Annotated in this window: 55 protein-coding genes and 3 tRNA genes (1 of these 58 only partly in view); 33 read left to right on the top strand and 25 right to left on the bottom strand. The window is 70.8% G+C overall.

All coding sequences use genetic code 11. The features are described 5' to 3' along the window. On the top strand, positions 1-168 hold the end of the coding sequence (locus QUG93_RS11560) for a DUF4184 family protein (RefSeq protein WP_289474011.1). 588 nt of this gene lie to the left of the window's left edge; the window shows 168 of its 756 coding nt (coding positions 589-756); its start codon lies beyond the left edge, outside the window; its stop codon occupies positions 166-168. A 102-nt stretch (positions 169-270) separates the two neighbouring features. Here QUG93_RS11560 and QUG93_RS11555 read toward each other — a convergent pair whose 3' ends face one another. Both QUG93_RS11555 and QUG93_RS11550 read right to left on the bottom strand, forming a co-directional pair. Beyond that, positions 271-855 (bottom strand): TetR/AcrR family transcriptional regulator, encoded by a 585-nt coding sequence (locus QUG93_RS11555; protein ID WP_289474010.1) that lies wholly within the window; start codon positions 853-855, stop codon positions 271-273. A gap of 70 nt (positions 856-925) precedes the next feature. After that, positions 926-2,248 (bottom strand): carboxylesterase family protein, encoded by a 1,323-nt coding sequence (locus QUG93_RS11550; protein WP_289474009.1) that lies wholly within the window; start codon positions 2,246-2,248, stop codon positions 926-928. Between the two features lie 150 nt (positions 2,249-2,398). Here QUG93_RS11550 and QUG93_RS11545 point away from each other — a divergent pair, with 150 nt between their 5' ends. From QUG93_RS11545 to QUG93_RS11510, 8 genes are all read left to right on the top strand, one after another. Further along, positions 2,399-2,782, top strand: coding sequence for a hypothetical protein (locus QUG93_RS11545; protein WP_289474008.1), 384 nt, complete (start codon positions 2,399-2,401; stop codon positions 2,780-2,782). Between the two features lie 176 nt (positions 2,783-2,958). Next, positions 2,959-3,759 carry a sugar phosphate isomerase/epimerase family protein gene (locus QUG93_RS11540; RefSeq protein WP_289474007.1) on the top strand — a complete coding sequence of 267 codons (801 nt, stop codon included), beginning with the start codon at positions 2,959-2,961 and terminating at the stop codon, positions 3,757-3,759. Then, positions 3,756-4,871 (top strand): Gfo/Idh/MocA family protein, encoded by a 1,116-nt coding sequence (locus QUG93_RS11535; RefSeq protein WP_289474006.1) that lies wholly within the window; start codon positions 3,756-3,758, stop codon positions 4,869-4,871. The genes QUG93_RS11540 and QUG93_RS11535 overlap by 4 nt, the downstream gene beginning before the upstream one ends. A gap of 232 nt (positions 4,872-5,103) precedes the next feature. Continuing rightward, positions 5,104-5,550, top strand: a complete 447-nt coding sequence (locus QUG93_RS11530) for a hypothetical protein (RefSeq protein WP_289474005.1) — start codon at positions 5,104-5,106, stop codon at positions 5,548-5,550. A gap of 163 nt (positions 5,551-5,713) precedes the next feature. Beyond that, positions 5,714-7,225, top strand: a complete 1,512-nt coding sequence (locus QUG93_RS11525) for an MFS transporter (RefSeq protein WP_289474004.1) — start codon at positions 5,714-5,716, stop codon at positions 7,223-7,225. After that, positions 7,218-8,207: an alpha/beta hydrolase gene (locus QUG93_RS11520; RefSeq protein ID WP_289474003.1), complete on the top strand. Its 990-nt coding sequence runs from the start codon at positions 7,218-7,220 to the stop codon at positions 8,205-8,207. The genes QUG93_RS11525 and QUG93_RS11520 overlap by 8 nt, the downstream gene beginning before the upstream one ends. Positions 8,208-8,307: 100 nt before the next feature. Continuing rightward, positions 8,308-9,030, top strand: a complete 723-nt coding sequence (locus QUG93_RS11515; RefSeq protein ID WP_289474002.1) for an alpha/beta fold hydrolase — start codon at positions 8,308-8,310, stop codon at positions 9,028-9,030. Positions 9,031-9,220: 190 nt separating this feature from the next. Continuing rightward, on the top strand, positions 9,221-10,924 hold the full coding sequence (locus tag QUG93_RS11510; protein ID WP_289474001.1) for a beta-N-acetylhexosaminidase: 1,704 nt from the start codon (positions 9,221-9,223) through the stop codon (positions 10,922-10,924). Between the two features lie 142 nt (positions 10,925-11,066). Here the strand turns inward: QUG93_RS11510 and QUG93_RS11505 are convergent, their stop codons facing one another. The 3 genes from QUG93_RS11505 to QUG93_RS11495 are packed head-to-tail and all read right to left on the bottom strand — an operon-like array spanning position 11,067 to position 12,518. Further along, entirely contained in the window at positions 11,067-11,681 is a 615-nt protein-coding gene (locus QUG93_RS11505; protein ID WP_289474000.1) for a TetR/AcrR family transcriptional regulator, read from the bottom strand. 49 nt (positions 11,682-11,730) lie between these two features. After that, positions 11,731-12,288 (bottom strand): MarR family winged helix-turn-helix transcriptional regulator, encoded by a 558-nt coding sequence (locus QUG93_RS11500; RefSeq protein WP_289473999.1) that lies wholly within the window; start codon positions 12,286-12,288, stop codon positions 11,731-11,733. A gap of 47 nt (positions 12,289-12,335) precedes the next feature. Further along, entirely contained in the window at positions 12,336-12,518 is a 183-nt protein-coding gene (locus QUG93_RS11495) for a hypothetical protein (protein WP_289473998.1), read from the bottom strand. Between the two features lie 167 nt (positions 12,519-12,685). Here QUG93_RS11495 and mgrA point away from each other — a divergent pair, with 167 nt between their 5' ends. Next, positions 12,686-13,729: an L-glyceraldehyde 3-phosphate reductase gene (mgrA, locus tag QUG93_RS11490; protein WP_289473997.1), complete on the top strand. Its 1,044-nt coding sequence runs from the start codon at positions 12,686-12,688 to the stop codon at positions 13,727-13,729. Between the two features lie 118 nt (positions 13,730-13,847). On the opposite strand, the gene QUG93_RS11485 is transcribed toward mgrA, so the two are convergent. Continuing rightward, the gene (locus QUG93_RS11485; RefSeq protein ID WP_289473996.1) at positions 13,848-14,639 is read right to left on the bottom strand and encodes an alpha/beta fold hydrolase; all 792 of its coding nucleotides are present in this window, start codon (positions 14,637-14,639) and stop codon (positions 13,848-13,850) included. Continuing rightward, on the bottom strand, positions 14,639-15,166 hold the full coding sequence (locus QUG93_RS11480) for a phenolic acid decarboxylase (protein ID WP_289473995.1): 528 nt from the start codon (positions 15,164-15,166) through the stop codon (positions 14,639-14,641). The genes QUG93_RS11485 and QUG93_RS11480 overlap by 1 nt, the downstream gene beginning before the upstream one ends. A gap of 62 nt (positions 15,167-15,228) precedes the next feature. Here QUG93_RS11480 and QUG93_RS11475 point away from each other — a divergent pair, with 62 nt between their 5' ends. From QUG93_RS11475 to QUG93_RS11465, 3 genes are all read left to right on the top strand, one after another. After that, positions 15,229-15,699 carry a MarR family winged helix-turn-helix transcriptional regulator gene (locus QUG93_RS11475; RefSeq protein WP_289473994.1) on the top strand — a complete coding sequence of 157 codons (471 nt, stop codon included), beginning with the start codon at positions 15,229-15,231 and terminating at the stop codon, positions 15,697-15,699. Between the two features lie 108 nt (positions 15,700-15,807). Next, positions 15,808-16,251, top strand: coding sequence for an Hsp20/alpha crystallin family protein (locus tag QUG93_RS11470; RefSeq protein WP_111240192.1), 444 nt, complete (start codon positions 15,808-15,810; stop codon positions 16,249-16,251). A gap of 14 nt (positions 16,252-16,265) precedes the next feature. Further along, positions 16,266-16,580: a hypothetical protein gene (locus tag QUG93_RS11465; RefSeq protein ID WP_289473993.1), complete on the top strand. Its 315-nt coding sequence runs from the start codon at positions 16,266-16,268 to the stop codon at positions 16,578-16,580. Positions 16,581-16,682: 102 nt separating this feature from the next. On the opposite strand, the gene QUG93_RS11460 is transcribed toward QUG93_RS11465, so the two are convergent. After that, positions 16,683-17,564: a manganese catalase gene (locus QUG93_RS11460; protein ID WP_289473992.1), complete on the bottom strand. Its 882-nt coding sequence runs from the start codon at positions 17,562-17,564 to the stop codon at positions 16,683-16,685. A gap of 37 nt (positions 17,565-17,601) precedes the next feature. After that, positions 17,602-18,435, bottom strand: coding sequence for an SDR family oxidoreductase (locus QUG93_RS11455; RefSeq protein ID WP_289473991.1), 834 nt, complete (start codon positions 18,433-18,435; stop codon positions 17,602-17,604). A 472-nt stretch (positions 18,436-18,907) separates the two neighbouring features. Between QUG93_RS11455 and QUG93_RS11450 the strand changes: the two genes are divergently transcribed. Beyond that, complete coding sequence (locus QUG93_RS11450; protein ID WP_289473990.1) at positions 18,908-20,194, top strand: sensor histidine kinase; 1,287 nt, start codon at positions 18,908-18,910, stop codon at positions 20,192-20,194. After that, complete coding sequence (locus QUG93_RS11445; RefSeq protein WP_289473989.1) at positions 20,191-20,886, top strand: response regulator; 696 nt, start codon at positions 20,191-20,193, stop codon at positions 20,884-20,886. Before QUG93_RS11450 ends, QUG93_RS11445 begins: the two co-directional genes overlap by 4 nt. Here the strand turns inward: QUG93_RS11445 and QUG93_RS11440 are convergent. After that, positions 20,883-21,878, bottom strand: a complete 996-nt coding sequence (locus tag QUG93_RS11440; RefSeq protein ID WP_289473988.1) for a matrixin family metalloprotease — start codon at positions 21,876-21,878, stop codon at positions 20,883-20,885. The genes QUG93_RS11445 and QUG93_RS11440 overlap by 4 nt on opposite strands. A gap of 137 nt (positions 21,879-22,015) precedes the next feature. Here QUG93_RS11440 and QUG93_RS11435 point away from each other — a divergent pair, with 137 nt between their 5' ends. Next, positions 22,016-23,035, top strand: coding sequence for a YdcF family protein (locus tag QUG93_RS11435; RefSeq protein ID WP_289473987.1), 1,020 nt, complete (start codon positions 22,016-22,018; stop codon positions 23,033-23,035). Between the two features lie 37 nt (positions 23,036-23,072). Here the strand turns inward: QUG93_RS11435 and QUG93_RS11430 are convergent, their stop codons facing one another. Together QUG93_RS11430 and QUG93_RS11425 are read right to left on the bottom strand one after the other, a co-directional pair. Beyond that, entirely contained in the window at positions 23,073-24,188 is a 1,116-nt protein-coding gene (locus QUG93_RS11430; RefSeq protein WP_289473986.1) for a GNAT family N-acetyltransferase, read from the bottom strand. Between the two features lie 305 nt (positions 24,189-24,493). Further along, a tRNA-Leu gene (locus tag QUG93_RS11425) sits at positions 24,494-24,580 on the bottom strand. Positions 24,581-24,690: 110 nt separating this feature from the next. Here QUG93_RS11425 and QUG93_RS11420 point away from each other — a divergent pair. The 7 genes from QUG93_RS11420 to pknB all read left to right on the top strand — a co-directional run bounded on the left by QUG93_RS11420 (position 24,691) and on the right by pknB (position 33,894). After that, the gene (locus tag QUG93_RS11420) at positions 24,691-25,371 is read left to right on the top strand and encodes an FHA domain-containing protein (protein ID WP_289473985.1); all 681 of its coding nucleotides are present in this window, start codon (positions 24,691-24,693) and stop codon (positions 25,369-25,371) included. Beyond that, a complete protein-coding gene (locus QUG93_RS11415; protein ID WP_289473984.1) occupies positions 25,368-25,925 on the top strand; it encodes an FHA domain-containing protein FhaB/FipA in 558 nt (185 codons plus the stop codon). Before QUG93_RS11420 ends, QUG93_RS11415 begins: the two co-directional genes overlap by 4 nt. Positions 25,926-25,932: 7 nt before the next feature. After that, positions 25,933-27,303: a Stp1/IreP family PP2C-type Ser/Thr phosphatase gene (locus QUG93_RS11410; RefSeq protein ID WP_289473983.1), complete on the top strand. Its 1,371-nt coding sequence runs from the start codon at positions 25,933-25,935 to the stop codon at positions 27,301-27,303. Further along, complete coding sequence (locus tag QUG93_RS11405) at positions 27,300-28,736, top strand: FtsW/RodA/SpoVE family cell cycle protein (protein WP_289473982.1); 1,437 nt, start codon at positions 27,300-27,302, stop codon at positions 28,734-28,736. Before QUG93_RS11410 ends, QUG93_RS11405 begins: the two co-directional genes overlap by 4 nt. Next, on the top strand, positions 28,733-30,187 hold the full coding sequence (locus tag QUG93_RS11400) for a peptidoglycan D,D-transpeptidase FtsI family protein (RefSeq protein ID WP_289473981.1): 1,455 nt from the start codon (positions 28,733-28,735) through the stop codon (positions 30,185-30,187). Before QUG93_RS11405 ends, QUG93_RS11400 begins: the two co-directional genes overlap by 4 nt. Then, positions 30,184-31,956, top strand: a complete 1,773-nt coding sequence (locus QUG93_RS11395; RefSeq protein ID WP_289473980.1) for a protein kinase domain-containing protein — start codon at positions 30,184-30,186, stop codon at positions 31,954-31,956. The genes QUG93_RS11400 and QUG93_RS11395 overlap by 4 nt, the downstream gene beginning before the upstream one ends. 120 nt (positions 31,957-32,076) lie before the next feature. Then, positions 32,077-33,894 (top strand): Stk1 family PASTA domain-containing Ser/Thr kinase, encoded by a 1,818-nt coding sequence (gene pknB, locus QUG93_RS11390; protein ID WP_289473979.1) that lies wholly within the window; start codon positions 32,077-32,079, stop codon positions 33,892-33,894. A 317-nt stretch (positions 33,895-34,211) separates the two neighbouring features. Here the strand turns inward: pknB and QUG93_RS11385 are convergent, their stop codons facing one another. After that, positions 34,212-34,856, bottom strand: a complete 645-nt coding sequence (locus tag QUG93_RS11385; protein WP_289473978.1) for an anthranilate synthase component II — start codon at positions 34,854-34,856, stop codon at positions 34,212-34,214. A 79-nt stretch (positions 34,857-34,935) separates the two neighbouring features. Between QUG93_RS11385 and QUG93_RS11380 the strand changes: the two genes are divergently transcribed. After that, complete coding sequence (locus QUG93_RS11380) at positions 34,936-35,190, top strand: cell division protein CrgA (RefSeq protein WP_111228127.1); 255 nt, start codon at positions 34,936-34,938, stop codon at positions 35,188-35,190. Between the two features lie 378 nt (positions 35,191-35,568). Here the strand turns inward: QUG93_RS11380 and QUG93_RS11375 are convergent, their stop codons facing one another. Both QUG93_RS11375 and QUG93_RS11370 read right to left on the bottom strand, forming a co-directional pair. Then, positions 35,569-36,432, bottom strand: coding sequence for a rhomboid family intramembrane serine protease (locus QUG93_RS11375; RefSeq protein WP_289473977.1), 864 nt, complete (start codon positions 36,430-36,432; stop codon positions 35,569-35,571). Between the two features lie 5 nt (positions 36,433-36,437). After that, positions 36,438-36,977 (bottom strand): peptidylprolyl isomerase, encoded by a 540-nt coding sequence (locus QUG93_RS11370; RefSeq protein ID WP_289473976.1) that lies wholly within the window; start codon positions 36,975-36,977, stop codon positions 36,438-36,440. Between the two features lie 116 nt (positions 36,978-37,093). Here QUG93_RS11370 and QUG93_RS11365 point away from each other — a divergent pair, with 116 nt between their 5' ends. Further along, positions 37,094-37,669: a hypothetical protein gene (locus QUG93_RS11365; RefSeq protein ID WP_289473975.1), complete on the top strand. Its 576-nt coding sequence runs from the start codon at positions 37,094-37,096 to the stop codon at positions 37,667-37,669. Between the two features lie 396 nt (positions 37,670-38,065). On the opposite strand, the gene QUG93_RS11360 is transcribed toward QUG93_RS11365, so the two are convergent. The 10 genes from QUG93_RS11360 to dnaA form a co-directional block, all read right to left on the bottom strand. Continuing rightward, positions 38,066-38,138, bottom strand: a tRNA-Ala gene (locus tag QUG93_RS11360). 32 nt (positions 38,139-38,170) lie between these two features. Continuing rightward, positions 38,171-38,247, bottom strand: a tRNA-Ile gene (locus QUG93_RS11355). A 76-nt stretch (positions 38,248-38,323) separates the two neighbouring features. Then, positions 38,324-38,731, bottom strand: a complete 408-nt coding sequence (locus QUG93_RS11350) for a DUF3566 domain-containing protein (RefSeq protein WP_289473974.1) — start codon at positions 38,729-38,731, stop codon at positions 38,324-38,326. Further along, positions 38,724-41,387 (bottom strand): DNA gyrase subunit A, encoded by a 2,664-nt coding sequence (gene gyrA / locus QUG93_RS11345; protein WP_289473973.1) that lies wholly within the window; start codon positions 41,385-41,387, stop codon positions 38,724-38,726. The genes QUG93_RS11350 and gyrA overlap by 8 nt, the downstream gene beginning before the upstream one ends. A 131-nt stretch (positions 41,388-41,518) precedes the next feature. Next, on the bottom strand, positions 41,519-43,528 hold the full coding sequence (gyrB, locus tag QUG93_RS11340; RefSeq protein WP_289473972.1) for a DNA topoisomerase (ATP-hydrolyzing) subunit B: 2,010 nt from the start codon (positions 43,526-43,528) through the stop codon (positions 41,519-41,521). Positions 43,529-43,661: 133 nt separating this feature from the next. Beyond that, positions 43,662-44,162: a DciA family protein gene (locus QUG93_RS11335; protein WP_289473971.1), complete on the bottom strand. Its 501-nt coding sequence runs from the start codon at positions 44,160-44,162 to the stop codon at positions 43,662-43,664. Then, positions 44,162-45,514 carry a DNA replication/repair protein RecF gene (gene recF / locus QUG93_RS11330; protein WP_289473970.1) on the bottom strand — a complete coding sequence of 451 codons (1,353 nt, stop codon included), beginning with the start codon at positions 45,512-45,514 and terminating at the stop codon, positions 44,162-44,164. Before recF ends, QUG93_RS11335 begins: the two co-directional genes overlap by 1 nt. Positions 45,515-45,547: 33 nt before the next feature. Beyond that, a complete protein-coding gene (gnd, locus tag QUG93_RS11325; RefSeq protein ID WP_126889975.1) occupies positions 45,548-46,435 on the bottom strand; it encodes a phosphogluconate dehydrogenase (NAD(+)-dependent, decarboxylating) in 888 nt (295 codons plus the stop codon). A 69-nt stretch (positions 46,436-46,504) separates the two neighbouring features. Continuing rightward, positions 46,505-47,650: a DNA polymerase III subunit beta gene (dnaN, locus tag QUG93_RS11320; RefSeq protein WP_289473969.1), complete on the bottom strand. Its 1,146-nt coding sequence runs from the start codon at positions 47,648-47,650 to the stop codon at positions 46,505-46,507. Positions 47,651-48,261: 611 nt separating this feature from the next. After that, entirely contained in the window at positions 48,262-49,728 is a 1,467-nt protein-coding gene (dnaA, locus tag QUG93_RS11315) for a chromosomal replication initiator protein DnaA (RefSeq protein ID WP_434533106.1), read from the bottom strand. Between the two features lie 503 nt (positions 49,729-50,231). Here dnaA and rpmH point away from each other — a divergent pair. From rpmH to QUG93_RS11275, 8 genes are all read left to right on the top strand, one after another. After that, complete coding sequence (gene rpmH / locus QUG93_RS11310) at positions 50,232-50,369, top strand: 50S ribosomal protein L34 (protein ID WP_019181680.1); 138 nt, start codon at positions 50,232-50,234, stop codon at positions 50,367-50,369. Between the two features lie 76 nt (positions 50,370-50,445). Beyond that, positions 50,446-50,808: a ribonuclease P protein component gene (rnpA, locus tag QUG93_RS11305; protein ID WP_289473968.1), complete on the top strand. Its 363-nt coding sequence runs from the start codon at positions 50,446-50,448 to the stop codon at positions 50,806-50,808. Then, entirely contained in the window at positions 50,805-51,185 is a 381-nt protein-coding gene (gene yidD, locus QUG93_RS11300) for a membrane protein insertion efficiency factor YidD (protein ID WP_289473967.1), read from the top strand. The genes rnpA and yidD overlap by 4 nt, the downstream gene beginning before the upstream one ends. Before the next feature lie 8 nt (positions 51,186-51,193). After that, complete coding sequence (gene yidC / locus QUG93_RS11295) at positions 51,194-52,156, top strand: membrane protein insertase YidC (protein WP_289473966.1); 963 nt, start codon at positions 51,194-51,196, stop codon at positions 52,154-52,156. After that, on the top strand, positions 52,157-52,666 hold the full coding sequence (locus QUG93_RS11290; RefSeq protein ID WP_289473965.1) for a Jag family protein: 510 nt from the start codon (positions 52,157-52,159) through the stop codon (positions 52,664-52,666). Beyond that, positions 52,663-53,307 carry a 16S rRNA (guanine(527)-N(7))-methyltransferase RsmG gene (gene rsmG / locus QUG93_RS11285; protein ID WP_289473964.1) on the top strand — a complete coding sequence of 215 codons (645 nt, stop codon included), beginning with the start codon at positions 52,663-52,665 and terminating at the stop codon, positions 53,305-53,307. Before QUG93_RS11290 ends, rsmG begins: the two co-directional genes overlap by 4 nt. An 81-nt stretch (positions 53,308-53,388) precedes the next feature. Then, entirely contained in the window at positions 53,389-54,282 is an 894-nt protein-coding gene (locus QUG93_RS11280; RefSeq protein WP_289473963.1) for a ParA family protein, read from the top strand. After that, positions 54,282-55,259 (top strand): ParB/RepB/Spo0J family partition protein, encoded by a 978-nt coding sequence (locus QUG93_RS11275; protein WP_289473962.1) that lies wholly within the window; start codon positions 54,282-54,284, stop codon positions 55,257-55,259. The genes QUG93_RS11280 and QUG93_RS11275 overlap by 1 nt, the downstream gene beginning before the upstream one ends. The last annotated feature ends 1,680 nt before the right edge of the window (positions 55,260-56,939 follow it).

Raw genomic sequence — 56,939 nt, 5'->3', positions numbered from 1 at the left:
CTCGCCGCGCTGGCGGTCGCCGCCCGGGCACTGCTGACCGGCGGCGGGCTCGGCGTCGTCGTCACCGCGCTGGCGTTCCGGGTGCCGGCACTCGTGGCGGTCGCGATGGTCGTGGGCGCCGTCGCGCTGCTCACCCTGCGCCGGACGACCACGCGGCGGACCCGCTGACGGGATCGCACGCAGCGGTGCAGGCGCCTCCTGTCCGCACAGCACGCCGCACGACCGGGACGCACCCGGGCCGCGACCGGGACCCACCCGCCGGCGACCGGCTCAGACCGCGACGGCCGCGGCCGCCCAACCAGCCCGCATCCGCGCCACCGCCCGGTCCCACCCCTCGAGCAGGTCGGCGTCGTCGCGGAGCAGGGCCTGCAGCTGCAGCCCCTCGTACAGGGCGACGAGCTGCTCGGCAGCGTGCCGGGGAGCGGCTCCGCGTGACTCCCGGCCGGCCACGACGTCACGGACCAGGGCGAGCGTGACGTCCTCGAACAGGACCGCGTACTGCTGCCGGAACCACCCCGACGCCGCGTGGCCGGGGCTCGAGGTGGCGCTGAGCAGCGCGACCCGGAGCCGCACGAGTGCCGGCTGCCGCTGCCCGCGGTCGAGCCGGGCTCGCAGGTACGCGACCGCCCCCTCCTCCTCGGCGACGCCACGGAGCGCCTCGCGGCCGGCCTTCGTCCACTTGTCGACGACCGCCACGACGAGCAACTCCCACGACGGGAACACCCGGCGCACCTCGTCGACCGTCACGCTGGCGTGCCGCGCGACCTCGTCCGGCCCGACCGCGTGGAAGTCCGTGTCGCGGAACGCGGCGGCAGCGCCGGAGACGATGCGGGCACGGAGGTCGGCGTCGGGCATGTGCACGATTCTGCGGACGGGAGCCCCGCCCGCGCGACCTCCCCGTCCGGGGGCGACGGTGGCTGCGCGCTCAGCCGCGGGCGAACACCAGGGTCTCGTCGTCGGGCGCGGTCACCTCGCCGGTACGGGCGAACTCGGCCCAGACGGCTCGGAACGCCCGGCCACGCCGCTCGACCTCGGGCCAGTCCCGCTCCGGCACGAACCGGCTGCCGGCCCAGGCCTCCCGACCGCCGAGCAGCAGCGGCAGGTCGCTCATGTGCACCGCCCCCGTCGGTGCCGCCGTCGCGCCGCGGAGGAGACGGTAGGCGGTTGCCCGACCCCCGGCCGCTCGGTGCCGGGCCGCGAAGCGCCGGACGTCACGGCCGTAGATCACCTCGCTCAGCGGACGGACGAGCAGCCACCGCAGCAGGGGCCGGACGAGCCGCCAGCGGGCCGCGGCACGGAGTCCCGGCACGAGCGGCACGTACATCGCCGTCTCGTCCGCACCGGACCCGATGAGCACGTCGATGTCGGGCGCGACCGACCGCCAGGCGCGGTCCGTGTCCCGCTCGGCGGGCAGCGGCGCGAAGCCGTACTGGGTGCCGAACGGCATCCCGCCGGCGAGCCCGTACCGCGCTCCCACGGAGGTGGCTCGGGCCTGCCGCTCGAGGACGTCGTCGAGCGGGGTGTCCGCCGTGACCGCCCCCACGGCCCGGACCATCGCCCGGTTCATCCGCGCCCGCCCCCGGGACAGCCCGAGCGGGGCGCTCTGCACGATGACGCGTCGGAACAGTCCACGCGCCCCCTCGCTGATCATGAGGTGCGCCGCCGCGTCGCCTCCGGCGGACTGGCCGAACACCGTGACCGTCTCCGGGTCGCCACCGAACGCTGCGATGTTCCGCTGCACCCAGCGCAGCGCCTCGAGCAGGTCGAGGAGCCCGAGGTTCGCCGGCACCGTCTCGCCGTCGCCGAGGAACCCCAGCACGCCGAGCCGGTACGTCACCGCGACGACGACCACGCGCTGCTCCGTGACGAGGTCTCGGGCGTCGTGGATCGGCAGGTCGCCGCCGCCGAGCACGTAGGACCCACCGTGGATCCAGACCATCACGGGGAGTCGTTCACCGGGCGCGACGTCGGACGGCACCGTGATCGTGAGTCGCTGGCAGTGCTCGTCGACCTGCAGGTGGTCCATCGACGGCAGCAGCTGGTCGACGAACTGCGCGCGCGGTTGCGGCGGCACCGGCGCGGGCGTGTCCGCCCGGAACGGCTCGGCGGACACCGGCTGCGGGACCGGCGGCGCGAAGCGCGCCGCCTGCGCGTAGGGGATCCCGAGTGCGCGGGTCACGTCGCCGTCGACGACCGCCTCGATCGGGCCGGCAGGGGTGGCGAACATGCGTGACGCGGCGTGGAGCACCAGCCCACGGTACCGAGGTGACCAGGGGACGGACGGGAGGCGCGGGGCGGCCCCGCACCGCGCCTCCCGTCCGTCCCCTGCACCCGACGAGGGTGCCGGCTCCGTCGTGTTGCCCTTGACACCAAGCCGTCGGCACTCCAGAGTCGAGGTATGCTCCACACTGAAGAAGCACTCAGCCCCTCGCCGGTCGAGACGCGCGCGCCGCGTCGGAAGGCGCGGCGACTCACGCAGCGCGTGGCGCTCACACTCGGAGCGGCACTCCTCGTCGGGACCGCCGTGACCGCCGCTCCGGAACCGGCGCACGCCGCGAGTGGTGACCTGATGCCGACCTGCAGCAACCGCAACGCCGTGCAGACCAAGTACGGCGTCCTGACGATGATGGTCTGGTTCTACAACAAGGACCGCAAGAAGTTCCCCGCGTCCGGCGGAGCGGCGTACCGATGGAGCTACACGGGCAACATGTCCACGTACGACGTCGGGCTGAAGCAGTGGATCGCGGCCGGCTCGACGAAGTACACCTGCACCGGAAGCTGACGACGAACTCGCGGGTCGGTCGGCGCACCAGCTGACCCGCGGGTTCCGCCGGGCAGGTCGGCAGTAAAAACTACACAGCGGGTGGTTTTTGGGGTAGCGTCGGTCTCGATCTCGCCGGGGAGCATCGATCCTCGACGGGCCCCGACAACCTGACAGGACCGAAGGAGCCCTCTGCCATGCCCACCACCTCTGTGCAGCTGTACTCGCTGCGCGACGCCATCGCCGACGACCTCGACAAGGCCATCGCCCGGGTGCGCGAGATCGGCTACGAGAACGTCGAGCCGTACGCGTTCGTCGAGCGCGCCGCCGACCTCGAGAAGGCATTCGCCGCCACCGGCCTGAAGGCTCCGTCGGGCCACGTCGCCGTGATCGACGCCGAGGACACCGCACCGATCTGGGACGCCGCGGAGCGCCTCGGCATCCAGACCGTCATCGACCCGTTCATCCCGACCGACCGCTGGCAGACCGCCGACGACGTCGCGAAGATCGCCGAGCGCGTGAACGAGCTCACCGCCGAGGCCAGCGCCCGGGGCCTGCAGTTCGGCTACCACAACCACCAGTGGGAGTTCACCAACAAGGTCGACGGTCGCACCGTCTACGACCTGTTCGTCGAGCAGCTCTCGCCGGAGACCGTGCTCGAGGTCGACACCTTCTGGGCGACCGTCGGCGGCGCCGACGCCCCGGCCGTCCTCCGCGCACTCGGCGACCGCGTCGTCGCGATCCACGTCAAGGACGGCAAGGTGGACGGCGACATCCTCACCGCGCTGCCCTCGTCCGAGAGCGCGCTCGTCGTGCCCGAGGCGCTCCAGCGCGCCTTCGAGAACCAAACGCCCGCCGGCCAGGGCGACGTGAACGTCCCCGGCATCCTCGCCGCCGCGCCGCAGGCCATCCGCGTCGTCGAGTTCGACGCGTACTCGGGCGACGTCTTCCAGGGCATCACCGAGTCCCTCGAGTGGCTGAAGGCGAACGACAAGTGACCCGCGTCGGAGTCGGCATCATCGGTGCCGGCAACATCTCCACCCAGTACCTCGAGAACCTCACGAAGTTCGCCGACGTCGAGGTCCGCTTCGTCGCCGACGTGCTCCTCGACCGCGCCGCCGCCCAGGCCGAGGCGTACGGCGTCGCCGCGTCCGGTACCGTCGAGGAGCTCCTCGCCCGCGACGACGTCTCGATCGTGATCAACCTGACGATCCCGGCCGCGCACGCCGAGGTCGACCAGCAGATCATCGACGCCGGCAAGCACGTGTGGAGCGAGAAGCCGATCGCGACCGACCACGAGTCGGCCGCTGCGGTGCTCGCATCGGCGAAGGCGAAGGGCCTCCGCGTCGCGACGGCCCCCGACACCGTGCTCGGTGCCGGCATCCAGACCGCGCTGCGGGCCATCGCCCGCGGGGACATCGGCGAGCCGCTGACCGCGACGACGCTGTTCCACGTGCCGGGTCCCGAGGCATGGCACCCGAACCCGGACTTCCTGTTCGCGCAGGGTGCCGGCCCGCTGTTCGACATGGGCCCGTACTACGTCACGACGCTCGTCCACGCGTTCGGCACGGCGTCCCGCGTGCAGGCCGTCTCCTCGAAGTCGCTCGACCGACGCACCATCGCCTCGGGCGACCGCGCCGGCGAGACCTTCCCGGTCGAGGTCCCCACGCACCACGCCGCGCTCATCGAGTTCGCCGGCGGGCAGTCCGCCCAGTCGACGTTCTCGTTCCAGCACGCCCTGCCGCGCATGGGCTTCGTCGAGATCAACGGCACGCTCGGCACGATCTCACTGCCGGACCCGAACACCTTCGAGGGCTCGTCGCAGCTCTGGCGCTACGGCCAGGACGAGCCTGAGACGCTCGAGGCCGTCGGTTCCACCTGGGGACGCGGGACCGGCGTCGTCGACCTGGCGCGCGCCATCGCCGAGGACCGTCCCGAGCGGGCGTCCGGCGCGGTCGCACTCCACGTCCTCGACGTGCTGCTCGGCATCCGCGACGCGGCCGAGTCGGGCCAGGCCGTCACGATCGAGTCGACCGTCGAGCGGCCCGAGCCGCTGCCGGAGGACTTCGACCCGGCTGCCGCCGTGCTCTCGGCGGGCGTGGACGCGTAGTCCGCCACACGGTTCCGGACGGGAGGCGCGGTGCCAGCTGGCACCGCGCCTCCCGTCCTTCCGCGGTCCGGCCGGTCGGCCACCCAGGGTTCGTCCTGTGGTCGGATGCCCGGCGCCCGCTGCCGTGCGATCGTCGCGGGTGGAGGGGAATCCGACCGCTGTCGAAGGAGGCACCACGGGTACGACCAGTGGTCCCGGGCGTCGACGGTGGGCCGTCGCCGCCGCGGTCGTCGTGGGAGCTGTCCTGGTGGCCGGCGGCGCCGCGGTCCTGGTCGACCACGCGCATTCCGCAGCCACCGCCCGGCGACTCCCACCGGCGAGCGCCTCGTCGGAGCAGGTCCTGCGCGTGTACCTGCGCGCGGCCGTGGCACACGACTGCGCGCTCACCGAGGCCCTGACCGCGGCTGACGCCCCGACGACGCCGGATGCCGCCTGGTGCGGTCACCGGCAGCCGACGTCCTGGTGGGACGACCACCCGGACCTGCTCGCCTACCGGAACGTCCGCGCCGCCGAGCGGATCCCCGCCGACGAGCGCGGCGGGGTCGCCGAGGAGTGCATCCCCGTCGACGTGACCCAGACGAACATGTCCGGCGACGACCCCGGCGTGCTGCCCGGGTGGGAGTTCTGCTTCCGCCACACCGCGGACGGCTGGCGGCTGTACGACCAGGGCTACGGGTGACCACGCACCGCCCCTGACGGCGGCCGTCCGGCCGTGGGCTGGCGCGATCGGGCCCTGGGCGCTACCGTGCTGACCAGAGGGAAAAACGTCGCGCCACCCCGGTGGCCGACAGCGAGCACGCGTCTCACGGGAGTCGCCACTTCTTCATCGAAGGAGTGCGCCCGTGTCCGCCCGATCCCCTCTCTCCCCACGCAGCACCGGCGATCCGACCCGCCTGCGCGACGCGTGGATCGCCCTCGCCGGCCTGTCCGCGGTCTTCCTGTTCGAGATGCTCGACAACTCGGTGCTCACCGTGGCGCTGCCGACGATCGGCCGCGACCTCGCCGCACCGACCGCCGCCCTGCAGTGGGTCTCCGGCGCGTACTCCGTCGCGTTCGGCGGCCTCATGCTGCTGTTCGGGTCGGTCGCCGACCGGTTCGGGCGTCGTCGCACCATGCTCGTCGGCCTGGTCCTCCTCGCCCTGGTGAGCGCGTCGACCGTCCTCGTCACGTCCGTCGAGCAGCTCGTCGTCGTCCGGGCGCTGATGGGGCTCGCCGCGGCGATGACCACCCCCGGCTCGATGGCGCTGACCTTCCGGCTGTTCACGGGCGACGACCTGCGGGTCCGCGCCCTGACGGTCGTGTCGACCGCGGGGCTCGTGGGCCTGGCGGTCGGTCCGACGATCAGCGGGTTCGTCCTGGCCGTGGCCCCGTGGCAGGTGCTCCTCGTCGCGAACGCCCCGATCGCCCTGGTCGCACTCGTCGGCATCCGGGCGGGTGTCCGCCCCGACCGGCCCGCCGACCTCCACCGCGAGCCGGTCGACCTCGTGGGCGCGGTCCTCGGCACGGTCGTCGTGGTCGGTGTGCTCGTGACACCGACCCTCGCCGTCACGGTCAGCAGGTCGTCTGCCTGGGCCGCGGCCGCGGTGACCGTCGCCGCACTCGTCGGGTTCGTCGTGCGGGAACGCAGCGCACGCTCCCCGATGCTCGATCTCGCCCTGGTGGCGCGGCCGCTCGTCGCGAGCGGCCTGGCGTACAAGGCAGCGGCGGGCCTCGCCACCGCGGGGCTGTCGTACATGGTGACCCTGCAGCTGCAGTCCGCCTGGGGGTGGCCGCCCGCCCTCGCCGCGATCGGCACCCTGCCGCAGGTCGTGGTGCTCCTCGCGAGTGGCCGGTTCGTCGGACCGTTCGTCCACCGCGTCGGCGTCGAGCGAGCCGCGTGGACCAGCGCCGCGGCGGTCGTCGTCGGGCTCGCGGTCTTCACCGTGCTCGGCCGGACGGGCTACCCCGCCGTGGCGGTCGCCCTCGTCCTGGTCGCGGCCGGCATGCGGGTCGTGGGTGCGGTCGCCGGCAACAACGTCCTGGCCGGACTGCCCGCCGAGCGCACCTCGATCGGTGCCGCGCTGGTCGACACCGCGAGCGAGCTCGCCACGGCGGTCGGCATCGCGGCCACCGGGACCGTCCTCGCCGCCCTCGTCCCGGGCAGCGTCACCGCGGCGCACCCCACCGCCGCGCACGCCGCCGCGGTCGTCGGAGCGATCCAGGTCGCCGGCGTCCTCGTGACCGGTGTGGCAGCGCTGTTCGTCGGCATCGGTGTCGCCCGCGCGCGCAGCGGCTCCCGACCGTCCGACCCGGCCTCGTCCGGAACCCCCGCCCCAGCCACCACCACGACCACCCAGGAGTCCTCCCGTGCCTGAGACCACGACCCGCCCGCCCTTCGACCCCGAGCTCGCCGCCTTCCTCGCCGCGATCGCAGCGCGCGGGCCACTCACGATCGACGCGGCCGCCCTGCCCCGCATGCGCGCACTCGAGGTCACCGAGCAGCAGCTCGACGACCGGCTGCGCTCCCGCGGGTACGAGCGCCGCAGCATCACCGTCCCTGGTCACCTCGGCGACCCGATCGACCTGGCCGTGATCGAGCGCACCGGACGCACGGGCACGACCGCTGCCGTCTACGCGATCCACGGCGGCGGCATGGTGATGGGCCACCACCTCGGCAACCTCGACTCGTACGACGACTGGCTGCTCGACCACGACGTCGTGCTCATCAGCGTGGACTACCGCCTCGCGCCCGAGCACCCCGATCCCTACCCGGTCGAGGACTGCTACGCCGGCCTCGTCTGGGTCGCGGAGCACGCCGACGAACTCGGCATCGACCCGGAGCGCATCGTCGTCGCCGGCCAGAGCGCCGGTGGTGGACTCGCCGCCGGCACCGCCCTGCTCGCCCGCGACCGTCAGGGGCCCGAGCTGCTCGCGCAGGTCCTGGTGTCACCGATGCTCGACGACCGCGACGCCACCGTCTCGACGCACCAGTTCGACGGGGTCGGCATCGCCGACCGGCAGATGATGCACTTCAGCTGGGGCGCCTACCTCGGTGACCGACGCGGCACCGCGGACGTGTCGCGGTACGCCGCACCGGCGCGGGCGGAGGACCTGTCCGGGCTCCCGCCCACGTACATCGACTGCGGCAGCGCCGAGGTGTTCCGCGACGAGACCGTCGCGTACGCGGGGGCCCTGTGGGCGTCCGGCGTGGACGCCGAGCTGCACGTCTGGCCGGGTGCCTTCCACGGCTTCACGAGCATGGTGCCGCGGGCCACGGTGTCGCGGACGGCGACGGCGGCACTCGCCCGATGGACCGACCGGCTGCTCGGCGCACCGGAGCCGGCCGTCGAGCGCTGACGCGGCGAGCACCGACACGACGAGCCGCGACACGACGAGCCGCGACCGGGCACGCTCCCGGTCGCGGCGCCGGGGTCCGACGGTGTGCTTCGATGGCCCGATGCAGCTGCACGTCGACGACCGGGGGCACGGCAGCCGGACGGCGCTGCTGGTGCACGGCCTGACCGGGTCGTCGGAGAGCTGGCACCGGGTGGTCCCACTCCTGGTCGCTCACGGCTACCGGGTGCTCGCCGTCGACCTGCCCGGGCACGGGCGCTCACCCCGCGACCACGCGCTGACGATCCCGCGCGCGGCACGGGCGGTCGCCGCGTCGGTCGCGGGGACGTGCGGCACCGCGCCGGACGTGGCGATCGGCCACTCCCTCGGCGGGCTCGTCCTGGCGGCCGCGGTCGAACTCGGGGTCCTGCACCCACGCGTGACCGTGTCCGTGGACGCGCCCGCCGGGACGCGCGGCGGCTGGGACCGGGACGAGACCGCCGCCGAGTACGCAGAGGAACGGCGCGGCCGCACCGTCGAGGGACTCCGGGCGACCCGCCCCGCCTACGGCGAGCAGGACCGTGTCGTCGAGGCCCGAGCTGCCCGGCGGTTCGATCCCGACACCGCTGCCGCGCTGGCGGCTGGACCGGGGTGCTCGTTCCCACCGCCGCCCGGGTCGATCGTCGTCCGTGCCGACCCGAGCGCGTACGTCGACGACGACCGGGCGGCCGGGTACCGGGACCGCGGCGTGGACGTCCGGAGCATCCCCGGCGCTGCCCACACGGTCTGGTACAGCCACTTCGACGCCTTCGTCGCGGCCCTGCCCGAGGTGTTCGGCCCGAGCTGAGCGCCTCCGCCGGTCGCCGGCTCCGACGACGCAGCCGCCGCCGACGCCGCAGCCGACGCCGCAGCCGCAGCCGCAGCCGCAGCAGCCGACGACGACTCCGCAGCAGTCGCCGCTGCCGCTGCCGCTGCCGCCCGCAGCGTGTTGGATGGCCGTACGTGCAGCACCGCCGCTGCCGGAAGGACGACACCGCATGCTCATCCCCCGCCCCCGGTCCCGCGTCGACGGAGTCGGCACCTTCACGCTCGACGAGCGGACCCGCGTCGCCGCGGACCCGGCGACCGAGCCGGTGGCGCAGTACCTGCAGCAGGTGCTGCGCGCGTCGACCCGGCTCCCCCTGGCCGGTGCCGACGGCGCGGTCGACGTCCCGGTGATCGCCCTGCGGGTCGCGGCGGAACCGGACGGGCTCCCGGCAGGGCCAGCGGGCGACCGCACCGAGGCGTTCCGCCTGACGATCAGCGAGGTCGGTGTCGTGGTCGAGGGCGGCGGCCCCGCAGGCGTCTTCTACGGCGTGCAGGCCCTGCTGCAGCTGCTCCCAGCCGCCGTCCTCCGTCGCGGGCAGGTGTCGGACGGCCCGTGGACCCTCCCCGTCACGGTGGTCGAGGACGCACCCGCCTTCGCCTGGCGCGGCGTGATGCTCGACGTCGCCCGGCACTTCCGCACGACGGCGGAGGTCCTGCGCCTGATCGACCACCTCGCGGTGCACCGCATCAACCGCCTGCACCTCCACCTCACCGACGACCAGGGGTGGCGGATCGAGATCACGAGGTACCCGCGGCTCACCGAGGTCGGCTCCTGGCGCGCCGAGTCGCAGGTCGGCGCACACGTGCCCGATGCCGACGGGGTCCTGCACGTGGCCGGGTACGACGGCCGCCCGCACGGCGGCTCCTACACGCAGGACGACGTGCGCGAGATCGTCTCCCACGCCGCCGACCGGTTCGTCACGGTCGTCCCCGAGATCGAGACTCCGGGACACGTCCGAGCGGCCCTGGCGGCGTACCCGGAGCTCGGCGTGCACCCGGAGCGCGACCTCGACGTGTGGACCGAGTGGGGCATCGCGCACGACGTGCTCAACGCCGAGGACGGCACGGTGCAGTTCTTCCGCGACGTCCTCGACGAGGTCGTCGCCCTGTTCCCGTCCGAGTACATCGGCCTCGGCGGCGACGAGTGCCCGAAGGACCAGTGGGAGGACGACCCGCGGACGCAGGAGCGGATCCGCGAGCTCGGGCTCGAGGGCGAGGAACAGCTGCAGGCGTGGATCGTCGGGCAGCTCGCCGAGCACATCGAGTCACACGGGCGTCGGGCGTTCGGCTGGGACGAGATCCTCGAGGGCGGCACGCTCTCGTCGTCCGCGACCGTCGTCTCGTGGCGCGGCCTGCAGGGCGCGGTGACCGCCGCGCGCCGCGGGCACGACGTCATCTCGACACCCGACGACCAGGTCTACCTGGACTACCGGCAGAGCGACCTGCCGAACGAGCCGATCCCGGTCTCGATCGTGCTGACGCTCGACGACGTGTACGCGTTCGACCCGGTGCCGTCGTCCCTGCCCGACGAGGAGCGGGCGCACGTCATCGGCGGCCAGGCGAACATGTGGACGGAGCACGTCGACACGGTCCGCCGGCTCGACTACCAGCTGTTCCCGCGGCTCGTCGCGCTGTCCGAGGCCCTGTGGTCCGCGGACGCCGTCGCGCCACGCGACGTCACGGACTTCCGACGGCGACTCGAGCACCACCTCGGCCGCCTCGACGCCCTCGGGGTCGAGTACCGCCACGAGTCCGGTCCGCGCCCGTGGGAGGAACGGCCAGGCGTGCCGGGTCGTCCGCAGACCCGCGGCGAGCGAGCGGCCTACATGGACGCGGTCACCGCGAACATCGCGGACGACAGCCAGACCCGGTAGGCGGTGCGGGTACGACGGACGGCACCGCGCCCTGGACGGTACCGGTGACGGACGGGAGGCGCGTGGCTGCCCCGCCACGCGCCTCCCGTCCGGATCTCGACCGGCACCGGCCGGCCGGCCGGTCCGGCCGTCCGGACCGGCTTCAGTCGGTCGCGGCGGGGATGATCGACTCGAGCAGTCGGAGCACCCGCTCCCCGTCCACGGCCTCCGGGTCGAGCAACCACTGCACCTGCAGGCCGTCCGACGCGGCGATCCCGAGGCTCGCCAGGTCGACGGGGTCGAGGTCTGCGCGGATCCTGCCGGCGGCCTGGTCCGCGGCGATCAACTCGGCGAGCTCGGCGCGCAGCCGGGTGAAGCGCTCGCGCATGAAGTCCCGCGTCGCCGGGTGTCCCTCCTGCACGGCGTCGGCGGCGAGCGTCGTGTAGAGCTGCACGAGCCCGGGCACCGCACGGTTCCGGGACGCGCTCTCGCGCATGTCCCCGATCGCGGAGCGCATCCGGTCGGGAGCGTCCTGCTCGCGGACCTCGTGCTCGCGGTACACGGCGAGCAGGAGTTCGTCGCGGCTCGGGAAGTAGTGCCGCAGCGCGGCGTGGGTGATCCCGAGCGCATCGGCGACGGAGCGCAGCGATGATGCGTCGACGCCCTGCGCGGCGACCATCCGGATCATCTCGTCGAGGATCTGGGCGCGGCGCTCGGCACCCTTGCGGTACCCGCCGCGCCTCGGCGGGGTCGCGTCGTCGTCGACCTCGTGCGTCATCCCCCCAACTTACCGCTGGAAGGTTTTCGCGCCACTCCGGGTTCGGCCGCTACGAGTCGTTCGGCTCCTCGGCGCCGTCCGGGTCGACCGTGTACTCGTCCACCGGGGTCGGCGCCCCGTCGGCCAGCGCGTCGGTGATCTGCGACAGGCAGCGCGCGAGCACCTCGTTCTCCTCGCTCGACAGGTGGTCCATCACACCCACGACCGCCTCGTGGAACCGGGCGTACGACGAGTCGATCTTCTCGGCGGCCTGCACCGTCGGCTCGAGCACCTGCGCGCGGCGGTCCGTCGGGTGGGGCACCCGCACGATGTCACCCTTCGCGACGAGTCCGTCGACGATCTTCGTCACCGACGCGTTCGAGACGTTGAGCATGACCGCGAGGTCCTTCGGACCCATCGGCCGACCGTCCCGGTGCGCCTGCAGCATGTACCGGACGGTCAGGAACTCGTTCTTGGTCAGGCCGCTCTCGCCGCGGGCCTGTTCGAGCTGCTGCTCCTCGGCGTGCTGCAACCGGAGCAGGGCGTCGACCGCGAGCTTGGCCGCTCGTGACCGCGGCTCCCTGGCGTAGAGGTGCACGTGCTCGCGGCGGACGACGGTCAGGGGCATCTGCTGGTCGGGTCTCTCTGTCGGGCGGATCCGGTCGGAGCGGGCGGCTACGCGGTGGGCGCCGTGAAGAAGTCAGCGTACGACGGTTCGGCCCGCACGGACAGGAGCGACGGGTCCTGGATCCGCCGCGCCACGTAGGCGTCGATGACGGCCTGGTCGGTCAAGCCGACGCGGGTGTGCGTCGCGGCGAGCCGTGACGTGCGCGGCATCCCGGAGTACGTGCTGTGCATGAGTGGTCCCGCCTTCCTGCGTCGTTGCCGTCCTGGTCGGACGAGCAGAACTGTTTCACGAGGTGAACGGTCAGTGCAACGAACCTTTCGGATCTTGTACAGTTCGCGCGCCTTCGCTGCGTGTACAGGCCGGACACCGCCCCGGCGACCCGGGCCAGGATGGGGGCATGTCCTACACCGCGGCGGACGACCGCTACGACTCCATGCCCTACCGCCGGACCGGACGCTCCGGCCTCGACCTGCCGCTGCTCTCGCTGGGCTACTGGCACAACTTCGGCGACGACAAGCCCTTCGAGACGCAGCGCGCGATCAGTCGTCGTGCGTTCGACCTCGGCATCACGCACCACGACCTGGCGAACAACTACGGCCCGCCCTACGGTGCCGCCGAGCTGAACTTCGGCCGGCTCATGCGCGAGGACTTCCGGCCGTACCGCGACGAGATGGTCGTCTCGACCAAGGCTGGCTGGGACATGTGGCCAGGGCCCTACGGGCAGGGCGGCGGCTCGCGGAAGTACGTGCTCGCGTCGCTCGACCAGTCCCTGCAGCGCACGGGCCTGGACTACGTCGACGTCTTCTACTCGCACCGGCTCGACGCCTCGACGCCGCTCGAGGAGACCATGGGTGCGCTCCACACCGCCGTCCAGCAGGGCAAGGCGCTGTACGTCGGCATCTCCTCGTACGACGCCGAACGCTCCCGCCAGGCCGCCGAGATCCTCCGCGACCTCGGCACCCCGCTGCTCATCCACCAGCCGTCGTACTCGATGCTCAACCGCTGGATCGAGGACGAGGGGCTCCTCGACGCCGCGGGCGAGGAAGGCTTCGGGGTGATCGGCTTCACCGCGCTCGCGCAGGGGCTGCTCACCGGTCGCTACCTGGACGGCGTGCCCTCGGACTCGCGTGCCGCCGCAGGCAAGTCCCTCGACGCCGGGACCCTGACGGACGAGGTCGTCGGGCACCTGCGCGCGTTGAACGACATCGCGTCCGAGCGTGGGCAGAGCCTCGCGCAGCTCGCACTCGCCTGGGCGCTGCGCGACGAGCGGGTGACCTCGCTCGTGATCGGGGCGTCGCGCGTGGAGCAGCTCGAGCAGAACGTCGCGGCGCTCGGCAACCTGTCCTTCACCGACGACGAACTGCGGCGCATCGACGAGCACTCGGTCGGCGTCCTCGACGTCGACCTCTGGTCAGGAGCCCGCTCCGGCAAGGTGAGCTGACCCCAGACGTCGCGGCCAGCCGAGCTCGGACCGCGAAACGCAACGTGGGCGGTTGCTCGCAGCGCTGTGCCGCTGCGAGCTGCCGCCCACGTTGCGTCCTGCGGAAGGAGGGGGACCGTCAGGACAGGCCGAGGCGCTCGTCGAGCAGCGCCAGGAGCCGCTCGCGGAAGGGCACCGACGACCAGCCGTGGTCTGCGCCGTCGACGACCGTCAACCGTGCTCCGGGGAGGAGTTCGGCGTAGCGGCGGCCGTACGACACCGGCACGATCGCGTCCTCGGTGCCGTGCACCACGTCGGCAGGCCCGGTGTACCCGGACACCGGCCCGTACACGTCGAGGCCGTCCTGCACGTCGGCGACGAACGCCTGGCCGAGGGGCATCCCGCCGAAGTCGAACCAGCCGCGCTCGCGCACCGGGGCGAGCGGCTGCCCCTGGATCGCGTCGTGCTCGGTGATGTCGTCCACGACCACGCCGGCCGGCGACCACAGCGTGAGCGTCCGGACCCGCGAGGGCTCCCGTGCCGCGGCGAGCGCCGACTCCACCGCACCCAGGCTGTGCGCGACGACGTGCACGCCCTGCCCGCGGTCGGCGGCGTCGATCATCGCGACGACCTGGTCGACCTCGTCGCGGATCGTGATGTCCGCGAACTCCCCGTCACTGACGCCCTGGCCCAGGCGGTCGTGACTGCGGACGACCGCACCCCGGGCGACGAGGTGCCGGGCGGTCTGCACGAACAGCTGCTGGCCGCCGAGTGCCGTGCTGCTGAAGCCGTGCACGAGCAGCACGACGGGGGCGTCGGCGGCGGTGCCGTCCTGCGGCTCCCACTGCCAGCCGCGGATCGTGCGGCCGCCGTGGTCGAGCGTGGTCGGAGTGGTGCGGGGGTCGTCACCCCGCAGCGGCACGGCGCCCATCAGTTCGTCCGGTCCGCCCAGCCGGCCGGCAGGTCGCCGGGAGCGGTGTCGACCACGGACTCGTCGTCCTCGCCGACGTGCTCGAACAGGGTGATGTGCGCGAACTCCGGCACGACGTAGATCGGGTAGGTCGGTCCCTCGTCGCGGAAGCGCTGCATGTCGTCCAGGTGGTCGTTCTGGAACAGCACGGTCTTCTGCCCGTCGAGCTCGATCCACCGCGGGAAGAAGATCGTCCCGTGCAGGACGCGCTGCTCCGGGATGACGTTGACGACGACGCTCGTGCCGGTGGGCTCGTTCCAGGACACCTTGTACACGCCGGGGGCGAGGGCGACGAGGTCGACCGTCTGGTCCTTCACCCAGCGGCCACCGACGTGGCCCGTGTGGATCCGGTAGTCGATGGTCGTCGCGTTCTTGACGTACATCTCGTACTGCCAGCCGTTCGCGTACGTGTAGACGAAGCGGTGGCCGACGATGCCGGTCAGGTCCTGGGGCGGTTCGGGGTGCTCGACGGAGGTGGTGGTGTCCATGGCACGAGTCTGCGCCCGAAATGGTTTTGTTGCAAACAAAACACGCTGGTAGGTTGCCGAGCATGACGGGTACAGGCGACGAGACGACCCGGATCGCGCGACGGCTCAGCGACCGCATCGGACCGTTCCGTCGGACCCTGCTGCGGACCTCGCGCGCCGTGGCCGACCTGCCGGACGTGCCGGACGCCCAGATCGAGGTGATGCGCGCACTGAGCGCCGACCCCGCGGGCACCGCCCCGTCCTCGCTCGCGGCGCGCCTCGGCCTGGCCCGCTCGACCGTGAGCAACCTGGTCTCCGCGATGGAGCAGTCGGGACTCGTCGAGCGGCGGGTGGTCGGTGGCGACGGTCGCCGTGCCACCGTGCACCTGACCCCGCTCGCCACCGAGCGCCTCCGCACCTACGACGAGGCTGCGACGGCGGTCCTCGTCGACGCGCTCGCGCGCCTGTCCGATGACGACCGCACCGCCCTGGCCGCCGCGCTCCCCGCCCTCGAGCGCCTGCACCACGAGATCACGCCACCGCCCGCACGGTGATCCTCAGCCCCTTCCGAGCGGTCTCTTGGCACTCCTGAGGGGAGAGTGCTAGAACAGTGGCAGTTGAGTCGAGGGGACTCAACGAAGACCACGAAGGAGTTGATCTCGATGACGATGCAGTTCGACCCGTTCCGCGAGCTCGACCGACTCGCCGGCTCCCTGCTCGGTGCCGGCACCGGTGCTCCCCGCTCGATGCCGATGGACCTGTACCGCACGGGCGACCACTACGTCCTCGACGTCGACCTGCCGGGCATCGACCCGGGTTCGGTCGACGTGGACGTCGACGGTTCCGTGCTCACCATCCGCGCGGAGCGCACGCTCGGCGCCCCGGAGGGCTCGCAGTGGCTGACCCGTGAGCGCCAGCCGGGCACGTTCGTCCGGCAGCTGACGCTCGGTGACCACCTGGACACGGCTCGCATCAGCGCCGCCTACGACAACGGCGTCCTGAGCGTGACGATCCCGGTCAAGGAGTCCGCGAAGCCGCGCAAGATCGACGTCACCACCGGCGGCGGCGCACAGCAGCTCGCGGTCGGCAGCGGTTCCGCCGAGTAGGCCGGGGGCGTGCGGTGACGACGATCATCAACGCCCTCTTCGCCGTCGCGGTCGTGACGGCCGCGCTGGTCGCGACGAGCCTGGACCGTCGGGTGGCCGTGCTCCTGGGCGCGGCCGGCAGCACGGCGGGGAGCTTCCTCACCTGGCTGGTCGCGCCCGGCGCGTGGACACAGGTCCCGCTCGTCCCCTGGCTCGCTGCCGCCGCCGGCACGGTCGGGCTCATCGCGCTCTGGAGCGCGACGCGCCTCTGGTCCGGCATCTTCGAGCCGCCGCGCGCAGCGCGCGAGGACGACACGGCCGCCCTGGCGACCGTGGGCGCGGAACGGTGAGCACCTGACGGGTGGCGACCACCTGACGGACGGGAGGCCCGGTGCCAGCTGGCACCGGGCCTCCCGTCCGTCTGCGGTCACGTCACGCGACCGGCGCGACCGTCACTCCTTGTGCAGCTTGTCCTGCACGACCCCCGCGGTCTTCTCGACCACGTTCGGCAGCTCGGTCGTGCCGTACAGGCGGACGTCCGGGTGCGTGGGCGGCGGCATCGGCACCGAGGTGGTGGGACCGTCGTGGTACGTGTACTCGCCCTTGCCGTCGAACGACGGACCACTCGCCCACGGGCCGTCCGCTGCGGCCTTCCCGTCGGAGAAGTTGAGGTACTGGTAGTTGACCTCCTGGTTCTCCTTCGACTGCGGGAAGTTGCTCGGCACCGGGAAGCCCTCGACGCCCTTCTCGCGGAGCTCGGCCGCGGCGGTCGCCCACATGTTCTGGTGCATGGTGTCGCGCGCGATGAGGAACGACAGCAGGTCCCGCACGCCGTGGTCGTCGGTCATGTGGTAGAGCCGGGCGGCCTGCACGCGGCCCTGCATCTCGGCGTTCTCGTTCGCCGTGAAGTCGGCGAGCAGGTTGCCGGACGCGGTGATGTAGGAGCCCTGCCAGGGGTTGCCGTTGCTGTCGACCGGACGCGCACCGGCACCGGCGACGATGGCGTGCTGCACGTCGGTCCCGCCGACGATCGCGGCCACGGTCGGGTCGTCCTGCAGCGCGTCCTCGGTGATGCCGAGCGGGCTCTTCTCGAGCAGCTGCGCGATCATCGTCGCGAGCATCTCGACGTGCCCCATCTCCTCGGCGCCGATGCCGAACACCATGTCGCGGTACTTGCCCGGGATGTGCATGTTCCACGCCTGGAACTGGTACTGCAGCGCGACGGAGATCTCGCCGTACTGACCGCCGAGCACCTCCTGCAGCTTGCGCGCGTAGATCGCGTCGGGCTTGTCCGGGGTGGCCTTGAACTGGAGCTCTTGCTTGTGGAAGTACAACTCGTTCTCCTGTCTCGCTGGTGGTGGTCGGTGTGGCTCAGAGGATCGGCGTGCCGCCGGTGACGGCGACCCGCGCGCCGGACACGTAGCTGCCGTCGTCGCTCGCGAGCAGCACGTAGACCGGCGCGAGCTCAGCCGGCTGACCGGCACGACCGAGCGGCGACTGCTTGCCGAACTGCTCGACCTCCTCCGGCGGCATCGTCGACGGGATGAGCGGCGTCCAGATCGGCCCGGGCGCGACGCTGTTCACACGGATGCCGCGCGGGCCGAGCAGCTGCGCGAGCGCGGCGGAGAAGTTCGCGACACCGGCCTTGGTGACGTCGTAGGGCGCCAGGTCCGGCTTCGGATTGTCGGAGTTCACGGAGCTGGACCCGATGATCGACGCGCCGGCGCCGAGGTGCGGCAGGGCGGCCTTGACGAGGTGGAAGTACGCGCTGAGGTTGGTCGCGATGGTGTGGTCCCACTCCTCGTCGCTGATCTCCTCGATCGTCTCGTGGGTCATCTGGTACGCGGCGTTGTTGACGAGCACGTCGAGTCCCCCGAGTTCCTCGACCGCGGTCGCGACGACGCTCCGGCAGTACGCCGGGTCGCTCAGGTCACCCGGGAGCAGGACGGCCTTCCGACCCGCCTCCTCGATCCAGCGCTTCGTGTCCTGCGCGTCCTCCTCCTCGTCGGGGAGGTAGCTGATGAGGACGTCGGCCCCCTCGCGGGCGAACGCGATCGCGACGGCCTTGCCGATGCCGCTGTCGCCGCCGGTGATCACGGTCCGCTTGCCGGTGAGCTTGCCGGACCCGCGGTACGACTGCTCGCCGTGGTCGGCCGTCGGCGTGAGGTCCTGGTCGCTGCCCGGGGGCTGCTGCTGGTCGGTCATGTGGCTCCCTGTCCCGCGGTGGTCGGCCGCCGGTGGACGGCCCTTCCTCGTCCCACGGCCGGCGTGGGACCCGTGACGGCCACGGTCGGCGTCGCCGTCTGGACGGGCGTCCGGGGTGGCCGGATAACGCACTCCTGGTGTCCCGATCGCGCGGCGCGGCGGCGCTCGACCGCCCTGTGGTGGGCCGGTGGCGATCACGGACCGGGTGCTCGGCCGAGCGACGAGTCGAGGCCGCTTCGTCCTCGAGGACGACCCCGTTCGTCCCTCCGCCCGATGCCCGGGGGCCGGGTGCCCCGCCAGGCTCGGTGGCATGGAGAACTCGACGAAGCACGTGATCGCCACCCTCGTCACCTGCGCCGCGATCGTCGCGGTCACCGTCGCGGCCCTCGTCGCGATGTCACCGGTCCCGTGAGCCCGGCGTCCGCCGCCGACCCGACGCCGTCCGAGCCGGGCGTCGTGCGATGATCGAGCCGTGACGGACCGGCGCACGTTCCTCCGGCCGATGCGGGTCCGGTCGATCGTCGCCGACGTCCTCTGGGCGGTCGTCGCGGCGGTGCTCTTCGCCGCACCGATCGACGTCGACCTCGAACACGCGAGCCCCCTCGCCGTCGTGACCGCGTGCGCGGCGATCGCGGTGCGCCGCCTGTCCCCGAGCGGTGCGATGGTGGTGACCGTCGTCCTCGGTGCCGTGCAGGTCACCGGCGGCGAACGCCCGTCGCTGGTCGACCTCGCCATCGCGGTGGTCATCGGCACGGTCGCCATCGTCGGCACGCGGACCGAGGCCGTGCTCGCCGGGCTGCTCGCTGCGATCGCCGGAGCGTCCGCATCCTTGTACCTCTCCACGACCGGTTACCGGTACGCCGTCCTGCTCGACGGACCGCGCGACCAGGCCGTCCTCGTCCTCGCAGCCCCCGCACTCGTGCTCCTCTCGGTCTGGGCCATCGGGCTCGCCGCACGCGCCGTCCGATCGCAGAACGCCGAGTCGGTCCGCCGCGCCGACGCCGAGGCCGCCGCCAGCCGGGCCGAGGCGGTGGCGAACCGCGCCGAGGCCGTCGCCACGCGTGCGGTGGACGAGGCCGAGGCCGAACGCATCCGTGCGGACATCGCCCGCGACGTGCACGACGTCGTCGGCCACTCACTGGCGGTGATCATCGCGCAGGCCGACTCCGTGCCGTTCCTCGACGACGAGGCCCGGATCCGCGAGGTCAGCGCGACGATCGCCAGCACCGCCCGCAGCTCCCTCGTCGAGGTCCGCCAGGTCCTCGGGCACATCGACGGTTCGGACACCGTGACCGACCCGTCGTCGTTCGAGGAGATCGTCCGCGGCATCCGCGAGGCCGGGGTGGACGTCGAGCACACGGTCCGCGGCGTCGCCCGGCCGCTCGGCGCGACGCACGGCACGGCTGCCCGACGGGTGCTGCAGGAGATGCTCACGAACGCACTGCGGCACGGGACCCCGGGCGGCGCCGTCGAGGTGCGCGAGACCTGGCGCTCGGCCGACCTCGTGCTCGAGGTCGAGAACGGCGTCCCCGCGACCGCCCTGCCGGTCGGCGGTGAGCTCGGCCTCGAGGAGCTCGCCGCCCGGACGACCACCGGCGAGCAACCGACCGTCACCACCCGGGGCTCGGGCCGCGGACTCACGGGCATGCAGACCCGACTGACCACGATCGGCGGGTCCTTCGACGCCGCCGTCCTGGACGCGGTGTTCTCCGCCCGCGCCCGCATCCCGTTCGACGTCCGAGGGGGGACGACCCGATGACCGACCCGATCCGCATCCTGCTCACCGACGACCAGGCGCTCTTCCGCGCCGGGCTGCGCGTCGTGCTCGACGCCCAGCCCGACATGACCGTGGTGGGCGAGGCGTCCGACGGCGCCGAGGCCCTCGACCGGGTCCGCGAGCTCCACCCCGACGTCGTGCTGCTCGACATGCGGATGGCGGGGACGGACGGTGTCGAGACCGTGCGGCAGCTCTACTCGGGAGCGGTCGAGGGCCCGCTCCCCCGCGTCATCGTGCTCACCACCTTCGGGCTGGATCCCGCCGCGGCCACCGCGATCCGACTCGGCGCCAGCGGCTTCCTGCTCAAGGACACCACGCCGCCGTTCCTGTTCGCGGCCGTCCGTGCGGTGCACGAGGGCAGCTCGGTGATCGCACCGAACGACCTGTCACAGCTCTTCGGCGCCGACGTCGCCCGCGCGCCCGCACCGCAGCCCGAGGCCTTCCAGACGTTGACCGACCGGGAGCGCATCGTGTTCGGGTGGGCGTCGCGCGGGCTGTCGAACGCCGAGATCGCCGCGAAGGAGTTCGTCACCGAGTCGACCGTGAAGACGCAGATCTCGAGCATCCTCGGCAAGCTCGCACTCCGGGACCGGGTGCAGCTCGTCGTCTACGCGCACGACCACGGGCTGGCCGGGGCGCGCGAGGACCCTGCTCGGACCGAACCGCCCCGCTAGTTGCGGACGTCGATGCCGAACGCGTCGCCGAGCCCGAGCGTGCGCTGCGCCACGTCGCACTGCGTCGATGCGGGCTTCATGACGAGCCCGGAGGCCTGCGTCGTGTGCCCGAGCCCGTACGCGTGCCCCCACTCGTGGGTCGCGACGCCGCGCAGGTCGAACTTCGCGCCGGAGCACGTCGCCGACGAGGACCACGCGTACGCGGTCGTGTAGCGCTGGTCGACCTCGACGGCGACGCCCGACCGCGACCACACGCACGTCGTCGCGAGCGTGCCCGAGCGGAGCGCACCCCACCCGGTGGTGTTCGCTCCGTTCGGCGTCCCGCACCCGCCGTTCGCGCTGACGGCCGGCGCCTGGTTCGTCGTGCCGAGGTAGGTGTTCCGGACGTTCGACGTGATCGACCGGCCGCAGACGGCGATCGTGCCGGTCCAGGCGTTCGCGCCCGCCCGGATCGCCGCAGCGTCGGCCGCGCGCGCACCGGCGGGGTTCGACGACCAGCGGATGGTGGTGTTCCAGCGGTACCCGAGCAGGGCGTACGAGCGGTTCGTGCAGCTCGACGTCGGCGCGGCCTTCGTCGTGGTCGCAGCCATCGGGTGGGCGGTCGTGCCCCCACGGACCAGCCCCTCGTGGACGGCGCGGACCTGCCGGATCGCGGCCGGCGACCCGGACCAGACGTGCTCGAGCGAGACGGCGACACCGGCGCGGCCGGTGTTCGTGATCGACACGTCCCCGGTGTCGTGGCCGCCCGCCGCCGCGACGGGGAGCGCCGACACGGTGGTGCCGGCCGCGGGCACCGCGAACCGACGGCCGTCCGGCAGCGCGATCGTGCCGCGGTCGACGACGCAGCCACGCGCGAGGTCCCCCACGGTGATGTGGTCGCCGCTGCACGACGGCGCGGCCTCGGCCGGGGCGACGCCGACCGACGTGGTGACGACCGCGGCGAGCGCGATCCCGAGTGCGACCGCGGCTGCGGTCACGGACGACGTCCGCACGATGGATCCTCCAGGGGCACGAGCAGGGGGAGACGAGCGCACCGAACCGTGCGACGCACCAGTGTGCGGAGACGGGCGGACGGGGGTCAACCCCCCGATCTCGGGATCCCCGTACGGGGCGGCGGTAGCCTGCGAGCGTGTTCCTGCTCCTCGTCGCGGTGGTCTTCGCCCTCTGCTTCGCGGTCTCACGGCGGCGCGACCCCCGCATGCTCCGCAACGGGGTCTTCCTGACCGCGGCCGTCGTGTTCGGGGTCCTCGGCGTGCTGTCCGTCGCGGCCGACCGGTCCGTCGTCGCCCTGGTGGCGCTCGGACTGCTCGCGCTCGCCCTGCCGATGAGCGTCGTCGTCTTCGGCGTCGCCCTGATCGCCAACGGCGTGACGATGCTCCGCAAGGAGGGCCGGAGTCTCGGCAACCAGCTGTCGCTCATCGTCGGCGTGCTCGTCTTCGCGCTGCCGGTCGTCGCGGTCCTCGTCACGGTCTGGTTCGGGATCGTCGGGCTGTCGGTGGCCGCCCTCATCGCGCTCGCGTCCGCCTACGCCAGCGCCGCGTTCGTCTCCTTCGCGGTGTACTCGGTCGTGTACGGGCGGATGCGGCACGGCGTCGCGCCGACGGCCGTGGTGGTGCACGGTGCCGGACTCCGGCCCGACGGCACGGTCACCCCGCTCCTGCGCGGCCGGCTCGACCGGGCGCTCGGCGTCTACCGCTCGGAGGCGGCGCGCGGCAACCGTCCCGTGCTCGTGCCGTCCGGCGGCAAGGGTGCGGACGAGGTCCGTTCCGAGGCCGCCGCGATGGGCGAGTACCTCGCCGCGCAGGGCGTCCCGGCCGAGGACCTGCTGCTCGAGGACCGCTCGACGACCACGCGCGAGAACATCCAGCGCTCGGCGGTGCTCCTGCGCGACGCGGACCGGCACGGACCGCTGCTGCTCGTCACGAGCGACTACCACGTGCTCCGGACGGCGTCGCTCGCCCGGCGCCTCGGTGTCGACGCGCAGGTCGTCGGCGCCCGGACCGCCCGCTACTACGTGCCGAGCGCGTTCCTGCGCGAGTTCGTCGCGCTGCTCGTCGAGAACCGGTGGGTGACCGTGGTCCTGCTCGGCCCCTTCGTCGTCATCGCCGCGGCCGTCGTCGTCGGCCAGCTCACCGACCTGTTCCGCTGAACGCCACGAGCGGCCGGTCGACGGGACGCCCGCGGGGTCAGGGCACGCGGACGAACCGGGTCGACCCGCGGTCCCGTCGCCGGAACCCGAGCTGCTCGTAGAGCCGGATCGCCCCGGTGTTCGTCGACGCCGCGTGCAGCATCGGCGTCTCCCCGCGCTCCCGCACACCGTGCGCGACCGCGAGCACCAGGCGCCGTCCGAGGCCCTGCCCCCGGTGCTCCTCGTCGGTGCACACGGCGCTGATCTCGGTCCACCCCGGCGGGTGCAGCCGCTCCCCCGCCATCGCGACGAGCCGCCCGCCGCATCGGATGCCGAGGTACCGACCGAGCTCGATCGTGCGCGGCAGGAACGGCCCCGGCCGCGTCCGCTCCACCAGGGCCACGGCCTCGTCGACGTCGTCCGGTCCGAGCTCCAGCACCTCGGGGTCGGCCACGCCCTCGACGGCCTCCCCGGTGAGCTGCACACCACCGTCCGGCCCGGCAGGGGTCCACCCTGCGGGCAGCTCGACGTCCGTCCCGATCCCGAGCACGGCACCGGGACCGAGGAGCGACCGGACGTCCTGCCAGTCCTGTGGTGACGGCGGTCGCGGCACACCGGTCCAGACGGACACGTCGGTCCGGTAGCGCGCCACCTCCCCGCGGCGCTCGGCGAACCGTGCGTGCGCACCGTTCAGGGAGGCCAGCGCCGGGGCGTCCAGCACCCGTGTCGGCGTGCCGTCGGCCGCGGTCCGCAGGTCGCGGACCCGCAGCGCCGCTCCCCGCGCGTCGCCCCCGGTGAACCCGGCGTCCTCGAGCACGCGGCGGTCACCGTCCCGCCACCCCGCGGTGTCGACGACCACGGCCGCGGCGTACCGCGCTGACGCACGCGCCACCACCGCGTCGAGGAGCGTGCGCAGGTCGGTCGGGTCCGGCTCGGCCTGGAGGCGCGCCTCGACCTCGCCGGGCACCGTCACCTCGGACAGGTGGCCGCCGTGGGCCCCCGCCACGATCCCGGCACCACCGCTGCGGTCCGTCGTCCAGAGCTCGCCGGCGCCGCCGGCGAGCGGTCGCCGCAGCGCTGATCCGTCGCGCACCCGTCCGTCCTGCGTCGAGCTGTCGCGTCCCGGTCCCCGCAGGAGCGCGGGCTGGTCCGTCGGCACCGTGTCGTCCGTCACCCGACCAGTGTCGCGGACCGCTGGCCGCCGCCGGCCACGGTTGCCCCGCGTGACGGAGCCACCCCGGGACCGGGGCGACCGACCGGTCGGGGCCGCGCCGTGCCTCCAGGCCGAGGCGGACGGAGTCGGATCGGAGCCGGCTCCCGCGGAACCGACGCGGTCGGGACCGGCACGGGCGGAACCGGCACGGTCGGGACGGGCACGGGCGGAACCGGCACGGTCGGGACGGGCACGGGCGGAACCGGCACGACCGGAGCCGGGAACGCGAGAAGGCCCCCGGATTCCTCCGGGGGCCTTCCCTCACCTGGTGCGCGAGGGGGGACTTGAACCCCCACGCCGTTGCCAGCACACGGACCTGAACCGTGCGCGTCTACCAATTCCGCCACTCGCGCCAGCCCGGCAACACTACCACGCAGCGGAGGGTGCCCGTGACCACGCTCAGACGGGCCGCGGCGGCACCCACTACCATGCAGGGGTCCCTGACCGACGACCACGGAGACACATGGGCCTCTTGGACAGCTTCGAGCGAGGGTTGGAGCGCGCCGTGAACGGCGCCTTCGCGAAGACCTTCCGCTCCGGCGTGCAGCCCGTCGAGATCTCCAGTGCCCTGCGGCGGGAGCTCGACACGAAGGCCGCCGTCGTCTCCCGCGAGCGCATCCTCGTGCCGAACGAGTTCACCGTGCGGCTCGCCCCACCGGACCACTCGCGCATGCACGACATCGGCCGGCCGCTCATCGACGAGCTGTCCCAGATGGTCCAGCAGCACGCGGTCGCGCAGAACTACTCGTTCTCGGGGCCGGTCTCGATCACCCTGCAGCAGGACGGCACGCTGTCGACGGGCATCCTGCAGATCGACTCGTCGACGGTGCAGCGTGACGTGGCGTGGGTCGCCGTGCTCGACATCGGGTCGCAGCGGCACAAGCTGCAGCGCGGGCGCACCGTCATCGGCCGCGGGACCGACGCCGACATCACGGTGGCCGACACCGGCACGAGCCGGAAGCACGTCGAGGTGATCTGGGACGGCAAGCACGCGCAGGCCAACGACCTCGGGTCGACGAACGGCTCGAAGCTGAACGGCGAGCGCTTCCAGCAGGCCATCGTCGAGCCCGACTCCACCATCGAGATCGGTCGTACCCGTATGGTGTTCCGGGTGATCCCCGAGAACGACGGAGGTGCTCGATGACCACAGGGCTGACCCTGCTCGTCCTGCGCTTCGCGTTCCTCGCGGTGCTCTGGCTGTTCGTGTTCGTGATCGTCTTCGCCCTGCGGAGCGACCTGTTCGGCCAGCGCGTCCGCACCATCCCGACCGATCCGAAGGCCGGCGCCTCCGCTCCGACGACCCCGACCGCACCCGCAGCGGCTGCGTCGGCACCCGCCTCCGCCGGCGCGTTCACCGAGCTCATCGGCCAGTCCGGCGGCGCACAGCAGCAACCGGCGCCCTCCGGCGTCGCGACCAGGCTCGTCATCACCGAGGGCTCGCGCGAGGGCATCGAGATGCCGCTCGGGGGTGGTCCGATCACCATCGGACGCTCCAGCGAGTCGAACGTCGTGATCCGCGACGACTACACCTCGACCCACCACGCCCGCCTCGACCTCCGGGCCGAGGGCTGGGTCCTGTCCGACCTCGAGTCCACGAACGGCACGTTCGTCAACGGTCAGAAGGTGACCGGCCCCGTGACCGTCGCGGAACGGACGCCGATCACGATCGGGACGACGACGTTCGAGCTGCGGCGGTAACCGGGACATGACCGCTCGCACGCTGAGCGCCGCTGTGTCCCACGTGGGGCGCATCCGCGCCAACAACCAGGACTCCGGGTACGCCGGCACGCACCTGTTCGCCGTGGCGGACGGCATGGGCGGGCACGCGGGCGGCGACGTCGCCTCGGCGATCGCGATCCGCCGGATCCGCGAGGTCGACCGCGAGTTCCCGTCCGCGCACGACGCCGAGTTCGCCCTGCAGTCCGCGCTCATCGCCGCCAACCAGCTGATCACCGAGACGGTGTTCGAGCACCAGGAGCTCACGGGCATGGGCACCACGGTGTCCGCCCTCATCCGTGTCGGCGAGCAGATCGCCATCGCCCACATCGGCGACTCGCGCATCTACCGGATGCGCGACGGCGAGCTGCAGCAGATCACCTCCGACCACACCTTCGTGCAGCGCCTGGTCGACAGCGGCCGGATCACCCCGGAGGAAGCCGCCGTCCACCCGCGTCGATCCGTGCTCATGCGCGTGCTCGGCGACGTCGACGCCGCTCCCGAGGTCGACACCGCCGTCATGGACATCCAGACCGGCGACCGCTGGCTGCTCTGCTCCGACGGCCTCTCGTCGTACCTGGCCGAGGAGCGCATCCGCCACGCCCTCGCGTCGAACATGGACGCGAACCAGGTGACGCAGCGCCTGGTCAAGGAGACCCTCGACCACGGCGCCCCGGACAACGTCACCGTCGTCGTGATGGACGTCACCGACACCGAGCCGGAGGACGACGACGACGCCGCGACGACCGTCGGGTCCGCCGCCGCACCGCTGACCTTCGAGGCGTCGACCGGCCGCAAGCCGATCCGCCTCCCCACGATCCTGCTCCACCCGCTCAAGGTCTCCGCCGCGCCGGAGGACTCGCACTTCGAGCCCGAGTCGGACCAGTTCTTCGCCGAGCTCATCGCCGAGGACCGCCGTCGCCGCATCCGTCGCCGCATCGCCTGGTCGATCGCCCTCGTCGCCGCCGTCGCCGCCCTGGTCGGTGCGGTGTTCCTCGGTTGGCGGATCACGCAGGCGCACTACTACGTCGGCGTCGACCGCGGCACCGTCGCGATCTACCAGGGCGTCCAGCAGTCGATCGGGCCGATCGCGCTGTCCGACGTCTACGAGGACACGGACATCAGGGTCTCGTCGTTGCCCGACTACACCCGCGAGAACGTCCGCTCGACGATCAACGCGCAGTCACTGTCCGACGCTCGCGACATCGTCGACCGCCTGCGGAAGGCCGCCGAGACCGGACAGGACCAGGCCGGCACGGGCGGTGACGGCGGCTCCTCGTCGCCGACCCCCACGCCGTCCGGCTCGGGATCGCCGTCCGGCAGCGCGTCGCCCTCCGCGTCGCCGGGAGCCCGTCGGTGAGCGCCGCGACCGCGCAGTCCTTCACGCAGGCCATCACCATCAAGCTGCGGGAGCCGGCACGCGCCCGGAACCTCGAGCTCGTCCTGCTCGTCATCGCCTGCGGCATCTGCGCGGGGGCGATGGTGCTCGTGCAGCTCGGCACCAAGGGCCGCGTCTTCGACACCGGCGTGCTCTGGGTCGGCGGCGGCATCCTCGGGCTCGCGCTGGTGATGCACGTGGTGCTCCGCGTCGTCGCCAAGCACGCCGACCCGTTCGTGCTGCCGATCGCCCTGGTCCTGAACGGCATCGGCATCGCCGAGATCTACCGCATCGACGTGCACAACGGCCTGACCGGCTGGGACGCCATCGGCGTCAAGCAGATCGTCTGGACGATGCTCGCCATGGTCCTCGCGACCATCACGGTGATCGCCGTCCGCAACCACCGCTTCCTGCAGCGCTACCGGTACATCTTCATGGCCGTGACGATCGCGCTCCTGCTCCTGCCGATGCTGCCCGTCATCGGCAACAACGTCGGCGGCGCACGGGTCTGGATCCGCATCGGGCCGTTCTCGTTCCAGCCCGGCGAGCTCGCGAAGATCACGATGGCGCTGTTCTTCGCCGGCTACCTGGTCACCGCACGCGACTCGCTGTCGATCGTCGGCAGGAAGTTCGCGGGGATGACCTTCCCGCGGGCGCGCGACCTCGGTCCGATCCTGGTGATGTGGGCCGCCGCGATGGCCGTCCTGGTCTTCCAGCGCGACCTCGGCACGGCCCTGCTCTACTTCGGCCTGTTCCTCGTGATGATCTACGTCGCGACGGCCCGGCTCAGCTGGGTGGCGATCGGCCTCACGCTGTTCATCGGCGGCGCGCTCGTCGCCCAGTCGGTGCTCGTCTACGTGCACGGGCGCTTCGAGCAGTGGCTCGACCCGTTCGACCAGACCATCTACGACCGCCAGACCCAGGGCAGCTACCAGCTCGTGCAGGGCCTGTTCGGCTTCGCGAACGGCGGGATCACCGGCACCGGTCTCGGACAGGGCCGCCCGTACATCACCCCGGTCGCGAACGCCGACTACATCATCGCCTCGCTCGGCGAGGAGCTCGGTCTCATCGGCGTCTTCGCGATCCTGGCACTCTTCATCGTCCTCGCGTCGCGGGGTCTGCGCGTGGCCTTCATGGCCCAGGACGACTTCGGCAAGCTGCTCGGCGTCGGCTTCGGCTTCATCATCGCCCTGCAGGTCTTCGTCGTCGTCGGCGGCATCACCCGGATCATCCCGGTGACGGGCCTCACGACGCCGTTCATGGCGGCCGGTGGTTCGTCGCTCATCGCGAACTGGATCGTCGCGGCGATGCTGCTGCGGCTCACCGACTCGATCCCAGCCGAACAACGTGTCCAGCAGGGCGCGATCCCGGCCGCTCGCGGTCGTGGCGCGTCCAGGAAGGAGCGCACCCGGTGAACCGACAGCTCCGCGGCGTCTCGACCGTCATCGTGCTCATGTTCGTCGCGCTCTTCGTGTCGACGACGTCGATCCAGTTCTTCGCGGCCGACTCCCTGCGCGCCGACTCGCGCAACTCCCGCACGATCCTCGACAGCTACTCGACCAAGCGCGGCGCCATCCTGGTCGACGGCAGCCCGATCGCCGAGTCCACCCCCTCGGACGACCAGTACCAGTACCAGCGGAAGTACACCAACGGTGCGCTCTACTCCGCCGTGACCGGGTACTTCACCATCGGCCAGGGCAACACGGGCATCGAGAGCGCCGAGAACGCGGTGCTCTCCGGCAACTCCGACGCCTCGTTCTTCCAGAACCTCAACGCGATCCTGACCGGGCAGGACGTCCAGGGCGACAACGTCAACCTGACGATCGACCCCGACGTGCAGCAGGCCGCGTACGACGCCCTCGGGCAGAAATCCGGCGCGGTGGTCGCGATCCAGCCGAGCACCGGCAAGATCCTGGCGATGGTGTCGAAGCCGGCCTACGACCCGAACTCGCTCACCTCGCACGACACCGCACAGGTGAAGCAGCAGTACGACGCGCTCCTGCAGCAGAGCCCGACCCCGCTGCAGAACCGCGCGATCGGCGGCGACCTGTACACGCCGGGCTCGGTCTTCAAGCTCATCGTCGCGTCGGCCGCGCTCAAGGACGGCAAGTACTCGCTCGACTCCGAGTTCCCGAACCCCTCGCGCCTACAGCTGCCCGGCACGAGCACCTACATCAACAACGCCGAGGGCGGGTCCTGCGGCGGTGGCGACAAGGTCAAGCTCCGCACGGCCATCCAGTACTCGTGCAACATCCCGTTCGCGGAGCTCGGGCAGAAGCTCGGCTACGACACGATCAAGTCCGTCGCCGACGAGTACGGGTTCGGCGACGCGATCGACGTGCCCATGCGCGCCACCGCGAGCCAGTACCCCGACGTCGACTCGACCGCCCAGCTCATGCTGAGCTCGTTCGGCCAGGCCAGCGTGCGCGTCTCGCCGCTGCAGATGGCGATGGTCTCCGCCGGCATCGCGAACGGCGGCAAGGTCATGCAGCCCTCGCTCGTCGACTCGATCACCACGAGCGACCTGAAGACCGTCGAGTCGTTCTCGCCGAAGCAGTACAGCGACCCGCTGTCCGGCTCCGAGGCAGCCGACCTGACCGAGGCGATGCAGAGCGTCGTCAGCGGCGGGACCGGCACCAATGCCAAGATCGACGGTGTCGACGTCGCAGGGAAGACGGGCACGGCGGAGGGCGGTACGGGTGACCCGTACACGCTGTGGTTCACGGGGTTCGCCCCGGCCAAGGACCCGGAGGTGGCCGTCGCGGTCGTCGTCGGGAACGGCGGCGGACTCGGGCAGTCCGGCGTCGGCAACACGGTCGCGGCCCCGGTCGCGAAGAAAGTCATGGAGGCGGTGCTGAACAAATGAGACCCACCAGCGGACTCACCTTCGGTGGGCGGTACCAGCTCTCCTCCCGTGTCGCGATCGGCGGCATGGGTGAGGTGTGGCAGGCGACCGACCTCGTCATCGGCCGGACCGTCGCACTCAAGATCCTCAAGGACGAGTACCTCGGCGACCCGGGCTTCCTCGAGCGCTTCCGCGCCGAGGCCCGGCACGCCGCGCTCGTCAACCACGAGGGCATCGCCAACGTCTTCGACTACGGCGAGGAGGACGGCAGCGCCTACCTCGTGATGGAGCTCGTCCCGGGCGAGGCCCTGTCGACCATGATCGAGCGGGAGCACACGCTGCCGGTCGACAAGGTGCTCGACATCGTCGCGCAGACCGCGAACGCCCTGCAGGCCGCACACGCGGTCGGCCTGGTGCACCGTGACATCAAGCCCGGCAACCTGCTCATCACGCCCGACGGCCGCGTGAAGATCACCGACTTCGGCATCGCCCGCATCGCCGACCAGGTCCCGCTCACCGCGACCGGCCAGGTCATGGGCACGGTGCAGTACCTGTCCCCGGAGCAGGCGAGCGGCCACCCGGCGTCGCCGTCGACCGACATCTACTCGCTCGGCATCGTCGCGTACGAGGCCCTGGCCGGACGCCGCCCCTTCACGGGCGAGTCGCAGGTCGCGATCGCGATGGCGCACATCAACGAGCAGCCGCCCGCGCTGCCCGGCGACGTCCCGGAGCCGGTGGCCGCCCTCGTGCTGTCCTGCATCGCGAAGAAGCCGGCGGAGCGCCCGGCGACGGCGGCGAACCTCGCGCGCGCAGCCCAGGCGCTGCGCCGGGGTGACGTCGCCGCGGCGACCGTCGCGGTGCCTGCCGTCGGCGGTGCCGGGACCGTGGCGTTCAACCCGCCGCAGCGCCCGGGTGACGATGCCGCCACCGCGCTGATCGGCACGTCGGCCGGTGCGGTCGCGGGTCCTCCCGGTACCCCCGGCTCGCCCGTCGCCCCCGAGGACGAGGAACCGAGGAAGAAGCGCGCCTGGATCTGGTGGCTCGTCGGGATCGTCGCCCTGCTCGTCATCGGCGGCGTGGTCGCCGCGTTCGCGATCAACGGCTCGAGCGAGCCGGACCCCACGCGGTCCGCCGCGCCGAGCCCGTCGGCGACCCGCGAGACGCCCTCGTCCTCCCCGACCCCGACCGCCACGCCCACCTCGACGCGTGTCGTCGTGAACAAGAGCGACTACGTCGGCCGCAGCACCGAGGACGCCCGCGCGGCCCTGCAGGGTCTCGGGTTCCAGGTGAACGTGCAGGACGGCAGCCCGGCGCCCTCGGCCGACCAGGCGAACACCGTCGCGGACCTCACCCCCACGGGCAGCGTCACCAAGGGCGCGCTCATCACGATCACGCAGTACACGACCCCGCCGACGGCCAACAAGCCGAACAGCCCGTCCGCCGGCACCGTGTCCGACAGCGGCCAGGTCACCTTCAGCTGGTCGGCAGCGACCTGCCCGGACGGGTACTCCGTCTCGAAGTACACCTGGACCGTGTCGAACGGCAAGGACGCCTCGGGGGCGACCTCGGGTGACACCACGTCGACCGCGGTCACCATCCAGGCCGACGCCGCGGGCAAGCAGGTCGTCTTCGCGTACAACGTGACCTGCGCCAGCCAGTCCGGTGGGACCCTGGCCGCCTCGGAGAACTCGGACTCGGCGACCGCCACCTGGGAGCCCACGGACGTCGAGACGCCGACCGACCCGGGCCAGGGCACCGACCCGACCGGCGGCCCGCAGGACGCCAACTGACGTGACCCGAACGGGGGCTGTCGACACCGTTGTGTAACGGTTCGTCGGCGGCCCCCGCGGTCAGCCTCCCGCCAGAGAGGGCTGCCGTACACTGTCCCGGACGAGCATTCGGAGGAGTACGTGCCAGAAGGTGTGACCGCGGGGATCACGCTCCTCGCCGACCGCTACGAGATCGGTGACGTCATCGGTCGTGGCGGCATGGCGACGGTGCACCTGGGGACCGACACCCGTCTCGGGCGCAAGGTCGCGGTGAAGCTCCTGAAGCCGAGCCTGGCGAACGACCCGGCGTTCCGCATCCGCTTCCGGCAGGAGGCGCAGGCCGCCGCACGCATGGCGCACCCGACGATCGTGCGCGTCTACGACGCGGGCGAGGAGACCGTCACCGAGCCCTCCGGCGCCGAGGTGCAGGTGCCGTACATCGTGATGGAGCACGTCGACGGACGCGCGCTGTCCGACGTCCTCGACGACGGGCCGCTCGCCCCAGACGAAGCCGTCCGGATCACCGAGGGCATCCTGACCGCCCTCGAGTACTCGCACCGCGCCGGCGTGGTGCACCGCGACATCAAGCCCGCGAACGTCATGGTCACGCACAGCGGCCAGGTCAAGGTGATGGACTTCGGCATCGCGCGGGCCATCACCGACACGTCGGCGACGGTCGCGCAGACCACGTCGATCCTCGGGACCGCCTCGTACTTCTCACCGGAGCAAGCCCGGGGCGAGACCGTAGACGCGCGAACCGACCTCTACTCCACCGGCGTGGTGCTCTTCGAGCTCCTGACCGGTCGCCCGCCGTTCACCGGTGACTCCCCGGTGGCGGTCGCGTACCAGCACGTCAGCGAGCAGCCCGTCGCACCGTCGACGATCTCGCCGGACGTCTCCCCGGCCCTCGACGCCGTGACGCTGCACGCCATGGTGAAGGACCGCACGCGCCGGTTCCAGACCGCGGCGGAGTTCCGGACGGACCTCCAGCAGGCCGCGGCCGGCAAGGTCCCGGTGTCGACCCGGAAGCTGCAGCAGAACGCCGCGCACGACGCGTCGACCATGCTCTTCGGCGTGAACCCGCGCACGACGTCGAACCCCGCGGTCGCGTTCCGTGAGCTCGACGACGACACCGCCGAGCACCGCCCGCAGCGCACGCAGAACCGCCCGCCGGTCGCGTGGATCTGGCTCGGCATCATCCTCACGGCCGCGGTCATCGCCGGCGTCGTCTTCTTCGTCGCGAACCTGCAGCCCGGGAAGGCCCCGGTGTCGTCCTCGGTGTCCGTGCCGAACGTCGTCGGAGCCACCTGGGACTCGGCGCAGGGCGAGCTCCGGAAGCGTGACCTCAGCGCGGTCGAGGTCGGCGAGAACTCCGACGACGTCGCGAAGGACACCGTCATCCGGACCGAGCCCGGCTCCGGGACGAACGTCGCCCGCAACCAGAGCATCCGTGTCGTGGTGTCCCTCGGCCCGGAGCAGGTCGCCGTCCCCGAGGTCGCGAACCAGACCCAGCAGGCCGCACAGCAGGCACTCGAGGACGCCGGGTTCGAGGTCGGTGCGATCAACTCCGACTACTCGCCGGACGTCCCCGAGGGCACGGTCATGAGCAGCGACCCCGACGCGAGCACGCAGCTCGAGAAGGGTTCCGTCGTCAACCTCACCGTGTCCAACGGCAAGGTGCAGATGCCGGACGTGACCCAGCAGCCGATCTCGGCAGCCAACGCCACGCTCGCCAACCTCGGCCTGACCGTGGACGCGGCACCCACCTACACCTGCACGGGCAGCACCGTGACGCAGCAGAGCGCACCGAAGGGTGACATCGCGCAGGGCAGCTCGGTCACCCTGACGTACTGCGCCGCGGCGGCGCAGCAGCCGTCGCAGGCGCCGTCAGAGCCGGCGCAGGACGGCGGCGACCAGGGTGATGACGGCGGGCAGGACGGCGGCGACGGCGGGCAGTAGCCCGTTCGGGTCCCACCTCCTGCCAGGGGTCCCTCCTGCAACGGGTCCGGACCCGGCCTGGAGGCACTGCTCCGGTCCGCATCGCGGCCGCACTCCACCGTACGGCCCGCTTCGTCCACCGCCGCACCCCCGGGATGCTTCGTCGCGTGGGTGGGACGGTCAAGCGCCACACACGAGCGGGCCTGCCGCCCGCTCCGGTGGGCGGCCGCCCACGGTCGGGGCTTCCTCGGTCAGCCGCCTACGGCAGAGCTTCCTCGGTCAGCCGCCCACGGCCGGGCCTCCTCGGTCAGCCGCGTACGGCCGTGCGGCCGGGCCCGTCAGGCGCGGTGGGATGCGATGAGGGGGTTGAGCCCCGCTGCACGTTCGGCAGCGCCACCCAGGCCGGTCGTCTCGAGCCAGTTGCCGACCATGCGGTAGCCACCCTCGGTCAGGACGGACTCGGGGTGGAACTGCACGCCGTACACCGGGTGGTCCTTGTGCTCCACGCCCATGATGACCCCGCCGCCGGTCCGCGCCGTGACGGTGAGCTCGTCGGGCACGGTGCCGTCGACGATGGCGAGCGAGTGGTACCGCGTGGCCGTGAACGGGTGCGGGACGCCCGTGAAGAGCACGCTGTCGTCGTGGTCGACCTGCGAGGTCTTGCCGTGCATGAGTTCCTCGGCGTGGGTCACGGTCGCGCCCAGGGCCTCGGCGATCGCCTGGTGCCCGAGGCAGACGCCCAGCAGGGGCTTCTCGGCCTCGATCGCCGCACGCACGGTCGGGATCGAGACACCGGCGTCCGCCGGGGTGCCCGGGCCGGGGGACAGCAGCACGCCGTCGTAGTCGGCGATGCGCTCGGCGATCTCGGCCTCCGGGAAGGCGTCGTTGCGGACCACGTCCGTCTCGGCACCGAGCTGCTGGACGTAGCCGTTGAGCGTGTAGACGAAGCTGTCGTAGTTGTCGACGACGAGGATCTTGGTCATCGGATCACCGTACTCGTGGGGGATGTGCGCAGGCTCCTGAGGGTCTTCCCACACACGCTGTCACGGTAGGATACCGGCCATGGCCAAGGACAAGGACCGCACCAAGCCCGCCCGGAGGACCCGAGCCGACTCGGTCGACACGGCGGGCGACCAGCCCAACCCCGTGTGGTTCAAGCCGGTCATGTTCGGCTTCATGCTCGTGGGGCTCGCGTGGGTGATCGTCTTCTACATCTCGAACACGACGCTGCCCGTGCCGTCCCTCGGCTCGTGGAACATCCTGATCGGCTTCGGCATCATGTTCATCGGGTTCCTCATGACCACCCGGTGGCGCTGACTCCGCTCCTCCCGCATCGACGCCCGTCGTACCGCTCGGTACGGCGGGCGTCGTCGTTGTGTGCAACGCCGCCGTCTCCGGTGGATGACGTCCGCGCTCTCTCCACAAGCCCCTACGCGCCCAGGGCTGGCCGTCCACAAGCCCGGCACGCTTCTCCACAGTTCTCCACACTTTCCACACGGTCATCCACACCACCGCCCCCGAGTTATCCACAGCGCCGTCCACAGTGGGGATAATCACACGCGTGTAACTCACCTCGTTGTCCACAGTTGTGGACAAATCGCGCGCTCGGTGTGGACAACTCGCGCGCCCGGGCGGAGAACGAGAACGCCCCGCCACACCGAGGTGTGACGGGGCGTCCAGCGAACGGATCCTGGCTCAGATCGCGTAGCCGCCGATGCTCACGTACGCCGCTCCGATGCCTGCGATGAGCAGGACAGCCTCCGCGACGAGCAGGCCGATCTGGAGCCTGCGCTGCCGGATGTTGCGCGTCTTCGAGAACACGAACCCGGTGACGAACCCGAGCACGATCCCGCCGACGTGTGCCTGCCAGGAGATGTTCGTCCCCGGCAGGAAGCCCACGACGAGGTTCAGTCCCATGATCACCAGCAGCTGTACGGCGTTGTAGCCGAGGCTGCGCTGGATCACGAAGAACGCCGCGAACAGGCCGAAGATGGCACCGGACGCTCCGACGACCGGCGTCCCGGGCGTGAGCAGCGACACCGCCAGGTCACCGCCGAGCCCCGCCAGGAAGTACAGCGCGACGAACCGCCACGTCCCGAGCAGGTTCTCGAGGATGCGTCCGAAGATGAACACGGCGAGCATGTTGAAGCCGATGTGGAAGATCGACGAGTGCACGAACAGGCCGGTGACGAGTCGCCACGGCTGGGTGCCGACGAGCGGCGTCCAGTAGCTCAACCACGAGTTGACGATCCCGCCGGACAGCACGTCGAGCAGCCAGACCACGACCGACACGGCGATGATCACCGTCGTCGCCTTCTGGTCGAGCATCGCGAACCGGCGCCGAGCGACCGTCAGACCACTCGGCGCCCCTGATGCCCGTCGGTTCGCCTGGAACTGCGCGCGCTGCTCACGCACGCACTCCGGGCAGTGGACACCCACCGCGGCCGGCGTCTGGCACTCGGTGCAGATCGTCCGCCCGCACCGCTGGCAGAGGATGAAGCTCTGCCGGTCGGGGTGTCGGTAGCAGGAGTCGTTCCGCCCGGCAGGCTGGTCGGTCACCGGGTTCAGACGTCCTCGACGTCGATGCTCTCGATCACGACGTCGTCGAGGGGCTTGTCGCGACCGTCGGTCGGGACACCCTCGATCGCGTCGACGACCGCGCGGGACTCGTCGTCCGCGACCTCGCCGAAGATGGTGTGCTTGCCCTGGAGCCAGGGGGTCGCCACCGTGGTGATGAAGAACTGCGAGCCGTTCGTCCCGCGACCGCCCTGGATGCCGGCGTTCGCCATCGCGAAGATGTACGGCTGCTGGAAGGTGAGCTCCGGGTGGATCTCGTCGTCGAAGCGGTAGCCCGGGCCACCGATGCCCTGACCGAGCGGGTCGCCGCCCTGGATCATGAAGTCCTTGATGATGCGGTGGAAGACGACACCGTCGTAGAGCTTGTCGGTCGAGACCTTGCCCGTGCCGGGGTGCGTCCACTCCTGCTTGCCGGTCGCGAGGTCGACGAAGTTCTTGACGGTCTTCGGAGCGTGGTTGCCGAACAGGTTGACGCGGATGTCGCCCTTGTTCGTGTGGATCGTTGCGACAGCGGTGTGCAGAGACATGTGTCGATTCTCGCATGTACTCCTGACGGTGACACGGATCCCACAGCCGACGATCCGTGACCTGTCAGGGTGCTCGGTGGCAGGATGGGGTCACGCCGATCCGATGGAGGTACCAGATGACGACGATCGAGATCCCGCGCAAGCGTCGGAAGCAGATCAAGAAGCTCAAGGGCAAGACCGCCTCGCTCCTCGGCGAGCAGCGCAAGGTCCTCGAGCACGCGAACGCGATCCTCGCCGAGGCCCGCTCGCACGCTGCTGACGCAGCCCGCAAGGACATCGCCCCGCGTGTGCAGAACGCGATCGACAACGGGATCCGCCCCGCGGTCGCCACCGGTGTGCACGCCGCCACCTCGGCTGCGCAGACCGCCTCGCACCGCTTCCAGACCGAGGTCGTCCCCGGGCTCGTCGCGACGGCGGGCTCCGTGCTCAGCGTCAAGGACCTGGCGAAGGACCCGCGCGTCAAGAAGATCGTCAAGGACGCCCAGAAGAAGGGCAAGACGGCGAAGAAGGCCGCGGCGAAGTACACGCCCGGCCAGCAGAAGAAGGGCCTCGGCTTCGGCGGAGTCGCCCTCATCGTCGTCGGCGTGGTCGCCGTCGCCGGTGCTGCGTACGCCGCGTACCAGACGCTCCGCGCCGACGACGACCTCTGGGTCGCCGACGACGCCGACACGGCGGAGAAGCCTGCCGCCTGACCTCCCGGTTCGTACGAAGGGCCCCGGCACTGCGCCGGGGCCCTTCGTCGTCCCTGGGCGTCCCGTCCGCACCGGCGAGGCGCACGAGCCGCCACGCGGGCACTGACGCCCCAGGGCCCTGGTGACGCCCCGGGGACGGGAGGTGTGCGCCGACTCGCGCCGCGCCTCCCGTCGGACACGGACGCAGTCCCGCCGCACCACACCCGGACAGGGACCGCCGGTTTCCGAGACACCCCGCACGTACGGCGCCGAGGTTCCACGACCGACCCGCTCAGCTCGCGACATGCCACGATTCCGGAACCTCGGCGGAGCTGGAGCACGACGCCCGGACGGGACGACCCCGCACACAACGAAGCCCCTGGGCGCCAGGAAGTGGCGACCAGGGGCTTCTGCGAGTGGAGCCTGGGAGAATCGAACTCCCGACATCCTGCTTGCAAAGCAGGCGCTCTACCAACTGAGCTAAGGCCCCGAAGGGACCAGCGTGCTGGCCCCGGAGGGAAGTGGTGGGGCTACAAGGACTTGAACCTTGGACCTCTTCGTTATCAGCGAAGCGCTCTAACCGCCTGAGCTATAGCCCCTCAGACCGGATGAAAGCCTACCCCAACGACGCCGTAAGACGAAATCGAGCGGTGACCGTCACCCGGCCCGGGTGTGTCAGTTGTTCGTGAAGCCGACGAGCAGGCCGCCGGTGATCCGCACACTGAGGTTGTAGAGGACGCTCACGATCGCGCCGAGCACCGTGCCGACGACCACGTTGAGGATGCCGACCACGACGGAGAATCCGAGGACCTGCCCGAGGGAGAACTGGTCCATGATCGAGTAGCTGTTCTGCCCGGTGACGTCCTTGAGCAGGGCGTCGATCTGGGTGAACACGCCCGTCTGGTTGAGGATGATCCACACCAGGGCCGTGGCCACAACGATGACGATCGACCCGGCCAGCGCGATGAGGAAGCTCAGCTTCACCATCGACCAGAAGTCGAGGTACACCAGACGCAGGCGGACCTGCCGGGTGCCGACGGGACGTTTCGCCTTCTTCTGGAGCTTCTCGGCGACACTACTCATTGTTCGACTGGTCCTCTCCGGCCTCGTCCTCGACAGGCTCGGTGTCGGCGGGGTCGGCGGGTTCGGGCGCCGCTTCGTCAGGGCTCACCGTCTCCACCGGGCCCGCAGGCTCGATCTCAGGCTCGGCGTCGTCCTGGTCGTCCAGGTTCCGCTCACTGTTCCGGGCCACCGCGATGATCCGGTCGTTCTCCGCGAACCTCGCGAAGACCACACCCATCGTGTCGCGACCCTTGGCGGGCACCTCGGACACGGAGGACCTTACCACCTTGCCCGATTGCAGCACGACGAGCACCTCGTCGTCCCCGCCGACGATGAGCGCACCCACCAGGTCGCCACGGTCGGCAGCGAGCTTCGCCACCTTGATGCCGAGGCCACCGCGGCCCTGCACGCGGTACTGGTCGACGGACGTGCGCTTGGCGTAGCCGCCCTCGGTCATGACCCAGACGTAGCCGTCGTCGGACACCACACGGGCGGCGAGGAGCGAGTCGTCACCGCGGAAGGACATGCCCTTCACGCCCGAGGTCGAGCGGCCCATCGGGCGCAGGGTGTCGTTCGTCGCCGTGAAGCGGAGCGACATGCCGTGCTTCGACACGAGCAGCAGGTCGTCGGTCTCGTCGACGAGCAGTGCCTGGCGGAGCTTGTCGCCCTCGCGCAGGTTGATCGCGATGATGCCGCCCGTGCGGTTCGTGTCGTACTCGGTCAGCGCGGTCTTCTTGACGAGACCCTGCTCGGTCGCGAGCACGAGGTACTGTGCCGCCTCGTAGTCGCGGATGTCGAGCACCTGTTGGATCTGCTCGTCCGGCTGCATCGCGAGGAGGTTCGCGACGTGTTGGCCCTTGGCGTCGCGGCTGGCTTCCTGGAGCTCGTACGCCTTGGCGCGGTACACCCGGCCCTGGTCGGTCAGGAAGAGCAACCAGTGGTGCGTCGTCGTGACGAAGAAGTGCTCGACGATGTCGTCCGCGCGGAGCTGGGCGCCCTTGACGCCGCGTCCGCCGCGGTGCTGCGAGCGGTAGTTGTCGCTGCGCGTGCGCTTGACGTACCCACCGCGGGTGATGGTGACGACCATCTCCTCCTCGGGGATCAGGTCCTCGATCGACATGTCGCCGTCGTACCCGAGCATGATCTCCGAGCGGCGGTCGTCACCGAAGCGATCGACGATCTCGGCGAGCTCGTCGCCGATGATCGTGCGCTGCCGGGTCTCCGACGCCAGGATGTCCTGGAAGTCGGCGATCTTCCGCTCGAGCTCCTCGGCCTCGTCGTGGATCTTCTGCCGCTCGAGGGCCGCCAGGCGACGGAGCTGCAGCTCGAGGATGGCGCGGGCCTGGATCTCGTCGACCGAGAGCAGGTCCATCAGGCCCGTGCGCGCTTCCTCGACGTCGGGCGAGCGACGGATGAGGGCGATGACCTCGTCGAGGGCGTCGAGTGCCGCCAGGTAGCCGCGCAGGATGTGGGCGCGCTTCTCGGCCTCGCGCAGCCGGTACCGGGTCCGGCGGACGATGACGTCGATCTGGTGGTCGACCCACGCGGAGATGAAGCCGTCGAGCGCCAGGGTGCGGGGCACACCGTCGACGATCGCGAGCATGTTCGCGCCGAAGTTCTCCTGCAGCTGCGTGTGCTTGTACAGGTTGTTGAGCACGACCTTCGCCACCGCGTCACGCTTCAGCACGATGACCAGGCGCTGCCCGGTGCGGCCCGAGGTCTCGTCGCGGATGTCGGCGATGCCGGAGAGCTTGCCGTCCTTCACGCCCTCGGCGATGCGGATCGCCAGGTTGTCGGGGTTGACCTGGTACGGCAGCTCGGTGACGACCAGGCAGGTGCGTCCCTGGATCTCCTCGACGTTGACGACCGCGCGCATCGTGATCGAGCCACGGCCCGTGCGGTAGGCGTCCTGGATGCCCTTCGTGCCGAGGATCTGCGCTCCCGTCGGGAAGTCCGGGCCCTTGATCCGCTGCATGAGCGCGCCGAGGAGCTCCTCGCGCGTCGCGTCCGGGTGCTCGAGCGCCCACTTGGCGCCCTCGGCGACCTCGCGGAGGTTGTGCGGCGGGATGTTCGTCGCCATGCCGACCGCGATGCCGACCGAGCCGTTGACGAGCAGGTTCGGGAAGCGCGCGGGCAGGATCGACGGCTCCTGCGTGCGACCGTCGTAGTTGTCCTGGAAGTCGACGGTGTCCTCGTCGATGTCCCGGACCATCTCCATGGCGAGCGGCGCCATCTTGGTCTCGGTGTACCGCGGGGCCGCGGCGCCGTCGTTGCCGGGCGACCCGAAGTTGCCCTGGCCGAGCGCGAGCGGGTAGCGGAGCGACCACGGCTGCACCAGGCGGACCAGGGTGTCGTAGATCGCCGTGTCGCCGTGCGGGTGGAACTGACCCATGACGTCGCCGACGACGCGGGAGCACTTCGAGAACGCCCGGTCCGGCCGGTAGCCACCGTCGAACATCGCGTAGATCACGCGACGGTGCACCGGCTTCAGGCCGTCCCGGACCTCCGGCAGCGCACGCCCGACGATGACGGACATCGCGTAGTCGAGGTACGACCGCTGCATCTCGAGCTGCAGGTCGACCTGCGAGATGCGGTCACCGGAGACCACGATGTCGCCTACCTCGCCGTGCACGATCTCGGGCTGCTCGTCGGCGCCGTTCTCGTTGTCGTCAGCCATGTGGCTTGGTCACCTTTCTGGTGGCCCTCCGGTCATCGGCCGGGAGGCACTGGTTCCGTCGGTCGCGCCGGGCGCGACCACAGGGGGTCGGGACTGGTCGACGCGGCTGGCACCGCGCCTCCAGACCGGTACTAGGTGTCGAGGAAGCGGACGTCCTTGGCGTTCTGCTGGATGAACTGGCGACGCGACTCGACGTCCTCGCCCATCAGCGTCGCGAAGACGCTGTCCACCGCGGCGGCGTCCTCGAGCGTGACCTGCAGCAGCGTGCGGGTGTCCGGGTTCATCGTGGTGTCCCAGAGCTCCTTGTAGTCCATCTCGCCCAGACCCTTGTAGCGCTGGATCCCGTTGTCCTTGGGGATGCGCTTGCCGGCCGCGAGGCCCGCCTGCATCAGGGCGTCGCGCTCCCGGTCGCTGAACACGTACTCGTGCGGCGCGTTCGACCACTTCAGGCGGTACAGCGGCGGCTGCGCGAGGTACACGTACCCGCGCTCGATGAGCGGCCGCATGTAGCGGAACAGCAGGGTGAGGAGCAGCGTCGTGATGTGCTGGCCGTCCACGTCGGCATCGGCCATCAGCACGATCTTGTGGTAGCGCGCCTTGTCCGGGTCGAAGTCCTCGCCGATGCCGGCGCCGAACGCCGTGATCATCGACTGGATCTCCTGGTTCGCGAGCGCGCGGTCCAGACGGGCCTTCTCGACGTTCAGGATCTTGCCGCGCAGCGGCAGGATCGCCTGCGTCATGGGGTTGCGTCCCTGCACGGCCGAACCGCCGGCCGAGTCACCCTCGACCATGAAGATCTCCGACAGCGTCGGGTCCTTCGACTGGCAGTCCTTGAGCTTGCCGGGCATGCCACCCGACTCGAGCAGGCCCTTGCGGCGCGTGGTCTCGCGGGCCTTGCGGGCCGCGAGACGTGCCTGGGACGCCTGGATCGCCTTGCGGACGACGTCGCGCGCCTGGCTCGGGTTGCTCTCGAACCAGTGCGTGAGCTCGGTGCCGACGACGCGCTGGACGAACGACTTCGCCTCGGTGTTGCCGAGCTTCGTCTTCGTCTGGCCCTCGAACTGCGGCTCGCCGAGCTTGACGGAGATGACGGCGGTCAGCCCTTCGCGGATGTCGTCACCCGTGAGGTTGTCGTCCTTCTCCTTGATGATCTTGGTCTCGCGGGCGTACCGGTTGACCAGGCTCGTCAGGGCAGCGCGGAAGCCCTCTTCGTGGGTCCCGCCCTCGTGCGTGTTGATCGTGTTCGCGAAGGTGTGGACGCTCTCCTGGTACGAGGTGTTCCACTGCATGGCGATCTCGAGGGCGATCTTGCGCTCGGTGTCCTCGGCCTCGATCGCGATCACGTCGGGGTGGACCAGGTCCGCCTTCTTCTGCGCGTTGAGGTACTCGACGTAGTCGGGCAGACCGCGCTCGTAGCGGAAGGAGTCCTTCCGCGACTCCTCGCCCTCGTCCGGGGTGCGCTCGTCGGTGAGCGTGATGCGGAGGCCCTTGTTGAGGAAGGCCATCTGCTGGAAGCGCGTGCGGAGCGTCTCGTAGTCGAACTCGACGGTCTCGAAGATGTCGGCGTTCGGCCAGAACGTGATCGTCGTGCCCGTGACGTCGGTCGTCTCGTCCTTCGACACGGGGGCGACCGGGACGCCGTCGGTGTAGCTCTGGCGCCAGACGTGGCCCTGGCGCCGGACCTCGACGTCGAGCTCGGAGCTCAGCGCGTTCACGACGGAGGAGCCGACGCCGTGCAGACCACCGGAGACGGCGTACCCGCCGCCGCCGAACTTGCCGCCCGCGTGCAGGACGGTCAGGACGACCTGGAGCGTCGAGACGCCCTCGGCCGCGTGCACGTCGACCGGGATGCCGCGGCCGTTGTCGACGACCCGGACGCCACCGTCCTCGCGGATCGTGACGTCGATGTGGTCGCAGTAGCCCGCGAGCGCTTCGTCGACGGAGTTGTCGACGATCTCCTGCACCAGGTGGTGGAGACCGCGCGGACCCGTCGAGCCGATGTACATGCCCGGGCGTTTGCGGACCGCTTCGAGTCCCTCCAGCACCTGAATCTGGTCTGCGCCGTACGATGGTTCCGTCCGTGGAGCCTGCTCGGTCTCGTCCTGCGGGATCGTCCGGTCGTCGTCAGATTCTGATGTCATGTCGGGATGGCTCCTGCCTGCGCGCGGAACGCCCGCACACTGCACTCGCCAGTCTACCGCAGGGACCCCTCTTCCGAGGGCTCATCTGCCCGCTGGACGGGCTTTCTTCATCCCCGAGGACGAATTCGTCTCGTCAACCGTAGGTGTCGCGGGGGCCGCGCCCCTGGACGGTCCTGGGACCGCGTTTCCAGGTGGGGACGTCGGGCCCGGAAACCCGGATCGACTGGACACCTGCTTCGGGGTGGCGCTCGGCGATGGTCGTCGTGACGGTCGCGCGCATGAGTCGGAGCTGGGTCGCCCACGCCGTCGAGTCGCACCGGATCACCAGCGCACCGTCGTCGATCGTCATCGGCGTCGAGTGCTTCGCGAGCTCCTCGCCGACGACAGCAGGCCAGTCCACGAACAGCTCGGAGCGGGCGAGCGGTTCCGTCCAACCGAGTTCCTGGGCGAGGGACCCGACCACGTCACCGAGACCGCGCGGTTCGCGACCCTTGCCGTAGGGGACGGTGTCGGCGTCGAGCTCGCGGGACCGCCGGCGTCGGGCGTCGACGGTGCGGAGGGACGGGTCGCCGAACACCGCCCGCAGGTGTCGGTACACCCGGGAGGGCTCGGTCGGCTTCCACGGCTTCGGCATCAGGCGCGCGCCTCGGTCGCGGGGTCGGCGGCCGCGTCGGCGCCGGCGCTCGCGTCGGCGGCGTCGCTCGCGTCGGCGGGGTCGCTCGCGTCGGCGGTGGTGTCGGCTCCTGCGGAACCAGGTTCCGGACTCGGAACCGTGCTGTTCCGCGGTGCTGTGTCCGGAACCTGGTTCCCTACGCCCGGGTCGTCGGTCACGATCGTGCCCGCTTCGATCCGGACGGTGTGCGCCGCCAGCTGCGCGGGGACGTCACCGTGCACCGCGGCCGTGATGAGCACCTGCTCGTAGTCCGCGACCGCGCCGGCGAGCCGTTCCCGTCGTGACTCGTCGAGCTCGGCGAACACGTCGTCGAGGATGATGATCGGGTCGCCCAGGGTCGACCCGGCGCGGAGCACCGCGGCGCTCGCGAGCTTGACCGCGAGCGCGAACGACCAGGATTCGCCGTGACTGGCGTAGCCGCGGGCAGGTAACCCGTTGAGCTGGAACAGGACGTCGTCCCGGTGCGGCCCGACGAGGGTCAGACCGCGGTCGAGCTCGTCCCGCCGACGACGCTCGAGCGCGCCCCGGAAGGCATCGGCCGCTGCCGCCACCGAGACCGGTTCGTCCGGGGTCCCGAGCACGGGGTCGGTCGCCTCCGCGTCCTCGGGGTCGCCGCCGCGGACGCTCAGGACACCGGAGATCGTCGCCTCGTGCCGCTCGCCGGCGACGGTCGCGTACGCGTCGGTGACGAACGGTGCGAGCCGCCGTGTCAGGTGGTCCCGAGCAGCGATGATCTCGGCGCCGAACGCGACGAGTCGGTCGTCCCAGACGTCGAGCGTGGCGAGCGAGCCGGCACGGGCGCCGGTCGACCGTGCGGTCTTCAGCAGGGTGTTCCGCTGCCGGAGCGTGCGGTCGTAGTCGGCGAGCACGCCCTGCATCCGGGGCGCGATCTGGCCGAGCAGCTCGTCGAGCATGCGGCGACGGCCGGACGGTTCGCCGCGGACGAGGGCCAGGTCCTCGGGCGCGAAGAGCACGCTCGTGCAGTACCGCGGCAGCTCGCGTGGCTTGATCGCGGAGCGGTTCACCTGCGCACGGTTCGAGCCCGTGCGGTTGATCTGCACCTCGGCCAGGATGCTGCGGTCCTCGTGTGCGAGCCGTGCGCGGACGATGGCCGCGTCGCACCCCTGACGGACGAGGGCTGCGTCGGTCGGTACCCGGTGGGAGCCGAGGGTCGACAGGTAGCCGATGGCCTCGACCAGGTTGGTCTTGCCCTGCCCGTTGCGGCCCACGAACAGGTTCGGCCCGCGTGCCAGGTCGACGTCCGCCTCCCGGTAGTTCCGGAAGTCGGTGAGTTGCAGGTGGTCGACGTGCACGCGGGCCGAGACGAGCTCAGGTGGTTACCTGAGCTACGCCTTCTTGACGGCGTGGCCGCCGAACTGGTTGCGGAGGGCGGCGACGGCCTTCATCGTCGGGGACGCGCTGCCCTGACGCGAGACGAAGCGCGCGAAGATCGACGCGGAGATGGTCGGCATCGGCACGGCGTGCTCGATGGCCTCCTCCACGGTCCAGCGACCCTCGCCCGAGTCCTCGACGTAGCCCTCGATGGCGTCGAGCTTCGGGTCCTCGTTCAGCGCGAGGACCATCAGGTCGAGCAGCCACGAGCGCACGACGGTGCCGCGCTGCCAGCCGGCGAAGACCGCGGGGACGTCCTTGATGATGTCCTTGGCCTCGAGGAGCTCGTAGCCCTCGCCGTACGCCTGCATGATCGCGTACTCGATGCCGTTGTGGACCATCTTGGCGTAGTGGCCGGCGCCGACGGGGCCGGCGTGCGAGAAGCCCTCTTCGCGCGGGCCCTCGGGGCGGAGCGCGTCGAAGACCGGCATGGCGAACTCGACGTCCTCGGGTGCGCCGCCGACCATGAGGCCGTAGCCGTTGTCCTTGCCCCAGACACCACCGGACACACCGGCGTCCATGTAACGGATGCCCTTGGCACCGAGCTGCTCGGCGTGGATCGTGTCGTCGAGCCACTTCGAGTTGCCACCGTCGATGACCAGGTCGCCCTCGGACAGGACGCCGGCGAGGTCGGTGATCACGTCGTCGGTGATCTTGCCGTGCGGGACCATGACCCACACGAGCTTCTTGCCCTCGGGGAGTGCGGCGGCGAGTGCGCCGAGGTCGGCGACGTCGGAGACGGCGGGGTTCGCGTCGTACCCGGTGACCTCGATGCCTGCGTTGCGGAGACGGGCACGCATGTTGTTGCCCATGCGACCGAGGCCGACAAGACCGATGTGCATGATTTCCTCTTCTGTTCGTCGTCGCGCTGATGCTTCGTGCGCGTCAGCACAGTGGTACGGCTGTTGCGCTTACCGCAGCAGGAGATTGGGCTGCAGCAGGTACCGGTATCCGTCCGTCGCCGGGGCCTCCTGCGAGGTCTGGCCGGTGATGAGCACCGGCCCCGGCTTGTTGGGGTTCTCCGTCTTGGTGAAGGAGATGCGGACGAACTCGGAGTGCACCGCGTTCAACCCGTCCAGGAGGAAGGCGGGCTTCAGCGAGACCACCGTGTCCTCCCCGGTCAGCAACGCACTGATCGACTCTGACGCCTGCGCTTGTTCGGAACCGATCGCCTCGAGCGTGAGCCCGTCGACCGAGAAGGAGAACCGGAGCGCCGCTTCGCGCTCCAGGACGAGGGAGACCCGTCGCACGGCTTCGACCAGCTCCGCGGTGTTGATCACCGCGTGGTCGTTGACCGTCTCCGGGAAGAGCCGGCGGACCGGCGGGTAGTTGCCCTTGATGAGCAGCGAGGTCACGGTCTTGTCGTCGGCGTGGAACGCGATGAGCTCGCGGTCCGAGGTACCGCTGATCGACACCGACACCGTGGACGCCGAGCCGAAGGTACGGCCGACCTCCTGCAGGGTTCGGGCCGGGACGAGTGCGTGCAGCGGGTCCGAGCCGACGCGGCCGGAGTCCCACGCGATGGTGCGGACGGCGACGCGGTAGCGGTCGGTGGCGATGAGCGACAGGTCGTTGTCGCCCACCTCGAGCTGCACACCGGTGATGACGGGCGTGACGTCGTCGCGGCTGGCGGCGACGGCGACCTGGGACACGGCCTCGGAGAACGCGTCGCCGGGGATCACGCCGGTCTGCTCGCCGACCTCGGGGAGCGTCGGGTACTCCTCGACCGGCATGGACAGCAGCGTGAAGTGGGCCGATCCGCAGGTGACCGAGATCTTGGTGTCCTCGGTGGTGAACGCGACCGGGGCGTTCGGCAGCCGGCTCGCGATGTCGTTGAGCAGTCGGCCGGAGACGAGCACGGTGCCCGGGTCGTCGATCTGGGCCGTGATCGAGGTCTGCGCCGAGACCTCGTAGTCGAAGGACGACAACGTGAGGCGATCGCCCTCGGCGTGGATGAGGACGCCGGACAGGATCGGGAGGGTCGTGCGCTGTGGGAGGAGCTTCACCGCGAAGGAGACGGCTTCGGAGAAGACGTCCCGGTTGACCTCGAACTTCACAGCTGGGACCCCTGTCGATCGGTGCGGACTGTCCGGCCGCCCCATTGTGGCACAGCGGAGCAGGGCCCGGATTTCTTGTCATCCCGCCGTCCACAGGGTTGGCCCGCGGAACTTCATCGTTAACCAGGATCAATGGTGTTAACGCCTGTGCACAGTGTGGATAACTCTGTGCATCCCGCTTCTCCACAGGGAACTACACACGTGTGAGTTGTGAGTCGGGTGTTGGCGGCATCTGGATGAAGAAAAGTCATCTATCCGCTTCCATCCCCAGTCTCCACAGGTGGGTACAGATCTGTGTACAACCGGACCGCGTGTCCTCCACAGTTATCCACAGGCTATCCACACTGGGGGAAACTCGGCGCATGGAACCGTCTCAGATGGTGGATGCGCGTTCGGGCGGGCCGATCTGAGGTGGTCGGCTGCAGCGGATGCGACGGCATGACGGACGGGAGGCGCGGTGCCAGCCCGGCTCGCGCCTCCCGTCCGTCGGGACGCGCGTCCGCACCGGCGGTGCCGGCGGTCCTGCTCGTGCAGCCTCGGCGCGGGTCGTCGTCAGCGGTGGCGGCGGTCCTGCTCGATGCGCGTGGGTGCAGCCTCGGTGCCGGTCGTCCTCAGCGGTAGCGGCGGTCCTGCTTGATGCGGCTGGTCAGCTCGGTGACCTGGTTGTAGATCGACCGACGCTCCTTCATCAGCTCGGTGATCTTCTTGTTGGCGTACATGACCGTGGTGTGGTCCCGGTTGCCGAAGAGCTGCCCGATCTTGGGCAGCGACAGGCTCGTCATCTCACGGCACAGGTACATGGCGATCTGCCGCGCGGTCGCGATCGCCTGGGACCGGGACGACCCGTACAGGTCGTCGACGGAGAGCTTGAAGTACTCCGCGGTGTGGTTGATGATGTCCGTCGGCGCGATCACGTTGTCGTCGTCGAGGGTGATCAGGTCCTTGAGCACCGTCTGCACGAGCGCCATGTCGACGGCCGTCCGGTTGAGGCTCGCGAAGGCCGTGACGCGGATGAGCGTGCCCTCGAGCTCCCGGATGTTGCTGGACACCTTCGAGGCCATGAACTCGAGGATGTCGTCGGGTACCTGCAGGTGGTCGGACTGCGCCTTCTTGCGGAGGATCGCGATGCGCGTCTCGAGGTCGGGTGCCTGCACGTCGGTGATCAGGCCCCACTCGAAGCGGGAGCGCATGCGGTCCTCGAAGCCGGTCAGGTGCTTCGGCGCGACGTCGGACGTGATGACGACCTGCTTGTTGTGGTCGTGCAGCGTGTTGAAGGTGTGGAAGAAGGCCTCCTGCGTGGAGTCCTTGCCCTGCAGGAACTGGATGTCGTCGATCAGCAGGATGTCGATGTCGCGGTAGCGCTGCTGGAACTGGTTCGACCGGTTGTTGGCGATCGAGTTGATGAAGTCGTTGGTGAACTCCTCGCTCGACACGTAGCGGACGCGGATGCCCGGGTACAGGCTCTCGGCGTAGTGCCCGATGGCGTGGAGCAGGTGCGTCTTGCCGAGACCGGAGTCGCCGTAGATGAAGAGCGGGTTGTAGGCCTTCGCCGGCGCTTCAGCCACCGCGACCGCAGCCGCGTGGGCGAAGCGGTTCGACGACCCGATGACGAAGTTGTCGAAGTTGTACTTCGGGTTGAGCCGTGACTCGGGACGTCCACCGGTGCCCGGGGAGTCGATCTGGCTCGGCACGAACGGCGCCTCGATGTACTGCCGGGGCGCCGCGCTCTGCTCGACGGGCTGCTGCACCGGCTCGGCGTACTCGGGCACGTGGCTCGGCACGACCGGGTCGACCCGCGGCTCGGAGGCCATGTCCGGGTTGACCGTGATGGCGAAGTTCGCGACCGAGTCGTCACCGACGCGCGAGACGGCCTCGGTGATGGGGATCCGGATGCGCTGCTCGAGCATGCCCCGGGTCAGGTCGTTCGGGACCTCGAGGTACAGGGTGCCCGCGAGCACGCCCTTCGGTTCGACCAGGTTGAGGAAGCCGTGCAGCTGCGGGGTGATGCGGTCGTCCTCGGAGAGGAGGCCCAGGACGGAGGACCAGAGGTCCTCGACGGGGTCGGCCGGCATCGTCATGTCGCGCTCGTCTCCTGGTCTGCTGTCGCTGTCGGCTGCTGTCGGCGTTCGGTGGCTGTCGGACGTGGCCGGACACGGTCGTCCCCGGCGCGCGGGAGGCCTCCGGCGAGGCCGGTTCCGTCGGCCCGGACCGCTGTCACCCCGCGGCGGTGATCCACAGGGTTGTCCACAGTCCTGTCCACGACGGTCCGGGTACGGGCGGGGAGGTGACTCCCCCGTCGCTCCGCGGAACGGGCCGATCGATCACACCACTGTAAAGGGTCCGAGCGAGTCGTACCGAACGCACGTTTTCCCCAATGTGGATGATGATCGTGCGCGGACACCCGGAGCGCCGGTCGCCCGGAGCCGTTTGACCTGCTCGCCGCTGTCACGTACCGTTAACCAGTTGACTGCGGCCACCTGGTCGCGCCCATCGCGTCGTTCGGCCCCGTCGAGCGGCTGTACATACATACGTGGCGGTTCGCGCTGAGCCCATCTTCCAGCGCAGCCGTGTGGAGATCATCATGAGCAAGCGCACCTTCCAGCCGAACAACCGTCGTCGCGCCAAGAAGCACGGCTTCCGCGCCCGCATGCGCACCCGTGCCGGTCGCGCCATCCTCGCCGCGCGCCGCAGCAAGGGCCGCACCGAGCTCAGCGCCTGATCGGGCTGCGCCTGATCGGGTCCCGCCCGTCCGGGCAGCGCCTGGTCCGGTCCCGAACCGGAACCCGGTAGCGATCGTGTTGGCCCGTGCCAACCGGATCGTCCGTGGCGACGACTACCGGTCCGTCGTGCGTCGTGGTCGCAGGAGCGCCACGGCGCACGTCGTCGTATCCGTGGTCCGTCGACCGGACGGGGCCGAGCTCGGCTCGGACGGCCCGACCCGCTTCGGGTTCATCGTCGCGAAGACGGTGGGCAACGCCGTCACCCGCAACACGGTGCGGCGGCGGCTGAAGGCGATCGCGCACGAGCTGCTGACCCAGGTGCCCACCGGCCACGACGTGGTCATCAGGGCCTTGCCAGCCGCGGCGCAGGCCGGATGGCCTACCCTGCTCGAAGACGTCTCGCGCTCCTTCGCGCGCGGGGTGGAGAAGGCAGCATGAACCGCACCCTGTGGACCCGGCTGGCCTGGGTCGTCGCGTTGCTCCCGCGCAACGTGTGCGTCGTCGTGCTGCGTGCCTACCGTGCGGTGATCTCCCCCCTGTACGGGAACGTCTGCCGGTACCACCCGTCGTGCTCGCGGTACGCGCTCGAGGCCATCCAGCAGTACGGCGTCGTGCGCGGCTCGGCCATGGGTGCGTGGCGGATCGCGCGGTGCAACCCCTGGGCTGCAGGCGGGATCGACGACGTGCGCGAGCGCGGTCGTCCGTACCGCCTCAGCCGGTTCGGGTTCGTGCTCCCCCCGACCCAGCCGTACCCCCAGTCGTCCGGCGATGCCCGTCGCCCGGTCCTGCTCCCCCAGCGCACTCGAAAGGCGTGACCGTCCTCATGGACTTCATCGGAACGATCCTCTGGCCACTGAAGTGGGTGGTCTCGGCGATCCTCGTGGCCTTCCACTGGATCTTCGAGTCGATCGGCATGGACCCGTCGGCCGGCATCACCTGGGTGCTGTCGATCATCTTCCTGACCTTCGTGGTCCGTGCAGCGCTCATCCCGATCTTCGTCCGGCAGATCAAGTCGCAGCGACGCATGCTCGAGGTGGCGCCGCAGCTCAAGAAGATCCAGGACAAGTACAAGGGCAAGAAGGACCAGTTCTCGCGCGAGGCCATGAGCCGCGAGACCATGGCGCTCTACAAGGAGACCGGGACGAACCCGCTGAGCTCCTGCCTGCCGCTGCTCATCCAGATGCCGATCTTCTTCTCGCTGTACTCCGTGCTGCACGAGGCGCAGATCAACAAGACGGGCATCGGCCTGCTGACGAACACCCTGGCGCAGGACTTCGGCAACGCGGCCCTGTTCGGCGCCCCCCTGCACGAGACCTTCACGAACGCCTCCGGGTGGGAGGTGCGGGTCATCGCGGGCTTCATGATCGTCGTGATGACGGCGTCGCAGTTCATCACGCAGCTGCAGCTGGTCGCGAAGAACATGTCGCCGGAGACCAAGGCGTCGCCGATGTACCGGCAGCAGAAGATGATGCTGTACATCCTCCCGTTGGTCTTCGTGATCTCGGGTCTCAGCTTCCCCCTCGGCGTCATGTTCTACTGGCTGGCCTCGAACATCTGGACCATGGCGCAGCAGTACTTCGTCATCCGCAGCATGCCGACGCCGGGCTCCGAGGCCGCCCTCGCCCGCGAGGCTCGCCTGGCCAAGAAGGCCCAGCGCCGCGGCACGCCGGTGCTCGCCGAGGCCGGCGCCGGTGCGACCGCCGTCGAGGTCGAGCCCGTCCGTGTGACCACCCAGCGTCAGCAGCCGGTGGGCAAGAACCGCTCCAAGAAGAACGGGAAGAAGTAAGTGACCGAGCAGGACACCGCAGCAGCCGTCGACACCACCGAGGGAGCCACGACCGTCGACGACGACGCGCGTGACGAGGCGGACATCGCGGCGGACTACATCGAGGAGCTGCTCGACATCTGCGACCTCGACGGCGACATCGAGATCGAGGAGCGCGCGGGTCGCGTCTACCTGTCGGTGACGGACGAGGGCGGCGCGCTGCGTGTGCTCTCGAAGCCCGACACGGTGTCGGCGCTGCAGGAGCTCACGCGCATCGCGGTGCAGGCGGAGACCGGTGAGTTCAGCCGCCTCATCCTCGACGTCGGTGGCTCTCGGGACGCCCGTGCGACCGAGCTGCAGCGTCTGGTCGACACCGCGGTCGAGCGCATCGAGGCCGGGTCGGCCACGGCTGCTCTGCCGCCGATGTCGTCGTACGAGCGCAAGCTCGTCCACGACCTGGTCGCGGAGAAGGGCTTCCACTCGGAGTCCGAAGGCGAGGGACGAGACCGCCACACGGTCGTCACCCGATGACGGACGCGTCCGCGCCGGTCCTCGAACAGGAGCCGGCTGCCGCGGCCCAGCTCTTCGGTGACCGCATCGAGTTGGCCCGGTCGTTCACGAACGAGCTGGGACGGCGCGGTGAGGAGCTCGGTCTGATCGGACCCCTCGAGTTGCCTCGTCTCTGGACGCGACACATCCTCAATTCTGCACTCCTCGCTCCCCTCCTGGAGGCTCGTGGTCGCGTCGCCGACGTCGGGTCCGGAGCCGGTCTCCCCGGCCTGGTGCTCGCCATCGCGCGTCCGGACGTCGCCTTCATCCTGATCGAGCCCATGGAGCGACGGTGCGAGTGGTTGCGGACCGAGGCGGATCGCCTCGGACTCGACAACGTCACCGTCGTCCGCGCTCGGGCTGAGGACGTGGCTGACGAGATCGTCGTCGATCAAGTCACAGCACGCGCCGTGAGCGCGCTGTCGAAGCTCATCCCCATCACCGTGCCCCTCGTTCGCTCGGGAGGCCAGCTCATCCTGATGAAGGGTGCGCGGGTCGACGAAGAGGTCGAGAAGGCACGCAAGGTGATCCTGCGCAAGCGACTTGAGGACGTCGAGGTCTTGGAGCTCGGAGACGGTGTGGTCGAGGAGACCACTCGCGTCTTCCGGGCTACAGTTGACTGACGCTGCGGCTCAGATCGGCTCTGCCGGGTGTGATGGGCCGGACGTTCCACGTGAAACACCGAACCGGGGAAGAGGCCTTCGTTGAGTTCTTCGACCGACTACGACGCGTCAACGCCCCTGGCACGCGAGATCGCTGACCTGAACCGTCGGCGTCGAGCCATCGCCACGCAGCAGTTCCCGCTGCCGGCGAAGACGCGAGTCTTCACGATCTCGAACCAGAAGGGTGGGGTCGGCAAGACGACGACCACCGTCAACCTCGCTGCCGCGCTCGCGCACGGCGGTGCGCGCGTCCTCGTGATCGACCTGGACCCGCAGGGGAATGCCTCCACCGCACTCGGGGTGGACCACCAAGCCGAGGTGGCCAGCATCTACGACGTGATCGTCGACGAGGCGCCGATCGCGGACACGGTGCAGCGCTCCCCCGAGTCGGACACGCTCTGGTGTGTTCCGGCGACGATCCACCTGGCCGGTGCCGAGATCGAGCTCGTCTCCCTCGTCGCCCGCGAGCAGCGGCTCCGCACGGCCCTCGACCAGTACCTGTCGTCGCTCGACGAGCCCTACCACTACGTCTTCATCGACTGCCCGCCCTCGCTCGGGCTGCTGACGATCAACGCATTCGTGGCGGCGCAAGAGGTCCTCATCCCGATCCAGACCGAGTACTACGCGCTCGAGGGGCTGAGCCAGCTCCTGCGGAACATCGAGTTGATCGAGCGGCACCTCAACCCGAACCTCCGCGTCTCGACGATCCTCCTGACCATGTTCGACGGCCGGACGAACCTGTCCAACCAGGTCGCGGCGGACGTGCGGGAGCACTTCGGGGACCAGGTGCTGAAAGCGATGATCCCCCGATCGGTGCGGGTCAGCGAGGCACCGAGTTACGGGCAGAGTGTCGTGTCGTACGACGTCAACTCGTCCGGGTCGCTCTCCTACCTGGAGGCGGCTGCCGAGATCGCAGCACGAGGAGCGCAGAACTGATGGCACCGAAGCGGACCGGGCTCGGCAGGGGCATCGGGGCCCTCATCCCGACGGCGAGCGACCAGCAGGACCGGCCGGTCGACGTCTTCTTCCCGACGGGCGGGTCCCCCGCGTCCGCCCCCACGGGCGCAGGGACCGCGGAGGACCTGGTCGCTGTGCCGGGCGCACGCCTCGCCAACCTCAACCCGCTCGACGTCGTGCCGAATGCGCAGCAGCCGCGGAAGGAGTTCCGCGAGGAGGAGCTCCAGGAGCTCGTGCACTCGATCCGCGAGATCGGCGTGCTGCAGCCGATCGTGGTGCGCCCGATCGCCGGCGCGAAGGGCACGGAGCCGCAGTACGAGCTGATCATGGGCGAGCGTCGTCTCCGGGCGACGAAGGAACTCGGTCTCTCGACGATCCCGGCGATCGTCAAGGACACCCCCGACGACGCGATGCTCCGCGATGCCCTGCTCGAGAACCTGCACCGTGCTCAGCTCAACCCGCTCGAAGAGGCGTCCGCCTACCAGCAGCTCCTGGCCGACTTCGGGATCACCCAGGAGCAGCTCGCCCAGCGCATCGGGCGGTCGCGGCCGCAGATCACCAACACGATCCGTCTGCTCCGCCTGCCCTCCCCCGTCCAGCGGCGCGTGGCTGCCGGCGTGCTCTCGGCGGGTCACGCCCGCGCGATCCTCGCTGCACCGGATGCCGAGGCGATGGAGTACCTCGCCGAGAAGATCGTCAACGAGGACCTGTCCGTTCGTGCGGCCGAGGCGATCGCGCAGCAGTTGTCGGCGAAGACGCCCGTGAAGCCCAAGGCAGAGCCGACCAAGCGACAGGCGCACTTCAACGATCTGGCGGAGCGGATCGGGGACCGTCTCAACACCCGGGTCAAGATCGCGGTCGGCGCTCGGAAGAGCTCCGTGACGATCGACTTCGCGAACGGGGATGACCTGAATCGCATCCTCGGCGAGCTCGGGATCCGCGACATCGCAGACTGAGGCCCCTCGCGCCCCGTCCTTCGCGGAGAGAAGGCGTCTGAGCGGTGCTGTGTGCCCGTCTCCCGGCAGATCAGGGCGCTGCCGTCCTGCTCGCTGCCATCGCGAATCCTGACGCGGCTACGAGGCCCTGAGGCTTGTGAACACCGGACAACCCGGGCGCCGAAGACCCCTGGTAGCCGGGAGGCCGTCTGCAAGGCGGCATCGGGCCGCTCAGGCCCCCTCGAAGGCCCGGCGCTCCGGAGGGCCTGGTGCTCCTGACCCCAGGCGGTCGCGCGGTTTCGGCGTACCCGGAGCCTCTCACAGCACCGGTGTCCAAGAGCACTAGAACCTCATGTCGCTGAGCGCGGTGGCGCCTGAGTCTAGGGCGGGGCCCTTCGAAGCGCGCTCCAGGCACACCATGGTCCGCCGGAGCCGCGAGGGTGCCGTGGTCCGCCGGAGCCGCGAGGATCGCGATCAACGCCGAAGCGGCTCGAGCCGCGGAGTGGTCGGGACCGTTCGCGCCGCTGAAGTCGTGCGGTCGTGTCGCGTTGCCGACGCGACCGTTACCGGTGGGATCGCCGGAATCCTGCGGTAGCGCAAGGTCGCGAGTGCCGTTGGGATTGGTGGAGAATTCGAGACCGCGGGAGTCGGGGCGGTATCGGTGTACTGCGTGTACGGCCGGGACCGCTGAGACCGCAGGAGTTACGCGGTACCGCCGTTTCGCTGGTACTACGGGGGCCGCTGAGACCGCAGCTGTCACGCGGTCTCCCTGTTCCGCGGATACGGCCAGGCCCGATGGGGACCGCAGCATTCACGCGGTGTCGCTGTTTCGCGGATGCAGCCGGGGCCGCTGGGACCGCAACAGCCACGCGGTTTCCCTGTTCCGCGCGTGCGGCCGGGCCCAATGGGGTCGCAGGAGTCATGCGGTATCGCTGCCTCGCGGCTACGGCCGGGGCCGCTGGGACCACACCAGCCACTCGGTCTCCCTGTTCCGCCCGTGCGGCCGGGCCCGGTGGGACCGCAGGAGTCACGCGGCATCGCTGTTCCGCGGGTACGGCCGGCGTCGCTGGGAGCGCAGCAGTCACCCGGTCTCCCTGGTCGCTGGTGCGGCCGGGCCCGTTGGGAACGCTGGGACGGCCGGAGCTTCCGATGACGGCATCTCGTCGAACGGGGGCGGGGCGACTGGTGCCGTTGGAGTTCCGGCGTCGCTCGCACTGCTGGAGCCGCTGGAGTCGTTCGGAGCGCCGCACTGCTGGTGCGGCCAGCGGGGCTACAACCGCTGCACTCCGGGATGCCGGTAGTGCTCCTGCAGCGGCGCAGCCGGCATCGCTGGTGGTGGACCTCCCGCCAGTGCGGCGTGGACCGCCCGTGCTCTGCGCGCGATCCGAACGTGCTCGACCTGTGACGCGGCGCGGACGGACCCGTGGCCGCGCCGCGGACCAGCTCCTCCCCCGCCGAAGGCCAGCCGCCCTCTACGCCCGGATCCCCCGTCGTTTCCATCCGAGCCGTGCCGGTCGATCCACGACGTTTCACGTGGAACGCGAGAAGACGCCGCAACGGAATGTGCTCGGTGCCCTGCGCGAAGCTGGGCGCCCGAGCAGCGGGCAGCCGGGTTACGGAGGCGCAGGATCACTGCCTACGAGAGCGCGAATCAGCCGCAACGGTAGCCGTACTGTGCTCCGCACGATGCGCGGCAAAGCG

Origin of the sequence: Curtobacterium caseinilyticum, assembly GCF_030363035.1 — a bacterium.
Lineage (GTDB): Bacteria > Actinomycetota > Actinomycetes > Actinomycetales > Microbacteriaceae > Curtobacterium > Curtobacterium caseinilyticum.
The sequence above is the reverse complement of the archived record's forward strand: the minus strand, read 5'-3'. Positions and strand labels throughout refer to the sequence as shown.

Bases quoted from the DNA above. Each gene is read 5' to 3' on its own strand.
- QUG93_RS11555 (WP_289474010.1), bottom strand. From the start codon at position 855: ATGCCCGACGCCGACCTCCGTGCCCGCATCGTCTCCGGCGCTGCCGCC.
- QUG93_RS11545 (WP_289474008.1), top strand. From the start codon at position 2,399: ATGCTCCACACTGAAGAAGCACTCAGCCCCTCGCCGGTCGAGACGCGC.
- QUG93_RS11540 (WP_289474007.1), top strand. From the start codon at position 2,959: ATGCCCACCACCTCTGTGCAGCTGTACTCGCTGCGCGACGCCATCGCC.
- QUG93_RS11515 (WP_289474002.1), top strand. From the start codon at position 8,308: ATGCAGCTGCACGTCGACGACCGGGGGCACGGCAGCCGGACGGCGCTG.
- QUG93_RS11510 (WP_289474001.1), top strand. From the start codon at position 9,221: ATGCTCATCCCCCGCCCCCGGTCCCGCGTCGACGGAGTCGGCACCTTC.
- QUG93_RS11505 (WP_289474000.1), bottom strand. From the start codon at position 11,681: ATGACGCACGAGGTCGACGACGACGCGACCCCGCCGAGGCGCGGCGGG.
- QUG93_RS11500 (WP_289473999.1), bottom strand. From the start codon at position 12,288: ATGCCCCTGACCGTCGTCCGCCGCGAGCACGTGCACCTCTACGCCAGG.
- QUG93_RS11495 (WP_289473998.1), bottom strand. From the start codon at position 12,518: ATGCACAGCACGTACTCCGGGATGCCGCGCACGTCACGGCTCGCCGCG.
- mgrA (WP_289473997.1), top strand. From the start codon at position 12,686: ATGTCCTACACCGCGGCGGACGACCGCTACGACTCCATGCCCTACCGC.
- QUG93_RS11485 (WP_289473996.1), bottom strand. From the start codon at position 14,639: ATGGGCGCCGTGCCGCTGCGGGGTGACGACCCCCGCACCACTCCGACC.
- QUG93_RS11480 (WP_289473995.1), bottom strand. From the start codon at position 15,166: ATGGACACCACCACCTCCGTCGAGCACCCCGAACCGCCCCAGGACCTG.
- QUG93_RS11475 (WP_289473994.1), top strand. From the start codon at position 15,229: ATGACGGGTACAGGCGACGAGACGACCCGGATCGCGCGACGGCTCAGC.
- QUG93_RS11470 (WP_111240192.1), top strand. From the start codon at position 15,808: ATGACGATGCAGTTCGACCCGTTCCGCGAGCTCGACCGACTCGCCGGC.
- QUG93_RS11455 (WP_289473991.1), bottom strand. From the start codon at position 18,435: ATGACCGACCAGCAGCAGCCCCCGGGCAGCGACCAGGACCTCACGCCG.
- QUG93_RS11445 (WP_289473989.1), top strand. From the start codon at position 20,191: ATGACCGACCCGATCCGCATCCTGCTCACCGACGACCAGGCGCTCTTC.
- QUG93_RS11420 (WP_289473985.1), top strand. From the start codon at position 24,691: ATGGGCCTCTTGGACAGCTTCGAGCGAGGGTTGGAGCGCGCCGTGAAC.
- QUG93_RS11415 (WP_289473984.1), top strand. From the start codon at position 25,368: ATGACCACAGGGCTGACCCTGCTCGTCCTGCGCTTCGCGTTCCTCGCG.
- QUG93_RS11410 (WP_289473983.1), top strand. From the start codon at position 25,933: ATGACCGCTCGCACGCTGAGCGCCGCTGTGTCCCACGTGGGGCGCATC.
- QUG93_RS11395 (WP_289473980.1), top strand. From the start codon at position 30,184: ATGAGACCCACCAGCGGACTCACCTTCGGTGGGCGGTACCAGCTCTCC.
- QUG93_RS11385 (WP_289473978.1), bottom strand. From the start codon at position 34,856: ATGACCAAGATCCTCGTCGTCGACAACTACGACAGCTTCGTCTACACG.
- QUG93_RS11380 (WP_111228127.1), top strand. From the start codon at position 34,936: ATGGCCAAGGACAAGGACCGCACCAAGCCCGCCCGGAGGACCCGAGCC.
- QUG93_RS11370 (WP_289473976.1), bottom strand. From the start codon at position 36,977: ATGTCTCTGCACACCGCTGTCGCAACGATCCACACGAACAAGGGCGAC.
- QUG93_RS11365 (WP_289473975.1), top strand. From the start codon at position 37,094: ATGACGACGATCGAGATCCCGCGCAAGCGTCGGAAGCAGATCAAGAAG.
- QUG93_RS11350 (WP_289473974.1), bottom strand. From the start codon at position 38,731: ATGAGTAGTGTCGCCGAGAAGCTCCAGAAGAAGGCGAAACGTCCCGTC.
- gyrA (WP_289473973.1), bottom strand. From the start codon at position 41,387: ATGGCTGACGACAACGAGAACGGCGCCGACGAGCAGCCCGAGATCGTG.
- gyrB (WP_289473972.1), bottom strand. From the start codon at position 43,528: ATGACATCAGAATCTGACGACGACCGGACGATCCCGCAGGACGAGACC.
- QUG93_RS11335 (WP_289473971.1), bottom strand. From the start codon at position 44,162: ATGCCGAAGCCGTGGAAGCCGACCGAGCCCTCCCGGGTGTACCGACAC.
- gnd (WP_126889975.1), bottom strand. From the start codon at position 46,435: ATGCACATCGGTCTTGTCGGCCTCGGTCGCATGGGCAACAACATGCGT.
- dnaA (WP_434533106.1), bottom strand. From the start codon at position 49,728: ATGACGATGCCGGCCGACCCCGTCGAGGACCTCTGGTCCTCCGTCCTG.
- rpmH (WP_019181680.1), top strand. From the start codon at position 50,232: ATGAGCAAGCGCACCTTCCAGCCGAACAACCGTCGTCGCGCCAAGAAG.
- yidD (WP_289473967.1), top strand. From the start codon at position 50,805: ATGAACCGCACCCTGTGGACCCGGCTGGCCTGGGTCGTCGCGTTGCTC.
- yidC (WP_289473966.1), top strand. From the start codon at position 51,194: ATGGACTTCATCGGAACGATCCTCTGGCCACTGAAGTGGGTGGTCTCG.
- rsmG (WP_289473964.1), top strand. From the start codon at position 52,663: ATGACGGACGCGTCCGCGCCGGTCCTCGAACAGGAGCCGGCTGCCGCG.
- QUG93_RS11275 (WP_289473962.1), top strand. From the start codon at position 54,282: ATGGCACCGAAGCGGACCGGGCTCGGCAGGGGCATCGGGGCCCTCATC.